Annotated in this window: 47 protein-coding genes, 1 tRNA gene and 1 pseudogene (2 of these 49 running past the window's edge); 39 read left to right on the plus strand and 10 right to left on the minus strand. The window is 31.5% G+C overall.

Annotated elements, in window-relative coordinates:
• From KPL44_RS07940 to KPL44_RS08050, 23 genes are all read left to right on the plus strand, one after another.
• Positions 1 to 902, plus strand: partial view of a methyl-accepting chemotaxis protein gene (locus KPL44_RS07940; protein ID WP_216248515.1) — the 3' portion only. 811 nt of this gene lie to the left of the window's left edge; the window shows 902 of its 1713 coding nt (coding positions 812-1713); its start codon lies off the left edge, out of view; it ends in the stop codon at positions 900 to 902.
• Positions 903 to 1242: 340 nt separating this feature from the next.
• Entirely contained in the window at positions 1243 to 2955 is a 1713-nt protein-coding gene (locus tag KPL44_RS07945) for a methyl-accepting chemotaxis protein (RefSeq protein ID WP_216248517.1), read from the plus strand.
• Positions 2956 to 3286: 331 nt separating this feature from the next.
• Positions 3287 to 4999: a methyl-accepting chemotaxis protein gene (locus tag KPL44_RS07950; protein WP_216248519.1), complete on the plus strand. Its 1713-nt coding sequence runs from the start codon at positions 3287 to 3289 to the stop codon at positions 4997 to 4999.
• A gap of 374 nt (positions 5000 to 5373) precedes the next feature.
• A complete protein-coding gene (locus tag KPL44_RS07955) occupies positions 5374 to 6075 on the plus strand; it encodes a FadR/GntR family transcriptional regulator (RefSeq protein WP_216248613.1) in 702 nt (233 codons plus the stop codon).
• A gap of 213 nt (positions 6076 to 6288) precedes the next feature.
• Positions 6289 to 7077 (plus strand): electron transfer flavoprotein subunit beta/FixA family protein, encoded by a 789-nt coding sequence (locus tag KPL44_RS07960; protein WP_216248521.1) that lies wholly within the window; start codon positions 6289 to 6291, stop codon positions 7075 to 7077.
• A gap of 33 nt (positions 7078 to 7110) precedes the next feature.
• Positions 7111 to 8319 carry an electron transfer flavoprotein subunit alpha gene (locus KPL44_RS07965; protein ID WP_216248523.1) on the plus strand — a complete coding sequence of 403 codons (1209 nt, stop codon included), beginning with the start codon at positions 7111 to 7113 and terminating at the stop codon, positions 8317 to 8319.
• A gap of 88 nt (positions 8320 to 8407) precedes the next feature.
• The gene (locus KPL44_RS07970; RefSeq protein WP_216248526.1) at positions 8408 to 9805 is read left to right on the plus strand and encodes an FAD-binding oxidoreductase; all 1398 of its coding nucleotides are present in this window, start codon (positions 8408 to 8410) and stop codon (positions 9803 to 9805) included.
• 310 nt (positions 9806 to 10115) lie between these two features.
• Entirely contained in the window at positions 10116 to 10901 is a 786-nt protein-coding gene (locus tag KPL44_RS07975) for an electron transfer flavoprotein subunit beta/FixA family protein (protein ID WP_216248528.1), read from the plus strand.
• A 20-nt stretch (positions 10902 to 10921) separates the two neighbouring features.
• Positions 10922 to 11860: an electron transfer flavoprotein subunit alpha/FixB family protein gene (locus tag KPL44_RS07980; protein WP_216248530.1), complete on the plus strand. Its 939-nt coding sequence runs from the start codon at positions 10922 to 10924 to the stop codon at positions 11858 to 11860.
• A gap of 229 nt (positions 11861 to 12089) precedes the next feature.
• Entirely contained in the window at positions 12090 to 13523 is a 1434-nt protein-coding gene (locus tag KPL44_RS07985) for an FAD-binding oxidoreductase (RefSeq protein WP_216248532.1), read from the plus strand.
• Positions 13524 to 13573: 50 nt separating this feature from the next.
• Positions 13574 to 14716, plus strand: coding sequence for an acyl-CoA dehydrogenase (locus tag KPL44_RS07990; RefSeq protein ID WP_216248534.1), 1143 nt, complete (start codon positions 13574 to 13576; stop codon positions 14714 to 14716).
• A 160-nt stretch (positions 14717 to 14876) separates the two neighbouring features.
• Positions 14877 to 16400 (plus strand): L-lactate permease, encoded by a 1524-nt coding sequence (locus KPL44_RS07995; protein ID WP_216248535.1) that lies wholly within the window; start codon positions 14877 to 14879, stop codon positions 16398 to 16400.
• 12 nt (positions 16401 to 16412) lie between these two features.
• The gene (larA, locus tag KPL44_RS08000; protein ID WP_216248537.1) at positions 16413 to 17687 is read left to right on the plus strand and encodes a nickel-dependent lactate racemase; all 1275 of its coding nucleotides are present in this window, start codon (positions 16413 to 16415) and stop codon (positions 17685 to 17687) included.
• 288 nt (positions 17688 to 17975) lie between these two features.
• Positions 17976 to 18998 carry a molybdopterin-binding protein gene (locus tag KPL44_RS08005; RefSeq protein WP_216248539.1) on the plus strand — a complete coding sequence of 341 codons (1023 nt, stop codon included), beginning with the start codon at positions 17976 to 17978 and terminating at the stop codon, positions 18996 to 18998.
• Positions 18999 to 19066: 68 nt separating this feature from the next.
• Positions 19067 to 21796, plus strand: coding sequence for a molybdopterin-dependent aldehyde oxidoreductase (locus tag KPL44_RS08010; protein ID WP_216248541.1), 2730 nt, complete (start codon positions 19067 to 19069; stop codon positions 21794 to 21796).
• Between the two features lie 83 nt (positions 21797 to 21879).
• Positions 21880 to 24153, plus strand: a complete 2274-nt coding sequence (locus KPL44_RS08015; RefSeq protein ID WP_216248544.1) for a pyridine nucleotide-disulfide oxidoreductase/dicluster-binding protein — start codon at positions 21880 to 21882, stop codon at positions 24151 to 24153.
• Between the two features lie 2 nt (positions 24154 to 24155).
• Positions 24156 to 24365: a DVU_1557 family redox protein gene (locus tag KPL44_RS08020; RefSeq protein WP_216248546.1), complete on the plus strand. Its 210-nt coding sequence runs from the start codon at positions 24156 to 24158 to the stop codon at positions 24363 to 24365.
• Entirely contained in the window at positions 24362 to 25075 is a 714-nt protein-coding gene (gene trsM, locus KPL44_RS08025; protein ID WP_216248549.1) for a DVU_1556 family methyltransferase, read from the plus strand. Before KPL44_RS08020 ends, trsM begins: the two co-directional genes overlap by 4 nt.
• A 13-nt stretch (positions 25076 to 25088) precedes the next feature.
• Entirely contained in the window at positions 25089 to 25529 is a 441-nt protein-coding gene (locus KPL44_RS08030) for a DVU_1555 family C-GCAxxG-C-C protein (protein WP_216248550.1), read from the plus strand.
• Positions 25530 to 25542: 13 nt separating this feature from the next.
• A complete protein-coding gene (gene trsS, locus KPL44_RS08035) occupies positions 25543 to 26856 on the plus strand; it encodes a radical SAM (seleno)protein TrsS (RefSeq protein WP_216248552.1) in 1314 nt (437 codons plus the stop codon).
• 16 nt (positions 26857 to 26872) lie between these two features.
• Positions 26873 to 27997, plus strand: coding sequence for a DVU_1551 family NTP transferase (locus KPL44_RS08040; RefSeq protein ID WP_216248554.1), 1125 nt, complete (start codon positions 26873 to 26875; stop codon positions 27995 to 27997).
• Positions 27994 to 28626 (plus strand): histidine phosphatase family protein, encoded by a 633-nt coding sequence (locus tag KPL44_RS08045; RefSeq protein WP_216248556.1) that lies wholly within the window; start codon positions 27994 to 27996, stop codon positions 28624 to 28626. The genes KPL44_RS08040 and KPL44_RS08045 overlap by 4 nt, the downstream gene beginning before the upstream one ends.
• A gap of 24 nt (positions 28627 to 28650) precedes the next feature.
• On the plus strand, positions 28651 to 29976 hold the full coding sequence (locus KPL44_RS08050) for a DVU_1553 family AMP-dependent CoA ligase (protein ID WP_216248558.1): 1326 nt from the start codon (positions 28651 to 28653) through the stop codon (positions 29974 to 29976).
• 43 nt (positions 29977 to 30019) lie between these two features.
• On the opposite strand, the gene KPL44_RS08055 is transcribed toward KPL44_RS08050, so the two are convergent.
• Positions 30020 to 31099: an XdhC family protein gene (locus KPL44_RS08055; RefSeq protein WP_216248560.1), complete on the minus strand. Its 1080-nt coding sequence runs from the start codon at positions 31097 to 31099 to the stop codon at positions 30020 to 30022.
• A 343-nt stretch (positions 31100 to 31442) separates the two neighbouring features.
• On the opposite strand from KPL44_RS08055, the gene KPL44_RS08060 reads away from it, so the two are divergent.
• Genes KPL44_RS08060 through KPL44_RS08075 form a run of 4 tightly spaced genes read left to right on the plus strand, consistent with a single transcriptional unit; the run spans position 31443 to position 33843 of the window.
• Complete coding sequence (locus tag KPL44_RS08060) at positions 31443 to 31934, plus strand: MogA/MoaB family molybdenum cofactor biosynthesis protein (RefSeq protein WP_216248561.1); 492 nt, start codon at positions 31443 to 31445, stop codon at positions 31932 to 31934.
• Positions 31935 to 31965: 31 nt separating this feature from the next.
• Positions 31966 to 32925, plus strand: a complete 960-nt coding sequence (gene moaA, locus KPL44_RS08065) for a GTP 3',8-cyclase MoaA (RefSeq protein WP_216248562.1) — start codon at positions 31966 to 31968, stop codon at positions 32923 to 32925.
• Positions 32926 to 32929: 4 nt separating this feature from the next.
• Entirely contained in the window at positions 32930 to 33409 is a 480-nt protein-coding gene (gene moaC / locus KPL44_RS08070; RefSeq protein WP_253201665.1) for a cyclic pyranopterin monophosphate synthase MoaC, read from the plus strand.
• Complete coding sequence (locus KPL44_RS08075) at positions 33409 to 33843, plus strand: MOSC domain-containing protein (RefSeq protein WP_216248563.1); 435 nt, start codon at positions 33409 to 33411, stop codon at positions 33841 to 33843. Before moaC ends, KPL44_RS08075 begins: the two co-directional genes overlap by 1 nt.
• Before the next feature lie 102 nt (positions 33844 to 33945).
• On the opposite strand, the gene KPL44_RS08080 is transcribed toward KPL44_RS08075, so the two are convergent.
• Entirely contained in the window at positions 33946 to 35664 is a 1719-nt protein-coding gene (locus KPL44_RS08080; RefSeq protein WP_216248565.1) for a methyl-accepting chemotaxis protein, read from the minus strand.
• A gap of 198 nt (positions 35665 to 35862) precedes the next feature.
• On the opposite strand from KPL44_RS08080, the gene KPL44_RS08085 reads away from it, so the two are divergent.
• From KPL44_RS08085 to KPL44_RS08105, 5 genes are all read left to right on the plus strand, one after another.
• Complete coding sequence (locus KPL44_RS08085) at positions 35863 to 36564, plus strand: ABC transporter ATP-binding protein (RefSeq protein ID WP_216248567.1); 702 nt, start codon at positions 35863 to 35865, stop codon at positions 36562 to 36564.
• Entirely contained in the window at positions 36561 to 38123 is a 1563-nt protein-coding gene (locus KPL44_RS08090; RefSeq protein WP_216248569.1) for a putative ABC exporter domain-containing protein, read from the plus strand. The genes KPL44_RS08085 and KPL44_RS08090 overlap by 4 nt, the downstream gene beginning before the upstream one ends.
• Before the next feature lie 33 nt (positions 38124 to 38156).
• Positions 38157 to 39518: a sigma-54 interaction domain-containing protein gene (locus KPL44_RS08095; protein WP_216248617.1), complete on the plus strand. Its 1362-nt coding sequence runs from the start codon at positions 38157 to 38159 to the stop codon at positions 39516 to 39518.
• A 169-nt stretch (positions 39519 to 39687) separates the two neighbouring features.
• Complete coding sequence (locus tag KPL44_RS08100) at positions 39688 to 40467, plus strand: dimethylarginine dimethylaminohydrolase family protein (protein WP_216248571.1); 780 nt, start codon at positions 39688 to 39690, stop codon at positions 40465 to 40467.
• Between the two features lie 78 nt (positions 40468 to 40545).
• Entirely contained in the window at positions 40546 to 40749 is a 204-nt protein-coding gene (locus tag KPL44_RS08105; protein ID WP_216248573.1) for a hypothetical protein, read from the plus strand.
• Positions 40750 to 40804: 55 nt separating this feature from the next.
• Here the strand turns inward: KPL44_RS08105 and KPL44_RS08110 are convergent, their stop codons facing one another.
• From KPL44_RS08110 to KPL44_RS08125, 4 genes are read right to left on the minus strand one after another with little or no spacing between them, the layout of a single operon-like run.
• Positions 40805 to 41587: an ABC transporter ATP-binding protein gene (locus KPL44_RS08110; RefSeq protein ID WP_216248575.1), complete on the minus strand. Its 783-nt coding sequence runs from the start codon at positions 41585 to 41587 to the stop codon at positions 40805 to 40807.
• 29 nt (positions 41588 to 41616) lie between these two features.
• Positions 41617 to 42576 carry a FecCD family ABC transporter permease gene (locus tag KPL44_RS08115; RefSeq protein WP_253201666.1) on the minus strand — a complete coding sequence of 320 codons (960 nt, stop codon included), beginning with the start codon at positions 42574 to 42576 and terminating at the stop codon, positions 41617 to 41619.
• A gap of 56 nt (positions 42577 to 42632) precedes the next feature.
• Positions 42633 to 43664, minus strand: a complete 1032-nt coding sequence (locus KPL44_RS08120) for a FecCD family ABC transporter permease (RefSeq protein ID WP_253201667.1) — start codon at positions 43662 to 43664, stop codon at positions 42633 to 42635.
• Between the two features lie 21 nt (positions 43665 to 43685).
• Positions 43686 to 44624: an ABC transporter substrate-binding protein gene (locus tag KPL44_RS08125; RefSeq protein WP_216248577.1), complete on the minus strand. Its 939-nt coding sequence runs from the start codon at positions 44622 to 44624 to the stop codon at positions 43686 to 43688.
• Positions 44625 to 44881: 257 nt separating this feature from the next.
• Here KPL44_RS08125 and KPL44_RS08130 point away from each other — a divergent pair.
• From KPL44_RS08130 to KPL44_RS08140, 3 genes are all read left to right on the plus strand, one after another.
• Positions 44882 to 44973, plus strand: a tRNA-Ser gene (locus tag KPL44_RS08130).
• A gap of 597 nt (positions 44974 to 45570) precedes the next feature.
• Positions 45571 to 46998: an alpha-amylase gene (locus KPL44_RS08135; RefSeq protein WP_216248578.1), complete on the plus strand. Its 1428-nt coding sequence runs from the start codon at positions 45571 to 45573 to the stop codon at positions 46996 to 46998.
• A 244-nt stretch (positions 46999 to 47242) separates the two neighbouring features.
• Positions 47243 to 47431 (plus strand): hypothetical protein, encoded by a 189-nt coding sequence (locus KPL44_RS08140; RefSeq protein ID WP_216248580.1) that lies wholly within the window; start codon positions 47243 to 47245, stop codon positions 47429 to 47431.
• A 438-nt stretch (positions 47432 to 47869) separates the two neighbouring features.
• Here KPL44_RS08140 and KPL44_RS08145 read toward each other — a convergent pair.
• Positions 47870 to 47956 (minus strand): annotated as a pseudogene (locus tag KPL44_RS08145) (zinc-ribbon domain-containing protein); the annotation flags it as partial.
• 1408 nt (positions 47957 to 49364) lie between these two features.
• Between KPL44_RS08145 and KPL44_RS08150 the strand changes: the two are divergent.
• The 4 genes from KPL44_RS08150 to KPL44_RS08165 all read left to right on the plus strand — a co-directional run bounded on the left by KPL44_RS08150 (position 49365) and on the right by KPL44_RS08165 (position 54086).
• A complete protein-coding gene (locus KPL44_RS08150; protein ID WP_216248582.1) occupies positions 49365 to 50123 on the plus strand; it encodes a hypothetical protein in 759 nt (252 codons plus the stop codon).
• Positions 50124 to 50499: 376 nt separating this feature from the next.
• On the plus strand, positions 50500 to 51237 hold the full coding sequence (locus KPL44_RS08155; RefSeq protein ID WP_216248584.1) for a hypothetical protein: 738 nt from the start codon (positions 50500 to 50502) through the stop codon (positions 51235 to 51237).
• Positions 51238 to 52858: 1621 nt separating this feature from the next.
• On the plus strand, positions 52859 to 53200 hold the full coding sequence (locus tag KPL44_RS08160) for a PadR family transcriptional regulator (protein WP_071611957.1): 342 nt from the start codon (positions 52859 to 52861) through the stop codon (positions 53198 to 53200).
• Complete coding sequence (locus KPL44_RS08165; RefSeq protein ID WP_216248586.1) at positions 53193 to 54086, plus strand: permease prefix domain 1-containing protein; 894 nt, start codon at positions 53193 to 53195, stop codon at positions 54084 to 54086. Before KPL44_RS08160 ends, KPL44_RS08165 begins: the two co-directional genes overlap by 8 nt.
• Positions 54087 to 54203: 117 nt before the next feature.
• Here the strand turns inward: KPL44_RS08165 and KPL44_RS08170 are convergent, their stop codons facing one another.
• The 3 genes in view from KPL44_RS08170 to KPL44_RS08180 are tightly spaced (at most 17 nt apart) and all read right to left on the minus strand, a layout consistent with a single transcriptional unit that may run on beyond the window.
• Positions 54204 to 56069: an FtsX-like permease family protein gene (locus tag KPL44_RS08170; protein WP_216248588.1), complete on the minus strand. Its 1866-nt coding sequence runs from the start codon at positions 56067 to 56069 to the stop codon at positions 54204 to 54206.
• Positions 56069 to 56815: an ABC transporter ATP-binding protein gene (locus KPL44_RS08175; RefSeq protein ID WP_216248590.1), complete on the minus strand. Its 747-nt coding sequence runs from the start codon at positions 56813 to 56815 to the stop codon at positions 56069 to 56071. The genes KPL44_RS08170 and KPL44_RS08175 overlap by 1 nt, the downstream gene beginning before the upstream one ends.
• Positions 56816 to 56832: 17 nt before the next feature.
• On the minus strand, positions 56833 to 57671 hold the 3' portion of the coding sequence (locus KPL44_RS08180; protein ID WP_216248622.1) for an undecaprenyl-diphosphate phosphatase. It continues 10 nt past the right edge of the window; 839 of the gene's 849 nt are visible here — the last part of the coding sequence; its start codon lies off the right edge, out of view; its stop codon occupies positions 56833 to 56835.

Here is a 57671-nt window from a genome sequence, read left to right on the forward strand (position 1 = left end):
CTGATATTAGCGCTACTAGCGAAGAACTATCTGCTACAACAGAGGAAATATCAGCAAAAATGGATCTTGTTAATGAATCAGTAAGGCAAGTATCCATAGGGTCAGAACAGTTAAGCGCCACAACGCAGGAAGTAAATGCAACCACAGAAAGTATTGCAGAGAACGTGGCCGATGTGACTTTAAGAGCAAATAAAGCAGTAGAAATTGCTAGTGATATAGAAGTAAAAGCAGAGAAAGTCAGAGAAAGTGCTGAAATTAGTTTTAATAATGCGAATAAGTTATATGATGAGAAACAGGAAAGTATATTAAAAGCAATTGAAGATGGAAAAGTTGTTAGTGAAGTTAAAATAATGGCTGATGAAATAGAAAATATTGCAAGTCAGACAAACCTTCTTGCACTAAATGCGGCGATTGAGGCAGCAAGAGCAGGGGAACAAGGTAAAGGATTTGCCGTAGTTGCTGATGAAGTAAGAAAATTAGCTGAAGATTCATCAGATGCAGTTCAAAGAATTCAAGAGGTAACTTCAAGAGTTGAGGAGGCTTTCAGGAACCTTTCTAGTAATGCTCAGGAAGTGTTAGGCTTTATTGATAATCAAGTTAAACCTGATTATCAATTATTTGTAGATACAGGTAAACAATATGGCGAAGATGCTGTAGTGTTTAATAAGATATCTTCAAATATTGGAACTTCAATGGATACAGTAAATGAAACTGTATCAGAAATTAAAAAGGCAATTGAAAATGTATCAGCTACAGCTGAGGAATCTGTTGATAGTACAGAGGAGATACTTGCAAGTGTTAACGAATCGGTTATGGCCATTGGGGAAATAACAAAAGCTTCTCAAGACCAGGCAATACTAGCTGAGAAATTAAATAGTATGGTTCAAAAATTCAAGCTATAAAACTAATATAAGTAAATTTCACCATATAGAGTAGACAAATAAAGTCTAAGCTATATGGCATTTTTTTTATTGTTTTTATATGTATACATTGTAACATTTTATATAAAAATGTGATTTTAACAATATTATTTGAAAGATTTTAATATATTATTAAATTTTGTTAAAGTTAAATGCAAATAGAACGATTATAATAGAGACTTAGAAAAAGTTTTAATGATATTTGACAATTAAATGTAAAACTATAGAAAAATATGAAACATTATAGATGTTTGTTTAAAAAATTATAAAAATCAATCAGTGTAGCATGTGATGCACTAGATATAATTAGGAGTGATTGTTAATGAGATGGTTTACTAATTTAAAAATGATTAAAAAACTAGTGTCAGCATTTGTTTTAGTTGCATTGTTTATAGGTATTGTTGGGTTTATTGGAATGACTAATATAAAAAATATCAATAAAAATCTGGGGAACATTTATAATATAGATTTAATAGGGGTAAATGATATTTCTAATATCAAAGCAAATTTATTGGAAATAAGAGGAGATTTGTTGTTGCTTGCTGCTCCAACAAATAAAAGTGATTTGCAAAAAAACAAAGACAATATTGCAACTCTTATAACCAATAATAATAAACTTATTGTAGAATACAAGACTACTATTACATCTGATTTAGATAGACAACAATTTACGGAATTTGAAAAACTACTTGTGGATTATAATGCAGGTATTGAGGACGTAATTAAACAAATTGATGGGGGCGACTATAAAAAAGCAGATGCACTTGTTCCAGTACTTTCTAAGATTAGAATAAACATGTTCGAAGTTCTACAAAAAGAGTCAAAACTAGCTATGAGTATGGCGAAAATCGATTATGATAATAGTCAAGTAACATATAATAGCTCATATGTTATTATTGCAATAATAACTTTATTAGGCTTATTTGTTGCAATTGCATTGGGGTTAATAATTGCTATTTCGATATCGAGGAGGATAAAGAAGGTTGTTATTGTAGCTGGAGCACTTTGCGAAAATGATTTATCAAAAACTGTTGATATTGACAATAAGGATGAAATTGGTATTTTAGCAAAAGCTTTAAACAAGGCGATATTCAATTTAAAAACATTAATTTCTGAAATATCAGAAAGTGCTACTGATATTAGCGCTACCAGTGAAGAATTATCTGCTACAACAGAAGAAATATCGGCAAAAATGGATCTTGTTAATGAATCCGTAAGACAAGTGTCTATAGGTGCACAACAGTTAAGTGCAACGGCCGAAGAAGTAAATGCGACAACAGAAAGCATTGCAGAGAATGTGAGGGGTATAACTTTAAGAGCAAATAATGGAACTAAGATTGCTAGTGACATAGGCATAAAAGCTAAGAAAATTATGAAAAATGCAGAGGACAGTAATATTAATGCAAAAAAATTAGGTGAAGAGAAACAAGAAAAAATATTAAAAGCAATTGAAGAAGGAAAGGTTGTAAGTGAAGTTAAGATAATGGCAGATGAAATAGAAAACATAGCAAGTCAGACAAATCTTCTTGCACTTAATGCAGCTATTGAAGCAGCAAGAGCCGGAGAACAAGGTAAGGGGTTTGCTGTGGTTGCAGATGAAGTTAGAAAATTAGCAGAAGATTCATCAGCTGCAGTTCAAAAAATTCAAGAGGTAACTTTAAGAGTTGAAGCTGCATTTCAGAATCTTTCAAGTAATGCACAAGAGGTGTTGAATTATCTTATTATTACAGTTACACCTGATTATATATCGTTTGTAGATACAGGTAAACAATATGGCATAGATGCCGTAATATTTAATGAGTTATCCTCCGATATAGGAACTTCAATGGATACAGTAAATGAAACAGTGTCAGAGATTAAAAAAGCAATTGAAAATGTATCAGCTACAGCTGAGGAATCTGTTGATAGTACAGAGGAGATACTTGCAAGTGTTAACGAATCGGTTATGGCCATTGGTGAAATAACAAAAGCTTCTCAAGACCAGGCAATACTAGCTGAGAAATTAAATAGTATGGTTCAAAAATTCAAGCTATAAAACTAATATAAGTAAATTTTACCATATAGAGTAGACAAATAAAGTCTAAGCTATATGGCATTTTTTTTATTATTTTTATATACGTCTATTGTAGTGTTTTATACAAAAATGAGATTTTAACAATATTATTTGAGGATTTTTAATATATTATTAAATTTTGTTAAAGTTAAATGCAAATATGACGATTATATTAGTGACTTAGAAAAAGATTTAATGATATTTGACAATTAAATGTGAAACTATAGAAAAATATGAAATATTACAGAAAGTTGTTTAAAAAATTAATCAGTGTAGCGTGTGCTGCACTAGATATAATCAGGAGTGATTGTTAATGAAATGGTTTAATAATTTAAAAATGATTCAAAAACTAGTGTCAGCATTTGTTTTAGTTGCATTGTTTATAGGTATTGTTGGGTTTATAGGGGTGACTAATATTAAGAACATGAATAAAAATCTTGAAAATATTTATAATAATGATATGAAAGGTTTAGATGGTATTATCAATATTAAATCAAATTTATTAGAAATTAGAGGATATTTATTGGTGGTTACTGATCCGATAAATAAAAAAGATCTACAAAAATATAAAGATTCTATTACAAGTCTTGAAGGGAGTAATAATAAATTTATAGCTGATTATAAGACTACAATTGTAAGTGATTTAGATAGGAAACAATTCGTAGAATTTGAAAAATTACTTGGTAATTATAGTACGGGATATAGTGAAGTAATTAAGCAAGTTGATGCGGGTGACTACAAAAGAGCAAATATACTATTTGCAGGTCTTTATGAGAGCAGAGTGGTTATGTCTACAACTCTAACGAAGAAGGTAGAATTAATTAAAAAAATGGCGAAAGATGATTATGATAATAGTCAATCATTATATAATAGTGCATATGTTAAAATTGTAACAATGACTGTGGTGGGTTTATTTGTCGCAATTGCACTCGGATTAATAATTGCTATTTCAATATCAAGGAGAATAAAGAAGGTTGTGATTGTAGCTGGAGCACTTTGCGAAAATGATTTATCAAAAACTATTGATATTGATAATAATGATGAAATTGGTATTTTAGCGAAAGCATTAAATAAAGCTATAATAAATTTAAAAACATTAATTGGAGAAATATCAGCAGGTGCTACTGATATTAGCGCTACCAGTGAAGAACTATCTGCTACAACAGAAGAAATATCAGCAAAAATGGATCTTGTTAATGAGTCCGTAAGACAAGTATCTATAGGTGCAGAACAGTTAAGTGCCACAACAGAGGAAGTAAATGCTACCACAGAAAGTATTGCAGAAAACGTGGTAGAGGTAACATTAAAAGCAAATAATGGAACTAAGATTGCAAGTAACACAGAGATAAATGCAGAAAAAATCAGTAAAAATGCTGAAATTAATGCGAATATTTCAAATAAAATATATGATGAGAAGCAAGAAAGAATATTAAAAGCAATTGAAGAAGGAAAGGTTGTTAGTGAAGTTAAAATAATGGCAGATGAAATAGAAAATATAGCAAGTCAAACAAACCTTCTTGCACTTAATGCAGCTATCGAAGCGGCAAGAGCAGGAGAGCAAGGTAAGGGGTTTGCTGTGGTTGCAGATGAGGTTAGACAACTGGCTGAAGATTCATCGAGTACGGTTAAAAAAATTCAAGAGGTAACTGCAAAAGTTGAAAAGGCATTCCAAAATCTTTCCATCAATGCTCAAGATGTATTAGCTTTTATGGATAGTAATGTTAAACCGGATTATAAATTGTTTGTAGATACGAGCAAAAAATATGGAACAGATGCAGTAGTCTTTAATAAGTTGAGTTCAGAGATTGGAGATTCGATGAATATTGTAAATGAAACAGTGGCAGAAATTAAAAAAGCAATTGAAAATGTATCAGCTACAGCTGAGGAATCGGTAGCTAGTACAGAAGAGATACTCGCAAGTGTTAACGAATCGGTTATGGCCATTGGTGAAATAACAAAAGCTTCTCAAGACCAGGCAATACTAGCTGAGAAATTAAATAGTATGGTTCAAAAATTCAAATTGTAAATAGAATATTAAAAACCGATAAGATTTTATAAATCTTATCGGTTTTTAATATAATGTTTCAGATTAAATGTAATATTTGTATCCGATATTTCATTTAAAATAAACGATTATGTGAAAATATTATCAATGTTCTTACTCTTTATAAATTATAATATATTATTGTTCTTAGTACATCTTATATTAAAAATATGATTATAGTTATTTACATAAATGTTTATAATTTTGAACATGATTTGCTGGAATATTAAATTGTAATAATTATGTTATAATATATATAATGTATGAATCTGGAATGTTAAAGGGGGAATCACATAATGGATAAAATTGATAAGACTACATTAAAACCTTTGGAGCAATATCCAGGTCTGAATAAAATGTTTAGTCCAATAAAGAGTACGAAAGTTTACGAGCAAGTAATTGAACAAATAAAAAGTATGATTGATCAAGGTATGCTTAAAAAAGGTGATAAACTACCTTCAGAGAGAAGCTTAGTGCAACAATTAGAAGTTAGTAGGGCCTCGATTCGAGAGGCTCTTCGGGCATTAGAAGTCATTGGACTTATAGATTGCAGACAAGGGGAAGGAAGTTATATAAAGGCAAGTTTTCAGGATAATTTATTTGAACCATTATCAATTATGTTTATGTTAGAAGGAAGTAATCAAGAAGAGATATGGGAGCTCAGAAAAATTATGGAGGTTGAGGCTGCAGGTCTTGCTTCAAAGAGAATAACAGATGAACAATTAATAGAGCTTAAGGAGCTTACACAAAAATTTATAAATTGTGATGATGAAGATATTAATTCTGAAATAGATAAAAAATTTCATTATAAGATTGCAGAATGCTCAGGTAATGTTTTAATTTTTGATATTCTAAAAACAGTTTCAACACTTGTAGATCATTTTATAAAGGATGCAAGAAAATTAATAATAGTTCATGAAGGGAATAAGGAAATTCTTTTTTCTCAACATAATGAGATATATTTAGCGATGGAAAGACATAGTTCCTCAGATGCCAGAAAAGCAATGCGAGAACATTTAGATTTTGCAAATAAGTATAAGAGTGAAAGGACAAAATAAAAAATATAATGATTTTCATAAAATCAAAGGTGAGGGCAATAACAAATATTGCTCTCGCCTTTAATTTTTCAACAAAAAAATAAACACTGTTAATTAAATAACAATAGTAGAAATGTTTTGAATAGTGTGTTATTATAAATTAAAAGGTGGTCAGACCATCTAGCCAATAATGAGTTTTTAGAATTCTATACAAAATGTAGGAGGAATAAATATATGGAAATTTTAGTTTGTATAAAACAAGTTCCAGGTACTTCAAATGTTGAGGTAGATCCAGTTACAGGAGTTTTAAAAAGAGATGGTGTAGATTCTAAAATGAATCCTTTCGATTTGTTTGCGTTAGAAACAGCTCTTAAAATTAAGGAACAAAAGGGTGGACTAATTAAAGTTATAACAATGGGACCCCCTCAAGCAAAGGATGTTATTCGCGAAGCATATATGATGGGAGCAGACGAAGGTGCATTAATTTCGGATAGAAAGTTTGCAGGAGCAGATGTTCTAGCTACATCTTATACAATTTCTCAAGGTGTAAGAAAAATGGGCAAATTTGATCTTATATTATGTGGAAAGCAAACAACTGATGGTGATACTGCTCAAGTAGGACCGGAAATGGCTGAATACCTAAATATTCCACATATTGCAAACGTTTTAAAAATAATAGAATTGAAGGAAAAATCAATTGTTGTAGAGATGGATATGGCAAATACTATAGAAGTAGCAGAAGTTCAATTTCCATGTCTTTTAACTGTAGATAAAGACATATATCAGCCAAGGCTTCCATCTTATAGGAAAAAATTAGCTACAAAAGATAGAGAAATAAAAATGATAACATTAAATGATTTTGAAGATAAGGATGAAAAGAAATATGGACTTAATGGTTCACCAACACAAGTTGAGAGAATATTCCCACCAGCAGTGAATAATGATCGTGAAACATGGACAGGTAGCGGTGCAGAACTTAGTTTAAAAATGGCAACAAAACTTAAAGAATTAAAATTCGTATAATGAATTAAATTATATAAGAAGGGTGGAGTTCTAATGAGTAAGTTAATTTGTCACCAAGAGAAAGTAAATGAAGCAAATGTTCAAGAATTATTAAAGGTTTGTCCTTTTGGTGCTATTGAATATAACGATGGGAAAATAGAAGTTAATGCAGGCTGTAAAATGTGTAAGATTTGTGTCAAAAAAGGTCCAACGGGAGTAATGGAATTTATTGAAACGAAGGCAGTTCAAGTTGATAAGAGTTTATGGAAGGGTATAGGGGTATATGTTGATCATGTAGAAGGAGTTATACATCCTGTAACAATGGAACTTATAGGAAAAGCGAGAGAACTTGCAGCAGTTGTTAATTTTCCAGTATATTGTGTTTTCATTGGACACAACATAAAAGAGAAAGCAAAAGAATTATTACATTATGGTGTTGATGAAGTATTTGTATACGATTATGAAGAGCTTAAGGATTTTAGGATAGAACCTTATACTGCAGCATTCGAAGATTTTGTAAATAAGGTAAAGCCATCATCATTACTTGTGGGTGCAACAACTATTGGTAGATCACTTGCCCCAAGAGTTGCAGCAAGATTTAGAACAGGACTTACTGCTGACTGTACAATACTTAAGATGAAAGAAAATACAGACCTTGTGCAGATAAGACCAGCTTTTGGTGGTAATATTATGGCTCAAATTATATGCCCAAATACAAGACCACAAATGTCTACAGTAAGGTATAAAGTTATGAATGCTCCTGAAAAAAACTGTGATGAGAAAGGTAAAATTACAATTTGTGAAATAGATAGAACAAAATTAAGATCTAACATTGAAGTATTAAAGGTTACTAAAAAAGAAGTTGAAGAAAATATTTCAGATGCAGAGGTAATTATTGCAGTTGGAAGAGCATTAAAGTCAGAAAAAGATCTTGTTATGATACAGGAACTTGCAGACTTACTTAATGCCCAAGTAGCTGGAACAAGACCAACAATTGAAGCAGGTTGGATTGATGCTAAAAAACAAATTGGTCTATCAGGAAGAACAGTAAAACCTAAATTAATAATAGCTCTTGGAATTTCAGGTGCAGTTCAGTTTACAGCCGGAATGAACAGTTCAGAGCGTATATTTGCAATAAATAAAGATCCTAATGCATCGATATTTAATGTAGCTCATTATGGAATAGTGGGAGACATATATGAAATAGTTCCTCAATTGATCCAAAACATTAAAAATTCAGGAGCTGAGTACTGTATTCGCTAACGTATAGATTTTAATCAACTTTTAGTCTTAACTTAAGTAATAAATCATTTAGCGGTTTTACTAAATGAATAATCGGGGAGGTAATCTTATGAGTTACAAAAAACTTGATGCAAAGGATATAGAATTTCTAGTGTCTATATTAGGAAAAGATAGAGTGTTTACTGGTGAAGATATAAATGATGATTTCAGCCATGATGAGATGGGTGGAATAAGTAAAATGCCAGAAGTATTAGTTGAGGTTCTTACAACGCAGGAAGTGTCAAAGATCATGAAATATGCATCTGATAATGTTATTCCTGTTGTAGCAAGAGGTTCAGGAACAGGACTAGTTGGAGCATCAGTTCCAATATTCGGCGGGATTATGATAAATATGTCTAGGATGAATAAAATACTTGAAATTGATGAAGAAAACTTAATGTTAACACTCGAGCCAGGTGTACTTCTAATGGAGATAAGTAAATATGTTGAAGAGTTTGATCTGTTTTATCCACCAGATCCAGGAGAAAAATCAGCAACAATTGCGGGTAATATAAATACTAATGCAGGTGGAATGAGAGCTGTTAAATACGGAGTTACAAGGGACTATATAAGAGGACTTGAAGTAGTACTTCCAAGTGGAGAAATACTTGAAGTGGGTGGAAAGGTAGTTAAGAATTCTACTGGTTACAGTATAAAAGATTTAATATGTGGTTCTGAGGGAACACTTGGGATAGTTACGAAAATAATATTAAGACTATTACCACTACCAAAGAAAGCTGTGTCATTATTAATACCCTTCCCTAATCTCGATATGGCAATAAATACAGTTCCTTTAATAGTTAAATCAAAAGCAGCTCCAACTGCTATAGAATTTATGCAAAGAGAGGTTATTCTTGCTGCTGAAGAATTCCTTGGTAAAAAGTTCCCGGATAATTCATCAGATGCTTATCTTTTATTAACTTTTGACGGTAATACTATAGAAGAAATAGAAAAAGCATATGAAGGGGTAGCTAATATTTGCCTAGAGCAAGGTGCTCTAGATGTATTTATAACGGATACAGATGAGAGAAAAGAAGCTGTTTGGTCTGCAAGAGGGGCTTTTCTTGAAGCTGTTAAAGCAACAACAACTTATATGGATGAATGTGATGTTGTTGTTCCAAGGAACATGGTTGCCAAGTTCATTAATTACACTAATGAGCTTCAAAAGGAATTTAATATAAGGATAAGAAGTTTTGGTCATGCAGGTGATGGTAACTTACATGTATATGTGTTAAAAGATGACCTTACGGATGAAGTATGGGACACAAAAATTGCAGAAGTATTTGAAGCAATGTATAGTAAATCAAGAGAACTCAAAGGTTTAGTATCTGGAGAACATGGTATTGGATTTGCAAAAAAAGCATATATGTTAGAACAATTAGGACCTGTATATGTAGGACTTATGAGAAATATAAAATTAGCATTTGATCCTAAAAATATATTAAATCCAGGAAAGGTTTGTGAATAAAGCTGGGCATATCGTCAATGTCTTTTGTAGATATTGGCGATATATAATATTAATTCATAGTAGATTTCACTACTGTATCTAAGCTTACTAAGTAGATGAGATATTAAAAATTGTATAAGTCATTGAGTTGTTTTAAATATTGTGATAAAATCAAATAAAGTGGTAGTACCATACTACCAACAAATAATATTTCTATAAAAATCAATCAAAGCAATTTTCATAAAATGGTTCTTTATAAAAAATTTAAATATACAATTGTTCTATCAAGAAAACGATTTAATAAAGTAAAAGTGTAAAGGAGAGGGAAAGTATGAATATTATTTTATGTGTAAAACAAGTTCCAGATGATTCTATTGAAATTCATTTGGATAATAAGACGAAAAAACCTAATTTAAATGGAGTCAGTTTGGTAGCAAATGCATTTGACACATATGCATTAGAGTTAGCAGTTCGTTTTACAGAAGCTAATGGAGGAACTGTTAGTGTACTAACTGTTGGAGCAGATGATTCTTTAAATACATTAAAAAATTGTCTTTCTGTAGGAGCTAAAGAAGCATTTTCTGTAAAAGATGATTTATATGCAGATTTAGACGCTAATTCCACAGCTCATGTTTTGGCAGATGCTATTCATAAAATTGAAAAAGACAAAGGTGAAAAATTTGATTTAATTCTTTGTGGAAAGGAATCCACAGATGAAATTACTGGTCAGGTAGGAGCCATACTTGCTGAAAAATTGGACACAAGCTTTGTTAGTAATGCAATTGAAATCAATCTTAAAGAGGGTGGCATGGAAGTTCATCAAGAAACTGAAGAAGGATATAATATAGTTTCTGTAGGATCTCCAGCTGTAGTAACAGTAAGTAAACCAAATTATGATCCACGTTATCCTAGTATTAGAACTAAGATGGCAAGTCGTAAGGCAATTATTCCAATTTACTGCGCAGCAGAAATTGGAGAGGTAAAACAAGCAAAAGTACGTTGTATTGAATATGTGCAGCCTCCTAAGAAAGAGGCTGGTATCAAGATCCAAGAGAAAGATGCGTTGCTAGCAGTAAGTGCTGCTATTGATCAAATGAAAAAAGATAAAATAATCTAATTAAGGGGGAAAACGAAATTATGAAAGCACTATTGTTTATTGAAACAGATGGAGAAAAAGTATTAGGCGGAAGTCTTGAATTGATTAGTGCAGTAAAAGCACTAGATGCAGAAGGAACAGCTATTATAGTAGGTAATAAGGTTTTGGCAGATACAGTAGCAACTTTTGGAATTCCAGTTATTTTTATAGAAACTGCTACAGACTGTGATACTTTGACAGAAGTATTATCACAAACGGTTAAGCAGCAAAACCCAGATATTCTACTACTCGCAAATACAGCACTTGCTAAAGATATTGCACCACGTATTGCAGGACGTATGAGTTTAGGATTTGTAAGTGACGTAATAGGAATGAATAAAACTGATGGTAAAGTTATATACACAAGGCCGGCTTATGGTGGTACAATTTTAGAACACATTGAAGTAGATGGAACAGCCGTAGTTATAGTTAGAAATGGAACTTTTTCAAAGCCAGAGGCTGGTTCAAATGCAGGTGTTACAGAGAAAAAAGTAGAAATTCCAGCGAGTGTTGTTAAGGCAAAAATCGTTGATACAGTAAAAGACATTTGTGAAACTGTTAATTTAGAGGAAGCACAAGTTATTGTTTCTGGTGGACGTGGATTGGGAAATGTAGAAAATTTTAAACTTGTTGAAGAATTAGCACATGTACTTGGTGGTGAAGTAGGTGCAACAAGACCAGCAATAGAAGATGGATGGATTTGTCGTACACACCAAGTTGGACAATCGGGAAAGATTGTAGCACCAAAACTTTATATTGCATGCGGTCTTTCTGGAGCAACACAACATACATCTGGAATGACAGGTGCTAAGTATATTGTGGCAATTAATAAAGATGAGGAAGCTCCGATTTTTGAAATAGCAGATATAAGTATTATTGGAAATGTAAATGAAATTCTTCCAATTATGATTGAAGAAATGAAAAAAGTAAAAGCAAAATAAAGGTATTAAAGGGAGTATTTTTGTTACATTAGTCGCTGCATTACCATTTGGTAAAGCAGTGCAAGTATGATCTCCCTTTATTTTAATATCTGTAATGTAAATGTTTACTTGAAATTTATATAAATGATTGAATTGTCTTAGATATTGTGATAAACTTAAATAAAGTGGTCTTACCATAGTACCAATAAATAATATCGAGTAAGAAAAAATTTAGAAAGGAAGGATTATTATGGCCCAGTATAATCAATTGACAGAAGAATTAATCTTACAATTACAGGAGGCAGCTCCAGGACATATTTTAACAGGTGATGATATCAATGATGATTATTCTCATGATGAAATGCCTATTTATGGAAAAAAAGCCCCGCAAGTTGTATTTATAGCACACTCTACAGAGGAAGTTGCTGCAGTAGTGAAAATATGTAATGAAAATAAGATACCAGTAACTCCAAGAGGAGCAGGAACAGGACTTGCAGGAGGAGCAGTTCCATTACTCGGAGGAGTTTTAATTGATCTTACAAAGATGAATAAAATACTTTCTTATGACTTAGAAAATTTTGTTGTTCATGTCGAGGCAGGAGTACTTCTCAAGGACCTTGCAGAGGATTGTACAAAACAAGGATTACTTTATGCTCCAGATCCTGGTGAAAAGCTTGCTTGTTTAGGCGGAAACGTTGCAACAAATGCTGGTGGAATGAGAGCTGTTAAATATGGTGCAACACGTGATTACGTACGTGCAATGACAGTTGTTCTTCCAACAGGAGAAATTACTAAGTTTGGAGCTACAGTATCAAAAACAAGTTCAGGTTACAGCCTTTTAAATTTAATGATTGGTTCAGAAGGTACCCTTGGAATTATTACAGAACTTACTTTGAAAACAATTGTAGCACCAAAGGAAGTTGCAAGTTTAATTATTCCTTTTGAAAATCTAGATGATTGTATTTCTGCTGTTCCTAAATTTAAAATGGAACACATGAATCCACAAGCATTGGAATTTATGGAAAGAGAAATTGTTTTATGTAGTGAAAGATATATTGGAAAGAGTGTATTCCCTCAAGTAATTAATGGGGTAACTGCAAATGCTTATTTACTTGTTACTTTAGATGCAAGTAGTGAAGATGAACTAAATGATCTTATTGAACAAGCAAGTGAAATAGTATTAGAAGCAGGAGCAATTGATGTTCTTGTAGCTGATACACCTTCGAAAATTAAAGATGCATGGGCTGCACGTTCTAGTTTCTTAGATGCAATTCTTGCAGAAACAAAATTATTAGATGAATGTGATGTGGTAGTTCCAATAAATAAAATTGCTTCTTATCTTGCGTTTGCAAATAAGGTTGGCGAAGAGTGTGGATTAACTATTAAGAGTTTTGGACATGCAGGAGATGGTAATCTTCACATATATCAATGTAGTAATGATTTAGATGAAGCAGAATTTAAAATAAGAGTTGAGAAATTCTTTGATATTATTTATAAAGAAGCAATAGATTGTGGCGGACTTGTTTCAGGAGAACATGGAATAGGGAGTGGAAAGATCAGCTATTTAGAAGAGTGCGTTGGAGAAGTAAATATGGAATTAATGAAAGGTATTAAAAGAACTTTTGATCCAAATTCTATTATGAACCCAGGTAAAGTATGCGCTCCAATAGATGATGCACGCTAATAAAACACAATTTACAAACACTTTTAAAATATGAAAGGTAGGTAATTAATATGAATTTTATACAAGATGAAGATAGCAAACAATTACAAGAAATGTATCGTGAATTTGCAGAAAAAGAGGTAAAACCAATTGCAAAAGAAATTGATGAAAATATGCGCTTTCCAGCAGAAAACATACCCAAAATGGCTGAAATGGGCTTACTTGGAATTCCATTTCCAGAAGAATACGGTGGAGCTGGAATGGATACATTAAGTTATGTACAATGTGTAGAAGAATTATCTAAAGTTTGTGCAACAACAGGTGTTATTGTTTCGGCACATACAAGTCTTTGTGCAACACCAATTTTCACATATGGTACAGAAGAACAAAAACAAAAATATTTAAAACCACTTGCCTGCGGTGAAAAATTGGGTGCATTTGGCTTAACAGAACCTTCTGCAGGAACTGATGCATCACTTCAAAAGACAACAGCAGTACTCGAAGGAGACCATTATGTATTAAATGGCAGCAAAATCTTTATTACTAATGCAGGATTTGCAGATATATATATTATTTTAGCTATGACAGATAAGAGTAAGGGAACAAAGGGTATTACAGCATTTATCGTTGAAAAAGATTTTCCTGGTTTTACTGTTGGAACTCATGAATTAAAGATGGGAATTAGGGGATCTTCTACATGTGAATTATTCTTTGATAATTGCATAGTTCCAAAGGAAAATCTTTTAGGGGTAGAAGGTAAAGGATTTAGCCTTGCAATGGCAACTCTTGATGGAGGCCGTATTGGTGTTGCAGCACAAGCTCTTGGTATTGCAGAAGGTGCAATAGAAGAAACTATTAAATATGTTAATGAACGTGTTCAATTTGGGCGTACTATCTCAAAATTCCAAAATACACAATTTGAACTTGCTCAAATGCGTGCAAATACAGAAGCTGCAAAGCTTTTAGTATATCAAGCTGCATGTGCAAAGGATAATCATGAAAGATTTACACATTTCGCTGCTATGGCAAAATTAGTTTCTTCTAGAAATGCCAGCGATGTAACAAGACGTTGTTTACAGTTATTTGGTGGATACGGATATTCAAGTGATTATCCAATTGAAAGAATGATGCGTGATGCAAAAATAACAGAAATTTATGAAGGAACATCAGAAGTTCAAATGATGGTCATTTCTGGATGGATGGGTGTTAAATAATAGATAACTAAAATTAAATAAAAAACAGATGAGGAAAAGTTTGTGAATAAAGCAGGTCATATCGTCAATGTCTTTTGTAGATATTGGCGATATATAATATCAAGATGTAGTCGATTTCACTACTGTGTCTAATCTTACTAAGTAGAGGAGATAATAAAAAATGAATATGTATTTATTATTTTTTATAGCACTTATTCCTATTGTATGGCTAATGGTATCTCTTGGTGTTTTAAAAATGCCAGGACATAAAACTTGTTCAATTACGCTTGCAATTACAATAGCACTTGCGATTATCGTTTGGAAAATGCCAATAGGTCAAGCACTTACAGCAACGGTTGAGGGTGCATCAATGGCAATTTGGCCAATAATTGTCGTAATAATAGCAGCGGTGTTTACCTATAATCTTTCTATTCATACCAAAAGTATGGATGTAATAAAGGACATGATGACAGGAATCACAACTGATAGAAGAATACTCGTTTTAATTGTTGCTTGGGGTTTTGGTGGATTTCTTGAGGCAATTGCAGGGTTTGGTACAGCAGTTGCAATACCTGCAAGTATATTAGCTGCACTTGGGTTTGATCCGATATTTGCAGCGATAATATGTCTTATTGCAAATACAACGCCAACAGCTTTTGGAGCAATAGGATTACCTGTAACAACTCTTGCAAAGGTTGCATCAATTGATCCAGTTACTTTAAGTTATGCAGTTGGTATTCAATTATTTGCGCTAATTGTAGTTTTACCATTGATACTTGTAATGCTCACAGGTAAGAGTGTGAAGGCGATAAAAGGAGTTGTGTTTATTTCTATTGCATCAGGTCTAGCTTTTGCAGTGCCAGAACTTTTAGTAGCAAAATATCTTGGAGCTGAACTTCCAGCACTAATTGGATCAATAATATGTATTATTGTAACAGTTACGATAGCTAAAATATTCTATAAAAAAACTGCGGCTAAAGATGCAGTTAATATACCTGTAAAAAAGGCTTTATTAGCTTGGGTGCCATTTATATTAATTTTAGCTTTTATATTAATAACAAGTACTTTAGTTCCAGCAATAAATAAACCATTATCAGCTATAAAAACTTCAATACAAATATATACCGGTCCACATGCAAAAATAAGTACTTTTACATGGATTGCAAATCCCGGGACACTTATAATTATTGCAACATTTATAGGGGGACTTATTCAGGGAGCTAAGTCACGAGAAATAGTAAAGGTATTCACGGATACTTGCAAGCAAATGTCTAAAACTGCAATTACAATACTTGCTATAGTTTCTCTAGCAAAGGTAATGAGTTATAGCGGAATGATAACATCTATTGCTGTGGTACTTGTTGCAGCAACAGGAGGATTCTATCCATTATTTGCACCGGTAATAGGAGCTCTTGGAACATTTGTAACAGGTAGTGATACCTCAGCAAACGTACTTTTTGGTCCACTTCAAGTTGAGGTTGCAAGAAATCTTCATATGAGTCCTTACTGGTTAGCGGCAGCCAATACTGGTGGCGCGACTGCTGGTAAAATGATTTCGCCTCAAAGTATAGCAGTCGCAACGGCCGCTACTGGAATTGTAGGAGCGGAAGGTAAGATATTAAAGGCAACTTTGAAATTCTGTTTAGTATATGTATTAATCTTAGGATTGATTGTGTACTTTGGATCAAAATTCTTTACAATGTAGGGAGGAATAAAAATGACTAAAGTTAAAATACCCTATTCAAAACGGTTTTTAGAAATTGAAATACCAGACAAAAATTTGTTGGCAATACTAGAATCAAAAGCACATGATTACAAAGTAGAAAGCACTCAAGAGGACATTGTAAATAAGGCATTAGATAATCCTATTGGAAGTGTAAAATTAGAAGAATTAGTTAAAGGTAAAAAAAACTTAGTATTAATAACTAGTGATCATACAAGACCAGTTCCTAGTAAAGTAACACTTCCAATATTACTTAGGAGAATAAGATTAGCTAACCCTAAAATTGATATAACAATATTAATTGCTACTGGTTTTCATAGACCTACAACAAGGGAGGAAATGATTAATAAATTTGGACAGGAAATTGTAGATAATGAAGTGATAATAAATCATGTATCTGAGGACTATAGCAGTATGGTTAGTGTTGGAATTCTTCCATCAGGTGGAGAACTATTACTTAATAAAGTGGCAATGGAAGCTGAACTTCTAATTTCGGAAGGTTTTATAGAACCACATTTCTTTGCAGGCTTTTCGGGGGGACGAAAAAGTGTTCTTCCTGGAGTGGCATCAGCAAAGACAGTTATGGCAAATCATTGCTCTGAATTTATAGCAAGTGAGTATGCACGTTCTGGAGTTCTTTTAAACAACCCAATTCATAAGGATATGTTATATGCTGCTAAAAAAGCTAAGCTAGCATTTATATTAAATGTTGTTATTGACAGCGAGAAAAATATTATAAATGCATTTGCAGGAGATAGTGAACTTGCACATGCTAGCGGATGTAAATTTGTAATGGAACTTGCATCTGTGAAAGCCGTGAAAGCAGATATTGCCATATCAACTAATGGAGGATACCCACTAGATCAAAATATATATCAATCTGTAAAAGGCATGACAGCAGGTGAAGCAACTTGCAAGGAAAACGGAGTTATAATTATGGTGTCTGCTTGTAATGATGGACATGGTGGACAGTCTTTTTATGACAATATAGCAAATGCCAGTAGCCCACGTGAGGTTCTTGATAGGGTGATTAAAGTTGGAAGAAATGATACCGCGCCAGATCAATGGGAATTCCAAATTCTTGCACGGATACTGGATAAGTTCACCGTAATCCTAGTTTCAGATATGTGTGACCCAGAGATGATAAAAAAAATGCATATGCAGCATGCATTTACATTTGAAGAAGCACTTGAAAGAGCATTTAAGATAAAGGGTAAAGATGCTAGCATATCTGTAATACCAGATGGAGTTTCAGTTATAGTAAGATAAATATAAAAATAGTAGCAAAAGAAGAGATGATTCTTGTATTATGAACTGTAAACTAGATATTAGACACTAAAAAAAAGTGACTAGTATCTAGTTTTATTATTTTTTTGTTGTTATAATAGTATATGTATTAATATTACATAAGTACAAATTAAAGGAATAACAATGTGAAATTAATAACGACAAAATTCGAATAAAAATTTGAAATATACTTGCAATTTTACAATTTTATGCTTAAAATTTAAGTTAAGAGATATTAATAAAAGTGTTAGAGTTGAGGGAGGGATTTAAATGAAAATTGTTCCGGTTGAAGAAGCATTAGGAATGGTATTATGCCATGATTTAACCAAAATTATCCCAGGAGAGTTTCAGGGTGTGGCGTTCAAAAAAGGACATGTAATATCTGAGGAAGATATACCTAGAATGTTGGATATTGGGAAAAAAAACATTTATGTTTGGGAAATGCAGGAAGGAATGATTCATGAAAATGAAGCTGGAGAAAGAATGGCAAGAGCGGCAGCTGGGAAGGGAATAGTTTTTACTAAGCCATCAGAAGGTAAAGTTAAATTGGTAGCTGAATGTAAAGGCTTACTTAAAATAAATATAAAAGCTTTAGAAAAAATTAATATGATAGATGAGGCAATGGTTGCAACTTTACATACTGATATTGTGGTAGATGAAGGGAGTGTGATTGCAGGTACAAGAATAATACCGCTTTTTATTGAAGATTATAAAATTGAACAAATCGAGAATATTTGTAAAGAAGAAGGACCTATTATTTGGGTAGAAACCTTAAGAAATATGAAGGTGGGCATTGTGACCACAGGTAGTGAAGTTTATAGTGGTAGAATATCAGATAAATTTGGACCTGTCATTAAAAATAAAATTAATGAAATTGGAAGTCAAGTTATCAAACAAATCATTGTAACAGACAGTGAGAGTATGATTGCCGATGCTATAAATGAATTACTTACACTAGGTGTTGACATGATTGTTGTTACTGGAGGTATGTCAGTAGATCCTGATGATGTTACACCTGCAGGAATAAGGAAAGCTGGAGCAAAGGTTATATCTTATGGAGCACCTGTACTTCCGGGAGCCATGTTTTTAGTTGCATACATGGGTGATATACCTGTTCTTGGACTTCCGGGTTGTGTTATGTACAATAAACGAACCGTATTCGATCTTATACTTCCTAAGATTTTAGCTGGTGAAATGATAAAAAGGGGAGATATTACAAAGTTAGGTCATGGTGGGTTATGTGTTAAGTGTGAAGTGTGTGATTTTCCAGCTTGCAGTTTTGGTAAATGTTAATAGAGGGGCTGAGCTTTTATAAATTAAGGCTGTACCTTTTTAAATAAAGAAAGAAAAGGGGCGTTAAAATGTTAAAAAAAATACTTAATATTAATGGTCTTAAAAGAACAGTCATTGTTAGTCCAGAAATTTCACTCGCTGATGTTTTAAGAAAACAGTTATTTCTTACAGGTACCAAAGTGGGGTGTGGAAAAGGTGAATGTGGTGCATGTAATGTAATATTGGATGGTAAAGTTGTAAGATCATGTATAGTTAGAATGAAAAGAGTACCAGATGAAGCTGAAATAACAACAATTGAAGGAATAGGATCACAAGATGATTTGCATGATATTCAATTTGCATGGATGATACATGGTGCGGCGCAATGCGGATTTTGTACTCCTGGTTTTATTGTAAGTGCAAAGGCACTTTTAGATCAAAATAATAATCCTACAAGAGAAGAAGTAAGAGCTTGGTTTCAAAAAAGTAGAAATGTTTGTAGATGTACAGGATATATTCCGCTCGTAGATGCAGTAATGGAAGCTGCAAAGCTTATGCGTGGAGAGGTTACAAGGAAGCAATTGTGGCTAAAACTTCCAGAAGGTGCAAGTTTAGTAGGCACTGAGACAGTAAGACCTTCTGCTTGTGCAAAAGTAACAGGAACTTGGGAATTTGGAGCTGATCTTGGGTTAACGCTTCCAGAGGATACTCTCCATATAAAACTTGTTCAAGCTACGGTTTCTCATGCAAATATTATATCTATTGATACTACTGAGGCTGAAACTATGCCTGGAGTATATAGAGTTTTAACTTATAAGGATGTAAAGGGAACAAACAGAATTAATGGTTTAGCCTTCCCATCAAATAAAGGTGATGGACTTGAAAGACCAATTTTAAATGATAAGAAAATTTTCCAATTCGGTGATGCAATTGCAATGGTACTCGCAGATACACCTACACACGCTGAAGATGCTGCTAAAAAAGTTATTGTTGAAATCGAAGAATTACCAGCATATATGAGTGCACCGGCTGCTATGGCGGAAGATGCTATTGAAATTCATCCAGGTACACCAAACATATATTTTGAAACAAAGGTTGTTAAGGGAGAAGAAACTGCACCGCTTATGGAAAGTTTACCATATGTTGTCGAAGATGATTTATATGTAGGAAGGCAGCCCCATCTTCCAATAGAGCCAGATGTAGGATTTGCTTATTTCGATGAAGAAGGTAAGTTAATAATTCATTCAAAGAGTATTGCATTACATTTCCATGCTCTTATGATTGCTGAGGGTATTGGACTTCCATTAGAGAAGGTAATGATTGTACAAAATCCAACAGGGGGAACTTTTGGTTATAAATTTAGTCCTACAATTGAAGCTTTACTTGCTGTTGCTGCAATGGATACAGGAAAACCAGTATATTTAGAATTTAATATGTATCAACAAATCACTTATACTGGAAAGAGATCGCCATTCTGGATGCATGTAAAATTAGGCGCAGACAAATTTGGAAAACTACAAGCACTAGAATCAGATTGGTCTTGTGATCACGGTCCTTATTGTGAATTTGGTGACCTTGTTACAACAAGAGGATCTCAATTCATTGGTGCAGGTTACAAAATAGACAACATTCGTGGATTTGGTCGAACTGTTGCTACAAATCATGGATGGGGTGCAGCTTTTAGAGGGTTTGGTTCACCACAAGCTTTATTTGCATCAGAACAAATGATGGACGAGCTCGCAATCAAGATGGATGTAGATCCACTTGAACTTAGATATGATAATGCACTAAGAGAAGGGGAGGTAACTCCAAACGGTTGTAAACTTGATGTATATGTTATTCCACAATTGTTAGATAAAATTAGACCATATTACGTTAAAGCCAAGGAAAATGATAAAGAAAAAAATAAAATAAGCGAGAATAAGAAATATGGTTCTGCTATATCAGTTCTTATGTATAGTTGTGGGCTTGATGGAGCAGATTCATCAGAGGCATGGGTAGAGATAACTAAAAAGGGTGTAACTGTTGCTAACTCATGGGAAGATCATGGTCAGGGAGCAGATATGGGTACACTTACTATGGCACATGAAACATTAAGAAAAGCTGGTTATGAACCAGAAGATATCAAACTTATATTAAATGATATGAACTTTACACCTAATAGTGGGCCTGCAGGTGGAAGTCGTTCTAATGTTCTTACTGGAAATGCTACTAGAGTTGCTTGTGAAAATTTACTTGAAGGACTTAAGAAAGATGATGGAACATACAGAGATTATGATGAACAGATTGCAGAGGGAAAACCAACAAGATATGATGGAAAATGGACTGCACCATGTACTGCATGTGATGTTGAAACAGGGCAAGGCGATCCATTCCCAGTTTATATGTATGGAGTATTACTCGCAGAAGTAGAAGTAGATTTAGTTACTGGGAAAACACATGTTGATAAATTAACATGTATTTCAGATGTAGGAACTATTATAAATAAACTTGTAGTTGATGGTCAGATACTTGGAGGACTTGTTCAAGGTATTGGTCTTGCATTATATGAGGATTTTGAAGATCTTAAAAAGCATACAACACTTACTGGTTGTGGAATTCCTCAGATTAAAGATGTAACTGATGATATAACATTATTATATCTTGAGACTCCAAGACCACTTGGACCTTATGGAGCAGCAGGTGCTGGTGAAATGCCGTTATCATCTCCTCATTCAGCGATCATAAGTGCAATATATAATGCTTGTGGAGTTAGAATAACACACCTTCCAGCTTATCCAGAAAAAGTTCTTGCTGGAATTAAAAAATTAAATAAATAATTATTGTTTATTAGTGGAACCTAAAGTGAAGTATAAAAAATTCATTTTAGGTTCCATTTAAAACAATATTGGAGGAATAACATATGGATTTAGAGAAACTTCTTTCCATGCAGAAGTTATGCATAAATGATAATCCTGCTACATGTGTTACTGAGTGTCCAATTCACGTTGATGTGAAAGGATTTATATGCGAAATAAGAAAAGAAAATTTTGAAGAGGCATATAGGATACTGAATAAAAGAATGCCATTTATTAACATAATTGGACTGGTTTGTGACCACCCTTGCGAAAATCTCTGCGTAACTAATGTTAATGGAAATGCTATCTCAATTCATGAGCTTGAAAAGGCAGCTCTAATTTATGGTGGTGGTGCAAAAATCAAAACACTTCCTATGCCTAAGATTGATAAAAAAATTGCGGTTATTGGCGGTGGTATAAGTGGAATTACTTGTGCTTATGACCTTAATAAAAAAGGATATAGTGTTGATATATATGAAAAAGAAAATGGAATAGGTGGATCACTTTTGAAAATGCCTGAAATAATACTTAATCTAAAACTAATTAAAGAAGAAATTATTAAATTAGAAGATCAAGGCATTGAAATAAAGTTAAACCAAGAAATTACTCCTGAAAAATTGAAAGGCCTCACTCTGGAGTATGATGCAGTTTTTATTGGCAGCGGAGAATGGAATGAAAAATTCAACGTAAATGAAGTGACTATGCAAACAGAAACAGAAAAAGTTTTTGCTGGTGGGCGAATAGTTAGCGAATGTGAATCTGTTATACAGTCAGTACAAACAGGAAGATGCGCAGCAGTGTCTATAGATAGATTTGTATATAAAAAATCTCTTACAGCACTTAGAGCAAAAGAAGGGGCCTACAAAAGTATTCTTAAGGTAGATGTGGAAAACGAGAAAATATCCCCGAGAATAAAGCCTGAAGATGGTACTTTTACAAAGCAGGAAGCAATTAATGAAGCTCTAAGATGTGTTCAATGTGAATGCCATAAATGTGTTAAAGCTTGTGTTCATCTTCAAAAGGTGAAATTGGATCCTAAAGCGTATATAAGAACCATAAACCAAAATGAACGTATTATTCTTGGAGATCATTATGCAAATAAAACAATAAATTCTTGCACAGAGTGTGGTCTATGTGGAGAGGTATGTCCTACTTCCATAAATATGGCAGATATAATTAAAGAAACAAGGATAAGCATGGTTTCTAGAAATAAAATGCCGCTTTCAGCTCATGATTTTGCTTTAAAAGACATGGAATTTACTAATAGTAAATATTTTGAATTAATAAAACATCAACCTGGAATGAATAATAGTAAGTACGTGTTTTACCCTGGATGTCAACTAAGTGCCAGTTATTCGGAGTATGTTATTAAAACATATAATTATTTAATGGAAAAACTTGATGGTGGTGTTGGATTATATTTAGGGTGTTGTGGAGCACCGGCTAAGTGGGCAGGTAGGCAAGAACAATATGATAGTAGTATAGAAAAAATTAAATTGAACTTAGAAAAGATGGGTGACCCTATTGTTATAGCAGCATGTTCTACATGTTTTAGTAATTTTGGAGAAAGTTTAAAGAATATAAGCATTAAGTCTCTTTGGGAGATATTTGATGAAAAAGGTCTTCCATTTGGTGCTAAATCGGGAAATGGTAAAACCTTAGCAGTACATGACGCATGTACCACCAGAAATGAGAATGGGATTCAAGAAAGTATTAGAAATATTGCTAAAAGGCTCCATTATGAAATTGAGGAGCCAGAGTTTACAAAGGAAAAGACTAAATGTTGTGGTTATGGTGGGCTTGTATATTATACAAATAAGGAGTTTAGCAGGGAAGTAACTCAGGACAGAATAAAGGATTCAGAGAATGATTTTCTTGCTTATTGTGCTATGTGTAGAGATCTATTTGTATTAAAAGGGAAAAAGACTTATCATATATTAGATCTTATATATGGAAGTGGCAAAGAGGAAATTTCAGACATGAAAGTTCCCACATTATCTGATAGGAGAGCAAATAGATTTAAGCTTAAGAAAGAATTACTAGATAATTTATGGGGTGAGAAAATGGAAATAAAGGATGAATACAACGACTTAAAAATAGTTATTGGACAGGAATTAAGAGATAAAATTGAAGATGAACTTATTCTTGAGGGAGATATTAAGAGTGTAATAGGTTATGCACAGAAAACTAATGATAGTTTCTATAATCCAGAAAATGGTCACATTCTTGCGTGGAAAAGGTTTGTAAATATAACCTTTTGGGTAGAGTACCAAAAGGTAAATGATAGCTTTAATATTATTAATGCTTACAGCCATAGAATGCATGTAAAAGGAGTATAACTATGAAACAAGATAATAAAGGAAAACAAAGCAAATGGCTTTGTTCAAAGTGTGGAGGGCCTCTTGAAGAGGGACCTGTGAAAGCAGAGTACCTCGGAGGAGATTTTGAAATTGAATTACTTGAGTGTCCTAAATGTAAAAATGTTCTAATAACGCAGGAGCTGGCAGCTGGTCAAATGCTTGAAGTAGAAAAGAGTTTGGAGGACAAATGAAAGGCTGCTCTGTTTTTGAGAATGAAGATATGATAAGAGCAACAGGAGATACTCTAAGGCCAGGTGGAGTTTTTCTTACTGATAGAGCTGTTAAAATATGTGACTTTAAATTTAATGATAAAATTTTAGACGTTGGTTGTGGAATGGGAGTAACAGTAGAAAGGCTAAAAAGACTATACAAGCTAAATGCTTTTGGGGTCGATCCTTCATTAAAGTTACTGGAGCTTGGCAAAGGTAAATATGGTAATCATCAAATAGATTTTGGGAGAGGAGAAAAATTGCCCCATAAAAATAAATTTTTTAAGGGGGTTATGGCTGAGTGTACTATGTCCCTTATGGATGATTTTGAAGAGACAATAAGGGAAAGCTATAGAGTCCTTGAAAATGATGGATACTTTATTGTATCAGATGTCTATGCAAGAAGACCAGAATACCTTGAAGAAGTTCAAAAACATGATATCAATAGTTGTATGAGGGGTCTTTTTAATGTAGATATATTAAAAGATGTTATTGTAAGCGTTGGTTTTGAAATAATATGTTTTGAGGATTGGACAGATTTGCTTAGGCAACTTATGGTGGAGATAATATTTAAATATGGTTCAATGGCAAAATTCTGGGAAGTAGCAACTTGTAGCAGCTGTGGTGATTTTCAAGAAAAACTTACGTTATGCAAACCAGGATATTTTTTGCTTATTGCTAAGAAAAAATAGTGGAGGGATTATAATGGCGGCAGATGCATTTAGAATGTTTAAATTAGCGAATTCTGGATATTGTTGTAGTCAAATACTTATAATTATGTACCTTGAGAGTAATGAAATTGAAAATGTTACACTAGTAAAGGCTATGGCTGGGCTTTGTGCAGGAGTAGGGAATACTGGAAAGACTTGTGGCATTGTTACTGGAGGAGCATGTTTATTTGGAATTTATGCAGGGAAAGGCATAGATACTCAAACTCGTGATGGTAATTTAAAAGGGATGATTCAAAAATATGTAGAATGGTTTGAAGAGGAGTTTGAAAGTACTCAGTGTGTTGATATGATAACAGTAGATGTGCTAAATGATATGAATAATAATGAAGGGTACCCTATAAAATGTGGTAATGCAATTCAAAAATCCTACAATAAAATTATTGAAATCCTAAAAGAATATAGTTATATAGAATGAGAGGTTAGGCAAAGTGAATGAGATAATAAAACAAACACAAAGTATTTGTCCTGTCTGTTTAAAAATAGTTGATGCAATAGTAGTAAAAAAATGTGATGATTTATATTTAACTAAGAATTGTGAAGAGCATGGCTTTTTTAAGACTGTTATTTGGAGGGGTAAGCCAAGTTATGACTCTTGGAAAAGAAACAAGAGCCCAGCTTATCCAAAGGTGCCATATACTAAGGTGGAAAAGGGATGCCCTCATGACTGTGGGCTATGTAGTGATCATCGTCAACATACTTGCACAGTACTTGTTGAAGTAACCTCAAGGTGTAATTTGAGCTGCGAATTTTGTTTCGCTGATGCACATGGAAATGGAACTGACCCAGATATGGGAACTATAGAAATGTGGTACTCAAGAATTATTGAAGCCGGTGGCCCTTATAATCTTCAGATCTCTGGAGGAGAACCCACGATGAGGGAAGATCTTCATGAGATTATATCTAAAGCAACAAACATGGGTTTTAAATTTATACAGTTAAACACAAATGGTATTAACCTCAAAAATTATAATTATTATGAAAAACTAAAAAATGCAGGACTCAGATCAATTTTTCTACAGTTTAATGATTTAACTGGAACTGAAATGACTAAGATTAATTATAAAGACGTAATACAGGATAAATTAAAGGTTATAGAATATAGTGCAAAATTAGGGGTTGGTGTAATTCTTGTATGCACAGTGGTGCCTGATAAAAATGATAATATTCTCTGGGATATTATAGAGTTTGGATTGAAAAATGCCCCAACTGTAAGAGGAGTACATTTCCAACCAGTAAGCTATTTTGGTAGAATACCTAAGTTGCCGGAAGATAAAGATAGAATTACTCTCCCAGAAGTTATATCTAAAATAGTCCAGCAGAGTGATGAGAAAATTGAGCTTTCAGATTTTGCTCCTTCTGGTTGTGAAAATGCATATTGTTCTTTTCATGCTAATTACATATCGGTAGATGGAAAACTGATTACCGTAAGTAGAAAAAATGAATGCTGTGGTGAAGAAAATGGTAAAGAAGGGTCAAAAAAATCAAAAAGATTCGTTGAGAGAAATTGGTCCGGAGTGAAAATAAACAAATACATACCAAAGAAAAATTCATTTGAAGAATTGAATCAGAAAATAAAAAATGGTTTTTTCAGCATATCAGGTATGGCATTTCAAGATGCTTGGAATGTAGATACGCAGAGGTTAAAGGATTGTTGTATTCATGTTGTTAGTAAAGAGGGCAATTTAATTCCATTTTGTGCATACAATATTACTACCTTAAATCAAAAAAAATTATATAGATAGGAAGAGAGAGGATTACATGAAAAACTATGCTGCTATAATACTTGCAGCAGGATATTCGACAAGGATGGGGAGCTTTAAACCAATAATTAATTTGGATGGTAAAACTCCACTTCAAAGATGTATAGAACTTTTCAAAAATTGCGGAATAAATGATATTATTGTAGTTACAGGCTATTTAAATGATCGTATAGAAAAGGAATTGTGTGATATTAAAATTGGATTAAATGATATTAAGGTCGTAATCAATGATAAATATAGTGAAGGTATGTATTCATCAATAATAGCTGGAGTAGAATCACTTACAAAGGAAACAGATGCGTTCTTTATATTACCTGTAGATATCCCTTCCGTGAGAGATCACACTGTTAAGAAAATGATGGAAAGTTATGATAAAATTAAAGGTGGCATAATGTTTCCTATATTTGAGAAGGAAACAGGTCATCCCACATTAGTTCCATACTCACTAACGCAAGAAATAATAAATAGTAATCCTAAAGGAGGATTAAGAGAATTATTCAATCAACATAAAAAACAGTGGTATTATGAGCCAGTTGCTGATAGGGGCGTTTTACTTGATATGGATACTAAAGAAGATTTTAAAGTTCTTTTAGAGCATCTTTCAGTATATCCATGTCCTGATTATGAGGAATGTATGGAGATATTAAGATTATGTAATGTAAAACTAGAAACAATAAATCATATGAAGAGCGTAGCTGAGTTTGCAAAGGGAGTGTCACTTTTACTTAATGATAATGGATATAAGTTAAATATAAATTATATTTATGCTGGTGCACTACTTCATGATGTAGCTAAGGGATCGAAAAACCATGCTTTGCGAGGAGCAAAAATTGTTGAAGGGTTTGGATATAAGTGCCCAATGGAAATTATTAATGAACATATGTCGCTAAAGACTAAATATAAAATAGGTGAAAAAGAAATAGTTTATCTTTGCGATAAATTATTTAAAGGTGAAACACTAGTCACATTAAAGGAAAGATTTGAAGACTCCTTTAGTATATATAAGGATGTGCCAGATGTTTTTGAAAAAGTAAATGAAAAATATATTAATACAAAAATCCTTAAGGAAAAAGTTGAAAGTATATTAGGGACAAAACTAGAAAACATTAGTGATAAGTTTTGAAAAGAAATATTTATATCTTAAGACATGGGGAAACTGAATATGGAAGAGAAAAAAGGTATCTGGGACATACAGATTGCGGGCTTTCTGTTAAGGGGATGAATGATGCAAAGCAATTAGCCTGCATTTTTATGGAGAGTGGAGTAATTATTAACAGTATTTTTAGTAGTGATCTGATTAGGTGTAAGAGTACTGTAAATATTGCCTTTCCGGATCGAGAAGTGACTTTTTTAGAAGAACTTAGAGAAATAGATATGGGGAATTTAGATGGATTAACTTTTGAAGAAGTAAAAAATAAAGATCCAGAGGTTTATAAAAAAAGAGGAGAAAATATAGCAGACTTTATACCTCTTAATGGTGAATCATTTAGAGCGTGCCAGCAAAGGGCAATAAAGATTCTTAATTATATAATTTATTCCACAAAAGGGAATATTGTTATTTGTAGTCATGCAGGTTTTATTAGGGCATTGCTTTGTAGCCTTTTAAATTTAGATTTAGATTTAAAGAATATTTTCAATATAAAGCAAGATTATGGATGTATTAATTTTATAAGTTTTGATGGATCTAATTTTTTTGTAGAAGGGATTAATCTCAAAACTTTATCTGTTAAAGCCATAGAAAGGCTTGACTAGATAAAGTAATATGGAGTGTGTAATATGCTTAAAACACTATATGAAAAATGGATGGAAGATAGACTCTTTATGGAAACTGGTGATAAAAAACTTTCTGAGGAAAGCTTAAAATTATATCAATTGGGAGAAGTTAGAAAGACTATAAATTTTGCTAAGAGAAGTAAGTTTTATGGAAAAAAATTAAAGAATATTTTTAGTGATGATATTAAAAATTTTGAAGATTTTAAAAAAGTACCTTTTACTACTTCAGATGATTTAGCAAAAAATCCAAAAAGTTTTTTATGTACAACACTTGATCAAATTTTAAGGATTGTAACAATGACTTCTTCGGGAACTACGGGAAATCCTAAAAGAATCTTTTTCACTAAAAATGATCTTAAAGCTACATCCAATTTTTTTAAATATGGTATGCTCAATATTGTAACTCCAGGTCAAAGAGTACTTATATTGATGCCAGGGAAAAGTACCCATAGTATAGGTCAACTTTTAAAGGAAGGACTTAATGAAGCAGGCTGTGATGGGATTATATATGGACCTGTGTTTAATGTTTGTGATGCTTTAGAAACAATAAAATCAAAGAATATTGATTGCATTGTAGGATTACCAACTCAAATATTTTATCTGGCAAAAATTAAACTCACTGATGGTAGGTATAAACATTTAAAGTTACAAAGCGTCCTTTTAAGCGGAGACTATGTGCCAAGAACATTATGTAGTGCTGTGAGCAGTGCCTTTAGTTGTCAAGCATTTACTCATTATGGAATGACTGAGATTGGGTATGGAGGCGGAGTTGAATGTAGTGCTATAAATGGATACCATATGCGAGATGTGGATTTATATACTGAAATCATTGATCCAGTAACTGGGCGAAATGTTAAAGAGGGTAGTTATGGTGAAGTGGTAATTACAACATTTAGGAGAGAAGCAATGCCACTTATAAGGTACAGAACTGGAGATATTGCTAGGTTCTTGCCTAAAAATTGTTCTTGTAGTAATATATTTAAAAGAATGGATTATGTAAAAGGAAGAGTTAACGAATATTTAAAGTTAAAAGATGGGAAGTTTCTTTTTATAGGAATGATTGATGAAGTTATGTTTGGAATTGATAATGTGCTTGATTACACAGCTAGCATTACTGATGGAGAAAATAGAGTGCTTAGTATAAGCGTAAAGCCAGTAAACCCGCAAATACCTATAAAATTTAATAACATTAAAAATTGCATTAAGCGAGATAAGTACTTAGGTTTATTAATAGAAAACAACAATATATCTATAGAATTTGGTGGCTTACTTAATAATATTGAAATTAGTAATGGAATGATTAAACGAAAATTATATCATTTAAATTAAAATAAGGCTCATGGTAATTAAAGAATTACCATGGGTCCTATTTTTAAAAAGTTTCTATTAGAACATTCATAATTCCGCCACATACCATACCTTCATCTTCTGCAATGGTACCTGTCATGTCTATGTTTTGAAGTTTATATCCACCATCTTTAATTAAATCACGGGCGGTTTTAATTATTTCGCCTTCACTACATCCTCCGCCGATACTCCCTAAGATCTTTCCAAAGGGCCATACAAGCATTTTAGCTCCAGCATTTCTTGGAACTGATCCTTTAGTAGAAATAATTGTAATCATTGCTCCCGGAGAATTCTCTTCTTGGCATAATTCATTTAATACATCATGATCAAATTCCGGCCAATTGGTCTTTATAGGATTAGTAATAGCAGTTGTATCGCCAAGTCTTCTGTAACTAATTACCTGAGATATAATAGAAATCGCTATTTCATCAGGTGTAACTGCGCCTAGCTTAAGACCTATAGGTGCATTGACTTTGTCTAATTTCTCCTTAGAATATCCATCGTCTAGCATTTGCTGCATAACAATTTTAACACGGCGTTTTGAACCAATCATTCCAACATATGCGGTATTGTGTTTTAAAACCTGCCTTAAACAATCCATATCATGACGATGACCTCGAGTTACAATGACAACATATGCAGACTTATTTAAATTAATTAAGTCGAAACAGTGATCGAAACTTTCACAAATTACTTTCTGCGCAGTAGGAAATCGTTCACTATTTGCAAATGAGGGCCTGTCATCAACAACTGTAACTGAAAATCCTGTCTTTGAGGCAAATTCAGCTAAGGGTTTGGCAATATGTCCACCACCTAAAATTATTAATCGTGGCTCAGGAAAATATGGCTCAATTAGATAAGTTTCGTTTTCAGATCGTTTAACAAATTGAAGATTGCCGGTTTCTAAAGCATACTTTGATTTTTCGTAAAGTAGTTTATCTAAATTAGATATGTGATTATGATTGCTAAGATTCTCTTCAGTATAAAGAATTTTATTCTGGGATGACTTATTCTCATCATTTTTGTTATTTAACATTGTAATCATAACGCAATTATTACCTTTTTCAACTTCGACTAGCAAATTCTTATAGGTAGCTACATTCATATTTTTACTCCTCCTACTTTATTGATAGTGTAAACACTATCTTTGTTCAATTGGTTCTATGATTCTAATTGTATCAATAATTTATATGATTTTAAACAAAAAACAAATAAAAATAATAAGATTACAAGGTAAGTTGATTAAAAATATGATAAAATAATGTTGTAATAAAAGTTAATTGTAGTAATAATTAAAGAAAATTTAATCTTTCATTCAAAGCTGTAAACGATTAGTGATATTTTTTATATAAGATATAAAAGTGATGGGTTCTAGTAAAGAGTATAAATGAAATATAGTATTATACATACAATTAAATTCGGCAAATTTTAAAAATGGGGCGATGAAAATGATTAAAACTGCAATATTAACTATGAGTGATAAAGGTTCTCGCGGAGAAAGAATTGATGGGACAGGCCCTGCGATAAGAAGTGAATTAGAAGGCAATGGATATGTTATAAGTTTCTATAAAATGATTTCTGATGAAAAAGATGAAATAGAAAAAGAATTGATTTATTTATGTGATGATCTAAAAGTGGATTTAATTCTAACTAATGGAGGCACAGGATTTTCACAAAGAGATGTTACCCCTGAGGCAACTCAAAATGTTATTGAAAAATATGTACCTGGATTTGGTGAGGTCATGAGAATGAAATCACTCCAAATTACTTCAAAGGCTATGCTTTCAAGAAGTATTGCAGGAATACGTAAAAAAACCTTGATTATAAATCTTCCTGGTAGTCCCAAAGGTGCTGTAGAAAATCTTCAATTTATATTATCTGCTATCCCACATGGTATTGATATACTTAAAGGGGAAGCTAATGAGTGTGCTAGAATCTAGCGGAAATAATTGAATTTTAGGAGATGGTTTTGTGAGAGATAGTCATGGGAGAAATATCAATTATTTAAGAATATCAGTAACTGATAGATGTAATTTAAGATGTATATATTGCATGCCAGAAGAGGGCATAAAAAAATTAGAACATGTGGATATACTGCGGTTTGAAGAAATCTTAAAAATAGTAAAAGTAGCAGAAACATTAGGTATTAACAAAGTAAGGTATACTGGTGGTGAACCACTGGTTATGAAAGATATAGATAAACTAATATATGAAACTTCAAAACTACAAGGGATAGAGGACATTGCTATAACTACAAATGGTATTTTACTTGCGGACATGGCAAGTGACCTAAAAAAAGCTGGACTTAAGAGAGTTAATATCAGCCTTGATACATTGGATGATGTGAAGTTTAAAAGTATAACAAGAATAGGAAATCTTGATAAGGTAATGGAAAGTATAGATAGATGTTTAACACTTGGGTTAAAACCAGTAAAAATTAATACTGTATTGATGCGAGGGTTTAATGATACAGAATTTGAAGACTTTTTAAATTTAACTCGCGAAATGCCAATAGAAATAAGGTTTATTGAACTAATGCCTATAGGTGAGGGTATAAAAGTTTATGATAAAAGCAAAATCAGTTTTATGGAAGTATTAAAAAATCATCCTGAGTTAATTCAAATTGAGAATGAAAAAAGTAGTACTGCTCAAATGTACAAGTTAGATGGAGCGAAAGGGAAGATTGGATTTATTAGTCCAGTGAGTTGCAAATTTTGCTCGGATTGTAATAAAATAAGACTTACATCGACGGGAACAATTAAGCCGTGTCTTCATTCAAAAGAAGAGATAAACCTTAAGCAATACATAAATAATGAAGAAATGCTTACAAATGTTTTAAAACAAGCGATTTTTGATAAGCCACTTGAACATCATCTTGAGGAAGAAAAAATTAGTAGAAGTGAAAAGATGATGTACCAAATAGGAGGATAAAATAATGGAATTTACGCATATAAATGAAGAGGGAAGAGCTAAAATGGTAGATGTATCTGAAAAAATTAACACTGTTCGGGAAGCTATAGCGGTTGGGTCAATTTCAATGAAGAGAGAAACTTTAGAAAAAATAAAGAATGGATCTATTTCAAAAGGAGATGTATTAGCGGTAGCACAGGTAGGCGGAATTATGGGGGCTAAAAGCACTTCGCAAATAATACCAATGTGTCATGCCATAATGATATCAGGCTGTAATATTAGTTTTAAAATCGATTTCGAAAACAGTAAAATTGAAATAACTGCAACGACGAAGACTGTAGGAAAGACAGGCATTGAAATGGAAGCACTTACTGCGGTATCTGTTGCAGCACTAACTATATATGACATGTGTAAGGCAATTGATAGAGGAATGGTTATAAATAATATTATGCTTGTAAAAAAAAGTGGTGGGAAATCGGGAACATTTGAAAGGAAGGGATTGTAATGGCAAAGGTTATTGCAGTAAATATAAGCGAGAAAAAAGGTGTAGTAAAACATCCTATCGAAAAAGGTTTTTTCAAATTTAATCATGGTCTAGAGGGAGATGCACATGCAGGTGATTGGCACAGACAAGTTAGTTTTCTTGGGGTTGAGAGCATTGATAAAATGAAAGCAAAAGGAGCTCAAGGATTAAGTGCAGGAAAATTTGCTGAAAACATTACCACAGAAGGGGTAATCCTGTATGAACTTTCTGTGGGGACTAAGCTCAAAATTGGGGAGGTAGTTTTAGAGGTAACGCAGATAGGAAAGGAATGTCATGCTGGTTGTGAAATAATGAAACTTGTTGGTGATTGTATAATGCCAAGAGAAGGTATATTTGCTAAGGTACTAGAGGCTGGTTATATTAAGGCCGGAGATGATATATTAGTACAAAAATAAGCTTTTTAAAAATATATGATAATAAGTAGCAGAAAAACTAGAGCGTGAACTCTAGTTTTTCTGCTACTTTATTTTTTGTTAATAGTAAATTTAATGACAAAATTACTTAAGAGTGAATTTCTCAATTTGCTTTATCATAGAGGCAGTTTTATCATTTAGTAATTGAGCAGATCTTGCAACTTCATCAGAGGAAGTTGTCATTTCCTCTGTAGCAGCAGATATTTGCTCAGCAGCTGCAGAATTTTCTTCTGATACTGAAGATGTATTCTCAGCAGAGGCGATTATGGTATTCTTACTGTTATTAATACCAAGTATTGAACTGTTTATACCGGCTATTTCAGGTAATATATTTTCAATAGAAGTTATTATTTCTTTAAATGAACTAATAGATGTGTCTACAACAGAAATTTGTTTTGTAAGTTCTCCATTTGCAGTATCTGTAGTTTCTGTAACAATCTTAGTTTCTTGCTGTATAGATTTCAATAAATTATTTATATCATCAGAAGAATTTTTAGATTGCTCAGCTAGTCTCCTAATTTCATCAGCTACAACTGCAAATCCTTTTCCAGACTCACCAGCCCTTGCTGCTTCAATTGCTGCATTTAGTGCAAGTAAGTTTGTTTGACTTGCAATAGCATTTATTAAATTTGTTATTTTTGTTATCTCATTAACACTATTAGTTAAGTTTGATATTTTGATGCTAACATCGTTGAAAGAAACTGCTATATCATTAATTGAAGTAGCAAGATGAGTTAATTCATTATTGCTATTTTGTGCTTTAAAGTTTATAGCATTTGTATTCTTATCAACACCAGTTATAGATAAGGTGATATCTTCTAGAGTTTTACCAAAAGAATTTAGTGAACCACTCATATCCATAAGCTCTTGGGCTTGGCTAGAGGAACCTTGTGCAACTTCATTAATTGAACTTGATATTTCTTTAGTTGATGCATTCATTTCTTCGGACAGTGCAGATAATGATAGCGCTTGCTCTGAAATATATACCGAATCATGATTAATGTTAGTTAAAATATTTGAAATTGAAGTTATAGTTTTTATTAATGCAGTATTCATTGTGCCAAATTCGTTACTTAGTTCCGTATCAATTTTTACTGTAAAATCGCCATTAGATAATATATGGAGTTTATCTGTAAATTCTTTAATAGAAGCTTTTAATACCAAAATAATAAGTAGAGATATTGTTGATAATATTAAAATAGACAATAAAAATATAATTCCAAATGTAATTCTACTACTATTATACAAATTCCTAGATTTATCATTTTGAAGCTGAGCAATATGTTTTTGATAATCTACAAGGTCTGTAATATTTTTAGCAAGAATTGTACCAAACACACCCATATCAACATTTGTTATTTGCTTATCAGGAACAAGATTTCGTCTTCTTTGGTCAATTATATTTGGGATGAAAGAGTAATAATGTTCATAAGCATCCTTAGCTGATTTTACTAAAGCAGCTTCTGTTGAATCACCTTTCGATGTTATGACTTGTCTATTAATAATTGTAGTGATTTTACTGTTTAAATCTAACATCCCAGTTTCATTTTTTTCATCAAAGGGCCTATCAATTATTTTAGTTAAAGTATTTCGAAGGACACCCATATATCCATTAACATCACCCCAATCTTTAAGCTTTGGAATAACGTTACTGTTAACATCATTACTAATAGCATACATTTTACTAGTATTAGTATAACCAATAGCGCCTACTGAGAGTATTGCAAGTAATGATATGATCCAAATTATTATTATGTTTGTTGTAATTTTTGTATTCTTTATTTTTTTAAAATTCATTTTCATGTATTATCCCACCTTTTATATATATTATCGTCTAATTATAGGATATCTTAAGAGTTCTGCTAATAAGTTCACTAACAAGGTTACTAATGAATTCACTAATAAGTTACCAAAATGGAAGCGTTAAACCATGCATTTGTACAATAATAGGGATATTTGGTATAATTAAAATATATATATTTATTTAAGGAGATGAGTATCATGCTTATTGTACAAAATCTTACTAAAAAATACTCTAAAGAAATAGCTGTAAACAATATTAGTTTTCAAGTTAACGAAGGTGAAATTGCCATTCTTTTAGGCCCCAATGGAGCTGGAAAAAGCACTACAATAAAATCTATTGCTGGATTATTAAAATATAATGGGTACATTGAAATTTGTGGGCACCCAAATAAGAGCATTGATGCAAAAAAAATATTTTCTTATGTTCCGGAAGTTTCAGCTATGTTTGATTTGCTAACGGTTTATGAGCATATAGAATATATAGCTGCGGCTTATGGAATAGAAGACTATAAGGATGAAGCTGAAGAATTGCTTAAAAGATTTGATTTAAGCGATAAGAAAGACAAACTTGGGAAACAATTGTCTAAGGGTATGATGCAAAAGGTAAGCATTTGTTGCGCTCTAATAATAAGACCAAGGGTAATATTATTTGATGAGCCATTAATGGGACTTGATCCTAAGGCTATTAAGGAACTAAAGAAAGCAATTATCGAGCTTAAAGAAAAAGGTTCAGTTATTTTAATAAGTACACATATAATAGATAGCGTTGATGATTTCTGGGACAAGGTGCTTATAATGAAAAATGGGAATATAGTTCTATCTGGCACAAAGCAGGAGCTTAAGAGTAGGAATGAGACATTAGAGGAACTCTTTTTTGATGTAACGGAGGGAAATGTATGAAGCCATTATTTTATATAATAAGAAAATCTATAAAAAATTGGTTACTTCAGTTAAAGCATGAACCATTAAAGCTTGTTTTATACATATTATGTTTAGTATCTTTGTGTCTTGTATTTTTTGTTAATAAAGATACTAGTAGAACAAAAAGTATCCTGGATCCAATGTTATATAGTACTATTGTTGGATGTGTTATTTTACTATTTACGGTTCCGGACATCTATTCATCAATAAATAATGGAGCTACTTTTTTTAGAGGCGCAGATATAAATTTTATATTTACATCTCCTATTAGCCCTCAAAAAGTCTTAATATATGGATTTATAAAACAAATATATTCTTCATTTATAGCAGTGGTTTTTGTTTTATTTCAAGGATACACTCTTAGTAGTTATAGTAATATTCAGTCATATGGGATTTTAGTAATTGTTTTTGGATTATTTATTATGCTTATTTTTACATCAACACTAAAAATATTATTATATTCCATAGCTTCTAAAAGTGTAAAAAACAAAACAATGATAAGAAATATTTTTAAAGGCTTAGGAATAGTTGTATTAATAGCGTACTTTATAGAACTATATGTAACTAGGTCACCAGGTAAGGCTATTATGTCACTGTTGAATAGTTCAATCATACCTTATATTCCAGTATACGGTTGGGTAAGAGAAATTATAATGGCTTCAATGAATGGTATTAACACAATGTTTATTATTTATACTATTTTGATTATAGCATTAGGTGCTATTTGCTGTTATATAATTTATTCTATGAAACTTGACTACTATGAAGATGTGTTAGCTTCAACTGAGTATAAAGAAACTGCAATCTCTGCATCAAGAAATGGTGAGCAAGTATTTATGAAATCTGGTAAAAAACCTAGAGTAAGAAAAGTCAAGTATACAAGAAAAGGAAAGTTTGCCTCTGCTATATTTTGGAGACAAATACTAGAGTATAAAAAAACAGGGTTTGGACTTATAAATATAGGGACCGTTATTTATGTTGTTATAGCAATAACTGCTGGTTTATTTAGTCCCATTAAGGATCTAGTAATAATCTTAGGGGGCATGATATATCTCCAATTAATATTTAATTTTGCAAGCAAATGGCGAAAAGATTTAACAAACCAGTATATATATATGCTGCCTGATCATTCGTTTAAGAAAATTATCTATGCAACTGTAGTTGATAATATAAAAAACCTTATTGATGGGACTATAGTGTTTTTGATAACAGGAATATTATTTAAAAGTAGCATTATGCTTATAATTCTTAATATAGTAGCATTTGAATCAATAGGTTCTCTTTTTATATATGGAGGAATCCTAACTAGGAGACTTTTGGGCGGTGGTGAGAATATAGTAACTACGGGATTTATGAGAATTATGATATTAGTTGGGATAGTAACACCTGCTATAATTCTTCTTGCCGTATTATATAGTTCGTCTAGTAGTTTTGTTGGAGTAGTTATAGCCTACGCCTCATTTATAGCATATAATCTTATATTTAGTGCTTTAATAATATTCTTAGGTAGGGGCGTATTTGATAATATTGAATTGTAGATTGCTGGATAAATTTTAAATTGAGGTGTTTTTATGCTACAGAATTATATTAAACAAATTCTAAGTTTACACAATTATATAGATGCTATTGTAATGGTTAATCAAAAAGGTGTTATTGAATATTCTGATAATTTTAGAAAAGATATTAATAATCTTTATGATGAGGAACTGGTTGGAAGATATCTTTGGGACATATATCCTAATCTAAATGATGAAAATAGTACATTGTTAAGGGTGTTAAAAAGTGGTAAGGCTATTTTAAATGAACAACAACATCTTGTGAATTATAAAGGCGTAGCCATAGATGCAATTAATTCAACATTTCCAGTAAAATCAGGTGAAAAGATTATAGGAGTAGTAGAGGTTTCGATATATATTGAACCTGAAAAACAAAGGAAAGATATAACATTAAGATTGAAAGAAAGAGAGGAAGAAAAAAGGCAACTATATGATATAGATCAAATTATAACTAATGATGAAAATATGTTAGATATTAAGAAAAAGATAATAAAAGTAGCGAAATCTGATTCTCCAGTTCTAATTTATGGACAAACGGGCACGGGAAAAGAAATGGTGGTTCAAGCTATACATAAAAATAGTAGCAGAGTTTCAAAGCCGTTTATATCTCAAAATTGTGCAGCTATACCTGCTACATTACTTGAGAGTATTTTGTTTGGTACGGTAAAGGGTAGTTATACAGGTGCTGAAAATAGAAAGGGTTTATTTGAAGCGGCGGATGGTGGTACTCTTTTTTTAGATGAGATCAATTCTATGGAAATATCTATGCAGGCGAAACTATTGAAAGCGATAGAAAGTTTGGAAATTAGAAGAGTGGGTTCAACTGAATGTATAAGGGTAAATGTTAGAATTTTGTCCGCGGTAAACGAATCTCCATTAAAATCTATTAGGGAAAACAAACTGCGACAAGATTTGTTTTATAGAATTGGAGTACTTCAAATTAGTCTTCCAGAGCTTAAGGATAGAAAAAATGACATTGAATTTTTGTCTGGCTATTTTATAAAAGAATATAATCGAAAAATGAAGAAAGAGATTAAGGGGCTTGATGAATCGGTTCTAAGAATATTTAAAAATTATTTATGGCCAGGCAATATAAGAGAATTAAAAAATGTGATAGAATCTGCTTTTAATATAACATATAGTAATGAAATTGCAGTGGAGGATCTTCCAGACTATATGTTTTCTGTGAAAAGCGAGAAGAATTGCGTGCCAGGTCTTGTGACATCTGATAAATCGTTAAGCGAACTTGTAAAAAGTTATGAAAAAGACATTATAGTATATGCGATAAAAAACACGAAAAATGTAACAGAGGCATCAAAAATGTTAAAAATATCAAGGCAAGCATTAAATTATAAATTGTCAAAATATAATATATAATAAAGCGAAAAAAATTTTGCGTAAAGGCAAAATTTTTTTCGCTTTATTAACTTGAAAAATTTTTATATTCCCTTAGACTAACCTGTTTATAGAATAAGTAGGTTGATAGCATATTGGCATAGATTTTGCTATGTAAGATGTATAAGATAAAACGAAAGGGGATTTTATTATGATAAAAAATGTAATTGTAAGAAAGTTAAGCAAAAATTTCGCTGAGGGGATTACTACTTCAGATATGGGTAAGCCAGATTATAAAAAGGCTATAAAACAACATGAGGATTATATAGAAGCTTTAAAGAAATGTGGATGCAATGTGTTGGTATTGGAAGCTGATGAGCGATATCCAGATTCAACTTTTGTTGAGGATGTAGCTATTGTAACAGAGAAATGTGCCATTATTACAAAGCCGGGTGCAGAGTCAAGAAAGGGAGAAGAAAAAGGAATTATTGATGTTTTGAAAAAGTTCTATGTCAACATAGAATATTTAAGTGGAGAGGCTTGTTTGGATGGGGGAGATATATTAAGAGTAGAAAATCATTTTTATATAGGTCAATCTAAGAGAACTAATGCAGAAGGTGCAAGACAGCTCACAGAAATACTTAGCAAATATGGATATACATCATCTACCGCGGATGTACATTATATACTTCATCTCAAAACAGGAGTAGTTTACTTAGAAAACAATATTTTTGTTGCCACTGGAGAATTTAAGGAACACAAGTTGTTTAAAGATTTTAAAGAGTTTAAAGTAATTAAAGTAGATGATAACGAGGCATATTCAGCAAATTGTATTTTAATAAATGGGTATCTTATCATTCCAATAGGCTTTAAAAATTCAAAAAAAGCATTATTAGATGCAGGGTTTAAAATCATTGAGGTAGATATGTCTGAATTTGAAAAAATGGATGGAGGACTTACTTGTCTTTCACTTAGATTACCAAAGGATTAAATGTTAACATAATTGGGTAAACTATGAAATACACTGGTTATATGCAGTGTATTTTTTATATTAGAAGGGAGCATACCTATGAATAAAAATGATTTAAATGAAACAAAACAATCTGATGAACAATCAGGAGATAATGAGGGTGTTAGTGGGGCTTCAAACGCTAAGGTAACTCATATGTATAACATGCCTAACATGACGAGCGGTCCTAGTGATGCTACTGAAGAAGAAAAAGAAAAATTATATGGGCGCTCAATTGCAAACAAAGGTATTAATAGAAAATAATTTTAAGGCAGGATGATTATCCTGCCTTAATGTTATTTTTAAGATTAAACTAAATCTATATTAAGTTATAGGTAATACAGACTGGCTTATGATTTACAGGTTCATCAACAACTATGGCATCTATGTTAAATATCTTTCTTAGATTAGCTTTAGTCATTATTTCTCTAGGGGTGCCACTACAAACTATGTCACCATCTTTAATTCCAACCATATAATCTGCGAACCTTGCTGCGTTATTTAAATCATGAATTACCATTACAATAGTTTGTCCATGTAATTTATTTAAATCATCCAATAATTGTAGAATTTCTAACTGATGTGCTAAATCTAAATAAGTTGTAGGTTCATCTAATAATAAAATTTCCGTTTCTTGTGCGAGAGTCATAGCTATCCATACCCTTTGTCTTTGCCCACCGGATAATGACTCTATAGGCCTATCTTTGAATTCTTCCATGTTAATTATCTTAAGTGCCCAATCTATCTTTTCCTTATCCTTGGTCATTAATTTGCCAAATCCACTTTGATGAGGAAATCTTCCATAGGCTACAAGTTCACCTACAGTTAATCCATTTGGTGCCTCGGGACTTTGAGGTAAAACCGCCATTTTTTTTGCTATTGCTTTCGAACTTAAACCTTGAATATCATTACCATTTATGTATATGATTCCGTTTTTGGGTTTTAATATTCTTGCGATAGTTCTTAATATGGTTGATTTTCCACAACCATTTGAGCCTATAATAGTTGTAATTTTTCCTTTAGGTATATTTAAATTTAAATCTTTTACAATGTCAGAATCTCCATAAGAAATAGAAAGATTCTCGGTTTTTATGCTATTCATATAGAACCTCCTAAGCTAAGCATTCATAATTATTCTTTCATAATCAAATAAATGAAATAGGGTACTCCAATAATTGAAACAACTATTCCAACAGGCATTTCAATAGGCGCTAAAATATTTTTAGCTATAGTATCAGACAATAATAAAATTATTGAACTAACTAAGGCTGAAACTGGTAATAATAATTTGTGTTTTGGTCCAACAAGTTTTCTAGCTATATGTGGAGAAATCAACCCTAAAAAGGCTATGGTACCTGCAACAGCTGTAGCTGCACCTGCTAGAGCCACGGTATATATTAGTAGCGTTCTTCTTTCTTTTTCTATATTAACGCCAAGTCCAACTGATAACTCGTCACCTAAACTTAAAACATCAAGGTATCTAGCCTTATAAATTATAAGGCCTGTAAAAATGAATACAAAAGGGAGCGTTGCTATAACATAACTCCAATTAGTTCCCCAAATGCTTCCTGAGGTCCAAATCATTATTTTGTTAAAATCCTGCGTTGAAAATCTAAATTGAAATAGAACCAATATAGCAGAAAAAGCAGAATTGATACCTATACCCATCAAAATCAATCTAGTAGGATTTATACCTTTTTTCCATGCTAAAGTATAAATAAGGAAGGCCGCAAAGCCTGCTCCAAAGAGAGCTATAATAGGCATGGTAAATATAGTAAGCAAATTTACATCAGAATATGCTTTTCCATTCATAAAATATATATAAATAACTACAGCAAGTGCTGCACCGGAACTTATACCTAATATGCCAGGGTCTGCAAGATCGTTTTTAGTTATTCCTTGAAGTACTGTTCCGGATATTGCTAAGGCGCTTGCTACAAGTAGAGCTATAATTATTCGTGGAAGTCTCATAGTGAAAAGTACTAGTTCCTGTTTTTTATCTCCTTGTCCAAATAATGTTTTAATTACATCTAGAGGTCCTATAGCAAAGGTTCCTATATTAAAGCTAATTATAAATATTGAAAGGAGCAAAATAGATAAAATGCTTATAATCAAAATTAGTTTTTTCTTTCCTTTATGTGTATGTTTTATAATGATTTTGCCTCCTTTCTTACGATATATATGAAGAAAGGTACTCCAAGTAATGCAGTTAATGCGCCAATAGGAGTTTCATAAGGCTGATTAATCATTCTAGCGGCTATATCGCTAAAAACTAGTAAATTTGCGCCAAGAACTAGAGAACATGGGATTATAAATCTATAATCTGGTCCAACTAAACTCATTACAATTTGGGGGACAATAAGACCCAGAAAAGAAATATTTCCGGCAACTGCAACGGAACCACCACTAAGTAATATTACGATTACTATTCCAATAAATCTTATTATGTTAGTTTTTTGCCCAAGACCTATGGCAATTTCTTCTCCTAGGCTCAAAATGGTTATTTTAGGAGAAAGAATTATAGCTGCAATGACCCCAAATGAACCAACAAAGGCTAATAATTTTACACCTTCCCATTTTGCAGTAACAAATCCTCCTGCAATCCAAAAACTAAGTTCTTGAGATAAATTAGAGTACATTGCAATAGCAGTTGCAAGAGATATCAAAAGGGTACCTAGAGCTGTGCCTGCTAAAACAAGTTTAATGGGGCTAACACCTTTAATAGATCTTGAACTTAAAAGAAATACTATTATCCCACTTAAACTAGCTCCAATAAAGGCAAAAAACATTAAATCTGAAGAATCGATATTAGCCTTCATTGCAAAGGCTATAGCTATTGTAAAAGTTGCACCTTGGGTAATTCCCATTATTGAAGGGTCAGCTATTGGGTTTCTTGTTATTCCTTGCATTATAGCACCTGATACTGCTAAAAATGCTCCAACTAGAGCAGCTGCAATTACTCTAGGAAGTCTTATATCGTGGATAATCTTTGAGTTTATATCATTGCTAGGTGAAAACATGATACTCAAGACTGTATTTAAATCTATATGTTTTGCACCTAGGGACACTGACAATGCAATTCCGAAAAACAATATAATAAGTCCAATTACAATTATAAATGTACTCATAATAAGTCTATTCATCTTTTTCTTCTTTTGATTAAGTATTATATTTTTCATTGAAATGATGCACCTCTCATATTATTTCACAAATTCTTTCTTTATGGAGTCAAGTAATAATTCTCTTCCTATTGGAGAATAACCTTGTGCAAAATATGGAGAACTAGGAAGCAGTGTAACATTTCCAGCTTTTACAGCTCTCATGCTTTTCCAAACAGAACTACTTAATAAATCTTTTTTATCCACATCAGTTGCTATAACTACAATATGATCAACATCAATTGATGATAAACCCTCCATAGTTACTACTGGTAAACTTATTCCCTCTTGTTTTGGCATGTTTGCCGGTTGGGGTAATTTCATATCTGATAATAACATTGAACCTATAGCTGCATCGCTAAAAATATAATATTTGCCTGAACTAGCGAGTACGGTAAGGTAAGTTTGCGTGCCATTAGTTTTCTTTATTTCATTACCTATTGTTATAGCTTTTTTATCGTAAGCTATTAACCATTTCTGAACATCTTTTTCTTGTCCAAATAGTTTGGAGATATTTGTTAGTTTTGATCTCCAATCGTTAGCATAATCTTTAAGCATTACAACAGGTGCAATAGCTTTTAATTGTTCATATATTTTTGTTTGCCTCTCACTCATTATAATTAAATCTGGATCAAGTTTTAGGATGGCTTCCATATCCATAGTTTCCATCATTGAAAAACCTACAAGTTTAGAAGAACTCAATTTATCTTTTAGGTAACTTGGCTTTTCCGTAGTTTTATAAGAATCAGCATTGGCTGTACCTATTGGTGTGTGATTTAAAATTAATAATTCCTCTGTTGATCCAGATATATCAACTATACGTTTAGGACTTGTGGGTATAGTTACATTGCCTTTCATTGTACTAACCACTTTAGTAGCACTTACTTTCTTAACAGGTTCTACACCTTTTGAACAACCTGCAAAAACAGTAACAGAAATTAAAGCGGATGTTAATACTACGAATAATATTTTTTTCTTCATGAAAATCCTCCTAAATTGTTTAAGTTAATATGTATAAAAATAATGATTTAGCAAATTGCAAATTATCATTTTAAATGAGAATGAAATTAAGAATCATTATCAGTCAAACACAATGTTTATTATAGCAGAACTATTAAGTATGTCAATAATTTGTTTTGAACCTAGAATATATCTTCAAAAGGGTAAGAAACTTATAAACAAAAAAATATTTTAAATAGTTTAATTATATGGTATAATATTAAAGGTTCTTAATATATGGAGAGATGTCCGAGTGGCCTATGGTACCTGCCTCGAAAACAGGCGAACGGGTTATTCCGTTCCGGGAGTTCAAATCTCCCTCTCTCCGCCAAAGTTAAAGGCTCTAGCTGATTATGCTAGAGTTTTTTTTAGTGCATTTTTGTTAAAAATAGGATTTGTGGCTCCAGTTTGAAGACAAAACAAGAAAGAGCCTATTAGCAGTAAAGTAGAAGACAAGCTCCTAAGATAACAGAAGAGCAAGTAAAGGGCTTGGTTTTAATGCTCAGAGGGTTTGTAAAAGAGCGAGATATGCTAGTGTAAGAAGACTATACGGAATTATGTTGATAAGGTAGTTGTTTTTAAAGACCACGTTGAAGTAATAACATGTATTTAGGGAAATATAGATATAACTTAAGATGGAATACTTAAAAAAATGTATGTTGAACCTTGTCGAAAATGATAGCTAATAACGTTATTTAGGTATGATACAATTATACCGTTAATTTTATATTACATAAACATTCTAATAAATTATAGATAGAATAGTGATGCCATTGAAATAGGATATATTACTTTGGTCAGAGCTTTAAAATTATAGAGATACGTTGATTATACTCATAATTTCTTATTAAAGTAACCTTGTTACAATGAAATTTGTAATACTAACAATTGCCTTTATTTAAAAAGAAAATAAAAGGAGCTAATTTAAATGAATAGAACTATAATGCAATTTTTCGAATGGAATCTTCCATCAGATGGAGGACACTGGAACTTTTTAAAAGAACATAGTAAATCTTTAAGTGATGTAGGCATAAATACTATTTGGCTGCCACCAGCATATAAAGGTGCAGGTGGCAGTAACGATACAGGTTATGGCGTTTATGACTTATATGATCTTGGTGAATTTGATCAAAAGGGAAGTAAACGAACTAAATATGGTACAAAGGATGAATATATAAATGCAATAGCTGAGGCCCATAAAAATAACATTCAGATATTAGCAGATATAGTACTTAACCAAAAAGGGGGAGCAGATAAAACTGAATGGGTAAGGGTAGCTAAAGTAGACCCAGATGACCGAAATAATAAAATATCTGATGAATATGATATAAAAGCATGGACTAAGTTCAACTTCTCTGGAAGAAATAATAAATACTCCGATTTTAAATGGAACTGGAAACATTTTGATGGGGTAGATTGGGATGAGAATAAAAAGGAAAGTGCTATATATCAATTTACGGGGCTCGGTAAGAGCTGGGATGAAGGAGTAGATGATGAAAATGGTAACTATGATTATCTTATGCTTACAGATATAGATGTTAGTTCACCTGTAGTATATGATGAAATCTTAAAGTGGGCATTATGGTACATTGAAATAGCAGATCTTGATGGGTTTAGATTAGATGCAGTAAAGCATATAGACTTTGAATTTTTTAAAAGATTTATAAATGACATAAGAAAGATTGCAAAAAAAGAACTTTTTACAGTAGGCGAATATTGGAGTACGGATCTTGATGTTTTAAAACAATATATTGAGAACACTGACCACACATTTAATATATTTGATATTCCACTTCATTATAATTTTGTATCAGCTGCAAATGAGAAAGAGAACTATGATCTAAGAGAGTTAATGTCAAATACATTAATAAGTTGTTATCCCGAAAATTCAGTTACTTTTGTAGACAACCATGATACCCAACCTGGACAGTCACTTGAATCTTGGGTAGACAATTTATTTAAGTTGCAGGCTTATACTTTCATTTTAACAAGACAAGAAGGTATCCCTTGTATTTTCTTTGGAGATTATTATGGAATGCCAACTAATGATATTGCTCCGCTAAAAGATCAATTAGATAAATTATTAAAAGCAAGGAAAGAGTCTGCTTATGGGGATCAACATGATTATTTCGATGATGCCCATATTGTGGGTTGGACAAGAGAAAATGGACTAGCTGCTCTAATTTCTAATGCAAATGATGGTGGTTCTAAGAAAATGTTTGTTGGAGGAAAGCTTTCAGGTAAAGTTTTTGTAGATGTAACTGGTAACATTTCTGGAGAAATTGAAATAGATGCGGATGGTAATGGTGATTTCACTGTTAACGAGAACTCGTACTCAGTATGGTGTATCAAGTAAGAGAGCTTGAATATGTAATAATATCTTCTTTACATATGGTATGTAACAGAGAGTATAATGAAGCAGCTAAATATCACGAGGAATCAGGTAGTGATTAACTTTATTATATAAAAAAACGAATAATGGGAAAAAACATTTTGTAAATTGTAGTGCATTATATATTAATGAAGATAACAAAGTTTTGAGCATAGGTAGAAACATAAGTGCTGACGAAAAATTAAATATATCAATGGAAATGTTCATAATGAAAAAGAGCACTCTTATAGAGATTGTGAATAAGTGTATACAGACAGGAAGTTATAACTCAATAAAGGCTCCTATATACAATGAGGTATCGAAGTTTAATCTAAATGCATATGAATTCAAAGGGTACCTTCAATGTGTAAATTCGCTTCAGAATTATTATAAAACTAGTATGGATATGTTAAACTAATTATGAATATTGCATATAAAGATAAAGACCTAGAAAGTCTAGGTCTAATTAGTATAACAAAATATTATCTTAGAACTTGTTAGTATTATATGTACAAAAAATGATGATAAGATTTATTTCAACCTTATCATCAAATACAAAAACTTACTCTACATAGTTACCAAAGAGTAGGTTTAGATCTGTTGTACCTTTATTTATAGCGGTTATATCTCTAATCCAATACTGGTCTATTAACTCTTCGTTAAGCACATTGCTGGTAATAGTAGCTTCAATTTAATTTGGAGAGTTTGATATTTTATCTTTTTCTGTTTCAAGGTTATTGTTGGGTACTGTTTGGGTACTGAGAATATAAAATAGTACCCAATTTTAATTAAAGATACAACAAGAAAAAGGTTTATAAGTGTTGAGATACAAGTGATTAATAAGAAGTACTAAAAGTTAAAACAAGCTATTATTGCTTCTTTGTATTTTTCTTGATTTTCTGCAATCAGCACATATTTTAGGTTCATTTTCGAATTCTTTTTCTTTGTAGAATTAATGTACCGTATAAGACTATCAAATGCCTCATCAGTATTAAATGTTGTAATTTTAATATTTATATTTAATAATAGTTTTATAAATAGTTAGTGAGTTTTTCATTGTTAATAATCTCATTTTAAGAGAGTTGTAAATATAAGATTAACAATTATTTAAACACAAGATTTAGAGGGGGAAGGTGCTAATCATACAATATAAAAAAGATAAAGAAAGGTTAAACCAAATACTTTTAACAAGTTATCAATAGTATGTAAACTTATAAAATACCATGATCATAAAATAGAGGCTACAACAGAGGGTGTTTCTACGGCTATTGAACTTATCGGGAAAGGAAATATGCATTACCTTCTTCAAGTACAAACTGCAGACTTATTATCTCATGCGCCTAAATATTATAATGTTGTAATACCTACATTAAGAAGCATACAAATTATATATAAAGAAAACTTTAATAAGCAATTTAATAAAGTTCTATCATTTTCTATAGAATAAAATTGTACAGAGTAAAGTTTTATATATTTTCATTTCATTATATAAGTTATTTTACTTCAACTCTATTGATACTGTATTAGATTTACAAGACATACAATATAATTAACAAAACAACTGCATATAAAAATAATTGAAGTAGTTATGATAAAAATTATTGAAAAAATTACAAATAAGATATTTTTTTTCTAAAACCTATTTATGACGTGATTTCAATGAAGAAGAATTTTTCGAGTTTTGGGATCATGAAAAGAAGCAGTGAAGTAAGTATAAAAATATTGAGAAAATAAAATTGCTATTTGCAACGGTTTGATGGCTATTTAAAATCGGTTAAACTTGTTGATTACGAACCAGTTGTTCGCAGGTTCTGACCTCTGTCAGACACACCATAAGCCCACCTAGAAGCCATAATGCTTCTGGGGGGTCTTTGTTATTTATATAATTATTAGCAAAGTAGTATAGTGCAGTAATTGAGATGGAGTTTTTTTAGTTTTAATCATAGTAAAACTAAAAGATATTATGTTAAAACTTGTAGTGCAATAAAAGTAGATGAGCTTATCATAATATTTTCCATTTGCAGAAAATATTGAATTGTAATAGTTTAAATATGGTAAGCGAGTATGTTGATATGTTTACAGATGATTTGAAGAAGGATTTTGATAAATTTAATGCATTGGAACAACTTTAAGATAATATAAAACATATTAAAATGTTATAAATAATAAAAATGTAAATATTAATTTTAAGCATGAGGTTAGAGAAATCTATCTTCAGGTTCTTTTATTAGTTACTTTAAAGGAACTTTATGTCTTCAACTCGATTATTATGTTGAAACTTTGTAAAAGATGTTATAGTATATAAATATATGAACATTATGTAAATGCATTATAATGGGGGGCAGAAATATATGAATAAAAAAATTGTGAGTTCGGTTCTTACAATGCTAATAATATTGGGATCAACATCTATATCAGCTTTTGCTACAATGGATAATGGTACTGTTGTTATTGGGAGTAAATCGTTTGAATTAGCTTATGCTAATGATCCAGAAAATTCTACGGAAATAACTAATGCAATAATTGAAGGTGGATTAATTTATGTTAAAGACTTTTCAGGAGATTGGTTAGACAATACTACAGGAGATATTGTACAGGCAAGTCTTGTTCCTGGTGAAGATGCAGAGCAAGTGGATACAGTCTCACCAGTAGATATTATATTAAAAGACACAAATAAAGCATTACTTTCTACTGGAGCTGGCGATACTGCTGTAAATAATGAATTATGGGTAAAATATTCTGACGGAACAGAGGAATTATTAGTAGTATGCCATGATGAGGAGGTGGATGTTAAAGATATAATTGCAGGAATATTTAATCCTCAATTAAGCAAAGATAAAAAGAAAGTTTATTTTATGTCTGAGGCTTGGGCTACTTCTGCTGCAATACATGTGGTAGATATAGAAAGCAAAAATCAACAATTTGTATGTCCAGGAAATTATTTGAGAATTATAGAAAAAGGACAGTATTCTGGAGACCTAATTGTTAATCAGCATAGATACAATGATGCCCCTAACTATGGATCTTATGACAATTATTATATTGTGGATGAAAACGGAATACAATTGGAAGATTTAGGGGATGATCCAGCAGAGTTGGATGATTACTAATATGAATCTGAAATTTTTTTAATTTAGAAAACAGCCAATAAATAAAAGCTATAGGAATTTCCATATAGCTTTTATTACTTTAAAACCACTGAGCATTATATTAATTTATTGCCCAGTGATTTAAGTGGAGATATTAGCAAATTTAATCATTTAGATGTGTTAAATAAGAAAAACTTAAAGGTTAGATTGAAAATTAATAAAGCGTAAAGAAGTAAAACGTAATTTTAAGCCTGAGGTTAGAGAAATCCAACTTAAGACTTTTTATTGTTTTTTTATAAAATTATATACGTTAATAATATAAAATAATAAGGAAACTACTGGGATTTGTAAAATAGATTGATGAACTTGCGATATAAAGAGAGAGGGTGTTTAAAGGGTGAAATTTAATGAAATATTAGAAAATGAAACAAAAGTTGACCAAACAATTACTGTGTCTAATACGTATCCTGTATTTTTAAAAGTTCAGAAAGATATGAAGAATGGAATATATCTATACCAAGAATTAAAAAGCACAATACGCAGAAGTCACGAGTCAATAAGTGGATACAGTGAGAGATTTAATAATTCTCTTATTGAATTTTCAAGGAATATGTACTCAGTATATAAAAGTATGGGATATCCAATATATGAAAAACTAGTCGAGAGTCAAGATTATATGATAGAAAAAATAGCTTATAATAATTATAATGTACTCTTTCTTAAAAGCTATGATGAACTAATTTTATTAAATTATGTTCCTATAAATATAGAAATTAGCATTCTGGAACGATTTTTGATTCCAGATGAAATGTTACACACTGCGGAGACTCGTTATAGAGGCGTTAATTATAAAGCAATCAATACTTTTAATGCATTTTTGTCATTTGCAGAAATAAATGATGGAGGGGTTAACAAAACTTTAAATATCGATTTTTTTGGTAATTTTAAAAGATCTATTGGTTATGATTCTAATTATATTAAACAATATAGAAAGATTCCTGAATTAGAGCAAGATGAACAAAATTATACTTTTAATGAATTTAAGTTTTATATGTTTAGTAATATTATTATAATAAGTGGGTATAGCGCTGTCTTTATGGGGTTCTGTAAGAAGAATGAAGAATTAATTGAATGAACCTACATCAGTAAATTAACATACAAAAAAACAAAATACTGAACTAAGAAGGATGTCCTTGTGCAGTATTTCAAAACTATTTTAAGATTATAAAAGTGTATATTTAATCCTCATGAAAATATGCTAAAGGTATATGACATAATCTAATATATTTAATGTGTTTTTTGGGTTATGTATAATATTATTTAGATCTAACACTGTACAGTCTGCAATTATTAGAAATTCAAACTAACTAGAGAAGAAGGTATCTTGCATTAAAAAAATATACCATGGGTAACTAGGTCAATATATATATAGAATATTACGTGTAAAACACTCTTCTTGTGAAATTTATTAATTTTAATGGTTGATAGTTAGAGATGTGAATGGTAGTGTAATTTTATTAGATTCCGTTAAGTATGAAATCAATTAGGATGAGGACTATGCTTTCCAAGAACTTAAAACGTGAATAAAGGGTGCAGTAGGAATATATATTAGTTGTGAAGATAAAAGAGGAGCTTTAATAAATATAGGTAATCTACATATTAAGAACATTAATATCTGTATACAACCAACGTAAAAAACATAGGTAATAACATATGATATTTATTATAATGTATATCTTTTAAATTAGATATTTGATAACAAACTTTATGTTTTTATATGATACTTGATGATATTAGATATGAAGTAAGGTAGCTAAAACCATTGAGTATACAAGACTATATAGTATTCAATGGTACTAGCTATCATTACATGTAAAGTACATAGCCTAACTCGAAAACAGGCGAACGGGTTATGACCTTCCGGGGGTTCAAATCCCCCTTTCTCCGCCAAATCAAAGAACTCGCTGGAAGGCGAGTTCTTTTACGTTATTATATGGAAATTTGAACTCGTGAGGGCGCAGACTGGGTGGCGACGTAATTGGTGCGTAGCAGCAATCAAATCCGCCTTTATCTGCCAAGGATTTTAGCGGGTTCACAAACCTTTTTCATATTCTATATATAAAAATACTTTCAGATAGTACGTATGATTTTTCGAGAGGAAAAGAGAAGTCAGACATACTTTTTTTACCATTTTTATGGTTTTCCTTATCAATAATATTGAGTGGTGGAACACTAGTGCTTTAGCAAAAGAATATTTTCAATCAAAAAACAGATTAAAAGACGAAAAGGATATATAAATTGCGGGCATAGAAAAGGAATATGATATGAGTATAAAAATACCAAATGCTAAATTTATTTGTAGTAAATGGAATAAGGAGTATAAACGACGACATATTGACAAGGAAGGCATTTTAATATAGTTGAGTAATTGAAATAGTAATGTATTTACTATTTTAAGAAATAAATATGTTACTATCTTTTATTTATCTAAATATTCATTTAGAATTTTTATTCCTTCACCTGTTATAAAATACCTTTTTTCACTTCCAACACATTTTTCTTTCTTATAAATTATTAAACCTCCACTCAGTTCTGAAATTATATTTCTTACAAATTTCTTCTTTCCGTTTTTAAAAATAAGGTATAGTTCATCTAGATTTAAACCTTGTTGAGATTTGCAGCTAAGTGCATTGCATAGTTATATACCTTGCATTATTAAGTACTACATGCTAATATATGGATAAGGGGTGAAAATATTGGAAATAGATAAGGAAATGCTGAAAGGGTATATTGATACAATATTAATGAGTGTACTTAATGACTGCACTATGTATGGATATGAATTAGCAAAAAAGGTAAGGGCGATTAGTGGGGAAACCTTTGAATTAAAGGAAGGAACACTATATTTGTCATTAAAAAGACTAGAAAAGAACGGGTATGTTAAATCATATTGGAGTGATAGTGAAAGTGGCGGCGGTAGACGGAAATATTACAATATCACTGATGATGGAATAGAGTATGTTAAAAGAAAAAGAATAGAATGGATTTTTATGAGAGAATTGATAAATAAGTTTCTTGGGGGTGTAAAAAATGAATAGTCAATCAAACATGAGCAAAGAAGGTATAGATTGCATAGAAAAGTATGTATCTAATCTTGCAATTGGTATTCAAGCAAGTTCAGATGAAATTAAAGATTTTAAAAATGAGATGAAAGCAAATCTATTGAGTAGTGTAGATGATTTATTAAGTCAAGGATATGAGGAAATTAATGCTGTTGAACTTGCTATAAAACGATTTGGAGAAGTAGATAGTATAAAAACAGAAATTAAAGAGGTATACAAAACAAAATACTTATATGCCAAAAAACTTTTAAACATAACGATAATTGTAGGTGTATTAGGAATTTTATTATCTTTTGGAGGGGTAATTCGGAAAAATTATTCCGTAGACAGACCAATTAATGATATATACTCAATTATAGAAAAAAACATGGGGAATGGTTCTAATCCTATCACAGATAATATGAAAAATAATCTTAAAGATAAGGTAGATAAATCTTTCGCTATTGACTATGTAACACTTCAAATTTTTGATAAAAACGATAAATATATTAATACAGATACAAATCTAAAGTATGATTATAATTATGCACCAAGAATGACTATTGATGAATTTGGTAATGGTCGTCCAAAAACATTATCAAGATTTGTTGCATATGCACAAAATTCTAAACAAATTGAAATTAAAGGTTCCAATAAGGGCATAATTGTAATTACTGAGACAAGAGATATTGGTTTTATGATTTTTCAGATTGTACCTATACTACTTTTGATTTACTGGGTTCTATTTGCTATTTGGGCAAGTATAAATTCTGTTAATAATAAGAGAAGTATTATTTGGATATTTGTATTTATACTGCTCAATGTTGTTGGGTATTTGATATATTATCTTGTTGGACGTAGTCTTATTAATAAAATTGATTAAGGAAACTATAATCATACGTACTATTTTATAGAATGTTAAGTAAAAATAAAATATAACAGCTCCTTGCAAACCATTGTTTACATGAAGCTGTTATATTAAATATTTATTTAAGAGTGTTTATAATAAACTTTTTCTAATCTCAAATAAATAGTTTTTTCTTATAATAAGAAAATATATAATTTGAACAATCAACATAATTCCTATGATCTGTAATGCGGGTACAGTTATCTCAATTCCAAAAGCACATTTTAATGAACTAATAGCAAAGAAAAAATGTACAACAGCAATTATATATGGGAGTAAAAATAATACCCCTATTTCAATATTTAACACCTTTTTTATTTCTTTATATGTTAATCCTATTTTATTCAATTGTTTATATTTCTTTTTATCCTCTATAAGATCCATGTAACACTTGTTATATAAGAAACTTGCTGTTGTTACAAAGAATATAAGTCCTATAAATATTGCACTACACAAAAGTACCCCATAGGCTATTTTATTCTTTTCTAATATATAAGCCTTTAGAAAATTATTATAATATTTATCACCTTTATCATTTCCAAACTTATTATAAAAATTATTACCTATGCTTAATGTATCCTTATAATTATTTACATTAAATGCTCCGAAGTAACACCTAGGCCCCTTCATTTTTTCATATACATCATCTTTAACCACATATGAACTATCATATAATGCTGGAATTACGCAACTATCACTCCCCCTAGCAATTTGTAATTTTGTTTCATCTAGAATAATATTTTTTCTTTTATTTTTATCTAAATACGAGACTAACATGGCCTCATTTTCTTTTAAATCAATAGTGTTTAGAGATAATGCTCTTGCTAATTTGTTATAAGTATCTTCTTTAATTATAGTCACTTCATCTTTAACACCATTAGGTATAATAAACTTCATTTCGCCATTAACTGTAGTATAAGATATTTCTTCCTTTTTCAATGAATTTTCTATAAAATCAATTTTGTAATCAACTTTAGTTTTATTATTATAGGTATCAACACAGAAAAATGATTGTGGGAAACTTTTATTTATCTGGGTCTCTTTATCTCTCCAATAAGCATATACTGACCCTATTGATGAAAGAGCAACTGTTGAAGTTATTGTAATTAAGAAAAACATTCTTGTATTGTCCTTTATTCTATATAACAAATTCGAAACCCATAATAGTGTAGTTTTCTTCATATAAAAATCTCTGTTTCTCTTAAGTACCTTAAGTACAAATACACTTAATTGAGAAAATAATAAATAGGTTGCTATAACAACCATTATTGTTACAGGTATTATTCTATAGGGTAGTATCTTTTCAGTTGATGTAATTGATAGATAATATCCTATAGTAAGCAATACTATACATATAATAGAAAAAATAGCTGATGATTTTGGTTCTAGTTTTGGTTTTTTAGTTCCTTTAAGTAATTTTAGAACCATATCTTCTTTTATAACCAATGAACAAAATATTGAAATTACTATCCCTATTAATATAAATGCAATTAAAGTAATAATCATAGCTTTTACTGGAATATAAAATCCTAGTGCATTAAGGCCTAATAACTTTCCGCTAGCTGCTAAAAGTATTTTTGAAAATACTATTCCTACTATAATCCCTACTACTCCCGATACTGAACTAATTATTATATTTTCAATATTTATCATTTTCTGTATTTGTTTTTTTGATGAACCTATTATATAAAGTATTCCAAATTCTTTATATCTACTTTTGAGAAAAACACTTACTGAATAAAATACAAAGAAACATAAAAATAAGTATGCAATTACAGTCGTAACATAAAGTGTATTTCTTATACTAGTAGGTAATTTAAGCACCACGAAGTCAGGATGGAATATAATCATAGTAAAAGAAAATAATAGTGTTGCAGATATGCTGCTGCTTAAAAAATAAGCGAAATACCCTTTTATATTTCTATACACATTTTTAGTGGCAAACTCTCTAAAATTCATTAGTTCTCTCCTCCCATTAACGCAAGCACATCAATAATTTCCTGGTAAAATTGTTTTCTGCTATCTCCCTTATAAATTTCATTATATATAGTTCCATCTTTTATAAAGAGAATTCTATTACAATAACTTGCTGAAAATGCATCGTGAGTAACCATCATCATAGTTACTTTTTCATCTTTATTTATTTTTTCAAATAATTCCATTACATTTTTAGCAGCTCTTGAATCCAAATTACCTGTTGGCTCATCAGCCAGCAGCAACGTAGGGTTATGTATTAAAGCTCTTGCAATAGCTGTCCTTTGGGCTTCTCCTCCTGATATTTCAAAAGTTCTCTTATTAATTAGTTTCTCTATTCTAAGTATCTTTAATATTCTATTAAGTTCATCATCCTGTTTTTTAACTGGCACTCCATCTAATGTAAGTGGAAGTACTATATTTTCACCAACAGTTAAAGTATCTAACAGGTTGAAATCTTGAAATACAAATCCTAATTCTCTCCTTCTAAATAAGGCAAGATCATCACCTTTAAGCTTTAAAGGATCTATATCATTTATTCTAATTTCTCCAGATGTAGGCTTATCTACTGTTGAAATCATATTTAACAGGGTTGTCTTACCACTTCCTGATGGCCCCATTACTCCTACAAATTCACCTTCGTCAATTGTGAAACTTATATTATCCACTGCACTGAATGTTACTTTTTGACCATATATCTTGCTTAAATTCTTTACTTTCATAATTTCCATATTGCCTATTCCTCCTATTATGTTAAAGTGATAGTATTAGTTAATACTAGTATCCAAAGTAAAATACCTACTACTATTCTATATACTGCGAATACTTTCATAGGTTTCTTTTTAAGATATTCAACAAATTTCCTCATAACTATTAAAGCTACTATGAAAGCCACAACAAATCCAACTATTAATGCAATCCATAATGATAACGTCATTGTAGAATAATCATATTCAAATAAGTCCTTGCCTGTTGCTCCTATCATAGCTGGAATCGCTATAAAAAAGGAAAACTCTGCTGCTATTGGGGTTGATAATCCAGCAATCCATCCACCCATAATTGTAGACGCACTTCTTGACATTCCTGGCCACACACAAAGAAGTTGTAATAATCCAACTTTGAATGATTGCATAGTGGTTATGTTATCTAAATTATCTACATTATGGTTTCTACCACCAAATTTTTTTTCAACTATTAGTAACAATAGTCCACCAACTATAAATCCTACTATAACAGCCTCTGGAGTAAATAATGTTTTTATCTTTTTATATAATACTACACCTACAATTCCCATTGGAATAGATGCTGTAATAACATTTACACCAAATTTGAATCCTTTCTTTCCTTCTTTTCCTCTAGTGAATATAAACTTAAAAAATTCTATTACGCTTTCTTTAACCTTATGCCAATACAAAACAACAACGGCCATTATTGCTCCAAGTTGAATTACAACTTCAAACATTTTTGCAAATTCGCCTTGAAAGCTAATTGCCCATCCAATTAATATCATGTGTCCTGTAGAAGATACGGGTATAAATTCAGTTATCCCTTCTACTATTGCGATTATGATTGATTTTAATATAAATA

Source organism: Clostridium sp. DSM 17811 (genome assembly GCF_018861905.1).
Lineage (GTDB): Bacteria > Bacillota > Clostridia > Clostridiales > Clostridiaceae > Clostridium_AD > Clostridium_AD frigoriphilum.

Bases quoted from the DNA above. Each gene is read 5' to 3' on its own strand.
- KPL44_RS07945 (WP_216248517.1), top strand. From the start codon at position 1,243: ATGAGATGGTTTACTAATTTAAAAATGATTAAAAAACTAGTGTCAGCA.
- KPL44_RS07950 (WP_216248519.1), top strand. From the start codon at position 3,287: ATGAAATGGTTTAATAATTTAAAAATGATTCAAAAACTAGTGTCAGCA.
- KPL44_RS07955 (WP_216248613.1), top strand. From the start codon at position 5,374: ATGTTTAGTCCAATAAAGAGTACGAAAGTTTACGAGCAAGTAATTGAA.
- KPL44_RS07960 (WP_216248521.1), top strand. From the start codon at position 6,289: ATGGAAATTTTAGTTTGTATAAAACAAGTTCCAGGTACTTCAAATGTT.
- KPL44_RS07965 (WP_216248523.1), top strand. From the start codon at position 7,111: ATGAGTAAGTTAATTTGTCACCAAGAGAAAGTAAATGAAGCAAATGTT.
- KPL44_RS07970 (WP_216248526.1), top strand. From the start codon at position 8,408: ATGAGTTACAAAAAACTTGATGCAAAGGATATAGAATTTCTAGTGTCT.
- KPL44_RS07975 (WP_216248528.1), top strand. From the start codon at position 10,116: ATGAATATTATTTTATGTGTAAAACAAGTTCCAGATGATTCTATTGAA.
- KPL44_RS07980 (WP_216248530.1), top strand. From the start codon at position 10,922: ATGAAAGCACTATTGTTTATTGAAACAGATGGAGAAAAAGTATTAGGC.
- KPL44_RS07985 (WP_216248532.1), top strand. From the start codon at position 12,090: ATGGCCCAGTATAATCAATTGACAGAAGAATTAATCTTACAATTACAG.
- KPL44_RS07990 (WP_216248534.1), top strand. From the start codon at position 13,574: ATGAATTTTATACAAGATGAAGATAGCAAACAATTACAAGAAATGTAT.
- KPL44_RS07995 (WP_216248535.1), top strand. From the start codon at position 14,877: ATGAATATGTATTTATTATTTTTTATAGCACTTATTCCTATTGTATGG.
- larA (WP_216248537.1), top strand. From the start codon at position 16,413: ATGACTAAAGTTAAAATACCCTATTCAAAACGGTTTTTAGAAATTGAA.
- KPL44_RS08005 (WP_216248539.1), top strand. From the start codon at position 17,976: ATGAAAATTGTTCCGGTTGAAGAAGCATTAGGAATGGTATTATGCCAT.
- KPL44_RS08010 (WP_216248541.1), top strand. From the start codon at position 19,067: ATGTTAAAAAAAATACTTAATATTAATGGTCTTAAAAGAACAGTCATT.
- KPL44_RS08015 (WP_216248544.1), top strand. From the start codon at position 21,880: ATGGATTTAGAGAAACTTCTTTCCATGCAGAAGTTATGCATAAATGAT.
- KPL44_RS08020 (WP_216248546.1), top strand. From the start codon at position 24,156: ATGAAACAAGATAATAAAGGAAAACAAAGCAAATGGCTTTGTTCAAAG.
- trsM (WP_216248549.1), top strand. From the start codon at position 24,362: ATGAAAGGCTGCTCTGTTTTTGAGAATGAAGATATGATAAGAGCAACA.
- KPL44_RS08030 (WP_216248550.1), top strand. From the start codon at position 25,089: ATGGCGGCAGATGCATTTAGAATGTTTAAATTAGCGAATTCTGGATAT.
- KPL44_RS08040 (WP_216248554.1), top strand. From the start codon at position 26,873: ATGAAAAACTATGCTGCTATAATACTTGCAGCAGGATATTCGACAAGG.
- KPL44_RS08050 (WP_216248558.1), top strand. From the start codon at position 28,651: ATGCTTAAAACACTATATGAAAAATGGATGGAAGATAGACTCTTTATG.
- KPL44_RS08055 (WP_216248560.1), bottom strand. From the start codon at position 31,099: ATGAATGTAGCTACCTATAAGAATTTGCTAGTCGAAGTTGAAAAAGGT.
- KPL44_RS08060 (WP_216248561.1), top strand. From the start codon at position 31,443: ATGATTAAAACTGCAATATTAACTATGAGTGATAAAGGTTCTCGCGGA.
- moaC (WP_253201665.1), top strand. From the start codon at position 32,930: ATGGAATTTACGCATATAAATGAAGAGGGAAGAGCTAAAATGGTAGAT.
- KPL44_RS08075 (WP_216248563.1), top strand. From the start codon at position 33,409: ATGGCAAAGGTTATTGCAGTAAATATAAGCGAGAAAAAAGGTGTAGTA.
- KPL44_RS08080 (WP_216248565.1), bottom strand. From the start codon at position 35,664: ATGAAAATGAATTTTAAAAAAATAAAGAATACAAAAATTACAACAAAC.
- KPL44_RS08085 (WP_216248567.1), top strand. From the start codon at position 35,863: ATGCTTATTGTACAAAATCTTACTAAAAAATACTCTAAAGAAATAGCT.
- KPL44_RS08090 (WP_216248569.1), top strand. From the start codon at position 36,561: ATGAAGCCATTATTTTATATAATAAGAAAATCTATAAAAAATTGGTTA.
- KPL44_RS08095 (WP_216248617.1), top strand. From the start codon at position 38,157: ATGCTACAGAATTATATTAAACAAATTCTAAGTTTACACAATTATATA.
- KPL44_RS08100 (WP_216248571.1), top strand. From the start codon at position 39,688: ATGATAAAAAATGTAATTGTAAGAAAGTTAAGCAAAAATTTCGCTGAG.
- KPL44_RS08105 (WP_216248573.1), top strand. From the start codon at position 40,546: ATGAATAAAAATGATTTAAATGAAACAAAACAATCTGATGAACAATCA.
- KPL44_RS08110 (WP_216248575.1), bottom strand. From the start codon at position 41,587: ATGAATAGCATAAAAACCGAGAATCTTTCTATTTCTTATGGAGATTCT.
- KPL44_RS08120 (WP_253201667.1), bottom strand. From the start codon at position 43,664: ATGAAAAATATAATACTTAATCAAAAGAAGAAAAAGATGAATAGACTT.
- KPL44_RS08125 (WP_216248577.1), bottom strand. From the start codon at position 44,624: ATGAAGAAAAAAATATTATTCGTAGTATTAACATCCGCTTTAATTTCT.
- KPL44_RS08135 (WP_216248578.1), top strand. From the start codon at position 45,571: ATGAATAGAACTATAATGCAATTTTTCGAATGGAATCTTCCATCAGAT.
- KPL44_RS08140 (WP_216248580.1), top strand. From the start codon at position 47,243: ATGAAAAAGAGCACTCTTATAGAGATTGTGAATAAGTGTATACAGACA.
- KPL44_RS08150 (WP_216248582.1), top strand. From the start codon at position 49,365: ATGAATAAAAAAATTGTGAGTTCGGTTCTTACAATGCTAATAATATTG.
- KPL44_RS08165 (WP_216248586.1), top strand. From the start codon at position 53,193: ATGAATAGTCAATCAAACATGAGCAAAGAAGGTATAGATTGCATAGAA.
- KPL44_RS08170 (WP_216248588.1), bottom strand. From the start codon at position 56,069: ATGAATTTTAGAGAGTTTGCCACTAAAAATGTGTATAGAAATATAAAA.
- KPL44_RS08175 (WP_216248590.1), bottom strand. From the start codon at position 56,815: ATGGAAATTATGAAAGTAAAGAATTTAAGCAAGATATATGGTCAAAAA.